Below are 57,671 nucleotides of genomic sequence, written 5' to 3' on the forward strand. Positions count from 1 at the left end.
GCCACAACCAAGCGCTCATCGCGCTCGCACGGCGACGCTGTGACGTCCTGTTCGCCATGCTGCGCGACGGCACCATTTACCAACCCAAGTCAGCCCCTACCGCTTGACGAAACACATAGGGGCACCCCCCTATATGGAAAGGCAATTTGAGATATAGTCCCCCCCGCTATATGAAGGGACTACCATGAGCCACACCATCAAGGACAAGCAGAAGCTGCTGAACCGGGTCCGCCGCATCAAGGGACAGGTCGAAGCGATCGAACGCGCGCTGGAGGACGAGCGCGGTTGCAACGAAATCCTCCGCCTCATCACGAGCGGCCGCGGCGCGATGAACGGCCTGCTCGCGGTCGTGCTCGAGGATCACATCCGCAGCCATCTGGTTGACGCCGAGGGGCACGACGACGAAGGCAGCGCGACCGAGCAACTGATCGAAGTCGTACACAGCTACTTCAAGTAAACGGAGGCGGAATGAGCAATTTCAGCGATGACGCCTTCGGCGCAGGGCACGACCACATTTTTCTCGGCGCGGCGCACGAGCAGAACGAACGCAGGACCTGGACGGTCATCGCGCTGTGCGCGGCGATGATGGTGGCCGAGATCGTCGGCGGGTCGCTTTTTGGCTCGCTGGCGCTGATCGCGGACGGCCTGCACATGTCGACGCACGCGGGCGCGATGCTGATCGCCGCGTTCGCCTATACCTATGCGCGCAAGCACGCGAACGATCCGCGCTTCGTGTTCGGCACGGGCAAGCTCGGCGACCTCGCGGGTTTCACGAGCGCGATCGTGCTCGCGATGATCGCGCTGCTGATCGGGTACGAAGCGGTCGCGCGTCTGCTCGCCCCGGTCCCGATCCATTTCGGCGAGGCGATTCCGATCGCGGTAGCCGGCTTGCTCGTCAACATCGCGAGCGTCTGGCTGCTGAGCGGCGATCATCATGGCCATAGCCACGGTCATGGCCACGGTCATCACCACGGGCACGACCGTGGCGATCACGACGATCACGACCACGAAGAGGAAGCGCACCGGATCTTCGACCAGCAGGGCGCATTCGTCGTGTCGGTGTTCGAGGCGGGCGTCCCGCCGGTTTTCCGCGTCGCGCCTGCGACGCACGAGACGACGCTCGTCGATGCGGGCGCCGTGTCGGTGACGACGATCCGCCCGGACGGCACGCGTCAGGTGTTCGCGATGCAAAGCCGCGATGGGTATCTGGAGTCGACCGAAGCCATTCCCGAACCGCATGAATTCAAGGCGATCGTGCGCTTGAACGGCCGCGAACACGAACTGGCGTTCGAGGAACACGATCATGGCGCGTCCGCGGCGGCGGCGCGCGATCACAACATCCGCTCCGCCTACATCCACGTGATCGCCGATGCCGCGGTTTCCGTGCTGACGATCGTCGGGCTGCTGCTCGCGCGTGCGTTCGGCTGGGTGTGGATGGATCCGCTGGCCGGCATCATCGGCGCGCTGGTGATCGCGAACTGGTCGTACGGCCTGATGCGCGACACGGGCGGCATCCTGCTCGACATGAGTTCGGATCGCCGTCTGGCGGACAAGGTGCGCGGCGCGATCGAAGGCGCCGGCGACCGCGTCGGCGACCTGCATGTGTGGCGGCTCGGGCCGGGGCACATGAGCGCGGTGGTGTCGGTGACGACGACGGATCCGGATCGTGATGCGCGCTTCTATCACGGCGTGCTGCAGCGATTCAGGGACCTGTCGCACGTCACCGTCGAAGTCGTTCCGGCGACGCGAGGACGATAAGCATGGCGGTCAAGTCCCCTTGTGTGGACGTATGTTCGTTCGACGGCCGCACCGGCTATTGCGTGGCATGCCTGCGAACGCGCGATGAAGCGCGCGGCTGGAAGAAGATGACGGATCACCGGCGTCATCAAATCGTGAACGACCGCGCGCGGCGGCATGCGAAACTGACGCGGGAAACGACCGACTGATCACGACACCATGAGCGCTCCGTCACCGACTGCCCGCAGACCTGCGATTCCACGGACCGTGTGGGCCCTGGGCCTCGTGAGCCTCTTCATGGACCTGTCGTCCGAGCTGATCCATGCGTTGTTGCCGATCTACCTGGTGTCGACGATGGGCATGAGCGTCGCCGCGCTCGGCGTCCTCGAAGGGGCGGCCGAAGCGACGGCGATGATCGTCAAGGTGTTCTCCGGTGCGATCAGCGACTGGCTCGGGCGCCGCAAGGGGCTGCTGCTGGTCGGTTACGGGCTCGCGGCGCTGACCAAGCCGTTGTTTCCGCTGGCGTCCACGCCGGCCGTCGTCGTGGCGGCCCGTCTGCTCGACCGCGTCGGCAAGGGGATTCGCGGCGCGGCGCGCGACGCGCTGGTGGCCGACATCGCGCCGCCCGAAATCCGCGGCGCGTGTTTTGGCTTGCGTCAGTCGATGGATACCGTGGGCGCGATTTTCGGGCCGATGCTCGCGATCGTGCTGATGCTGTGGTTCGGCGACCGCATCCGGACCGTGCTGTGGTTTGCCGTGGTGCCGGCCTTCGTCGCGATCGCATTGATCGTCTTCGGCGTGCGGGAGCCCGAGCAGTCGAAACCGGACCGGCGCTTTCGCTCGCCGCTGCGCTGGAACGCCCTGCGCGAGTTTCCACGCAGCTACTGGTTCGTCGTCGCGGCCGGCGCGACGTTTACGCTCGCGCGCTTCAGCGAGGCGTTCCTGGTGCTGCGTGCGCAGCAGACGGGGCTCGACGCGGCGTGGATTCCGGCCGTGATGGTGGCGATGAGCGTGACCTATTCGCTGTCGGCCTGGCCGGCCGGCATCGTGTCGGACCGGCTCGATCGCCGCGTGCTGCTTGCGGCCGGCATGGTGTTGCTGATCGTGGCCGACCTGCTGCTCGGCATCGGCACGTCGACGCTCTCGATGTTCGCCGGCGTGGCCGTGTGGGGGCTGCACATGGGCTTCACGCAGGGCATCCTCGCCGCGATGGTGTCGGAAACCTCGCCGGCCACGCTGCGCGGCACCGCGTTCGGCGTATTCAACCTGGTGAGCGGCATCTGCATGCTGCTCGCGAGCAGCATCGCCGGCGCGCTGTGGACGCATTTCGGCGCGTCGACCACGTTTCTCGCGGGCGCGGCGCTGGTCGTCGTGCCGCTGTGCCTGTGCCGGTTCATGCCGCGACCCGGCGCCTCGCACGCGTGACGCGGCGCCGGCCGGGTCTGCCGACGTTCGGCGCAAGGCCGAGCTGACGGCCGGGCACGACGATGCCCGAAGAACGCACCCGCCTTGGCGGTCCGCCCGTCTCCGGCGCCGGCCGACGAAGGCCCACCTCGCCTCCTTTCCCGCGCCGTGCATCGCCCGCTGCTTTCAGATTTGAAAGATTGTCCGGCGTTTGCGATAGAATGCCCCCCCTGTTCGCCGTGGCCATGCCCACGGACGGGCACCGGCACTCGAAGCGGCGCGCCGTGCGCGCGGACCACCACTCTCATTTCGATGCCGGCGATCTCCCTGCCGTTGGAAACACAAGTTCTGTAATTTGGATTGCTAATGAAGAAGAAGCACAACATCACCAAGTACATCGTCATCGCGATGGTGCTTGGCATTGCCGTGGGCTACGCCTGTCATAGCGCGTTTCCCGACCCGAAAATGGCCAAGGAAGTCGCCGGCTACGTGTCGCTGCTGTCCGACGTGTTCCTGCGGCTGATCAAGATGATCATCGCGCCGCTGGTGTTCGCGACGCTGACGGTCGGCATCGCGCAGATGGGCGACAGCGGCTCGGTCGGCCGCGTGGGCGTGAAGGCGTTCGGCTGGTTCATCATCGCGTCGTTCACGTCGCTGCTGCTCGGCCTCGTGACCGCGACGATCCTGAAGCCGGGCAGCCACTTGAGCCTGCCGTTGCCCGCCGCCGACGCGGCGCTGAACCTGAAGACGGGCGCATTCACGCTGAAGGACTTCATCGTCCATCTGGTGCCGAAATCGATCGCCGAGGCGATGGCGAACAACGAGATCCTGCAGATTGTCGTCTTCTCGATCTTCTTCGGCACCGCGCTGTCCGCGCTCGGCGACGCCGGCAAGCGCCTGACCGGCGTGATCGACGATCTCGCGCAGGTCATGCTGAAGGTGACGGGCGCGGTGATGTGGTTCGCGCCGGTCGCCGTGTTTGCCGCGCTGGCGTCGACAATCACGACGGAAGGGCTCGGCATCCTGCTCACGTTCGCGAAGTTCATGGCGAGCTTCTACCTGGCGCTCGCGCTGCTGTGGGGCGTGCTGACGCTCGCCGGCGTGGCGTTCCTCGGCAAGCGCGCGTTCACGCTGATCCGCCTGATTCGCGAGCCGTTCCTGCTGTCGTTCGCGACGGCGAGTTCCGAAGCCGCGTATCCGAAGCTGCTCGACGCGCTCGACCGGTTCGGCGTGAATCGCAAGATTTCGAGCTTCGTGCTGCCGATCGGATACTCGTTCAACCTCGACGGCTCGATGATGTACTGCACGTTCGCGGTGCTGTTCATCTCGCAGGTGTACGGGATCGACCTGCCGCTCGCCACGCAGATCACGATGCTGCTGATGTTGATGGTGACGTCGAAGGGGATGGCGGGCGTGCCGCGCGCGTCGCTCGTCGTGATCGCGGCGACGCTCAACCAGTTCCATCTGCCGGAAGCCGGGCTGCTGCTGATCATGGGCGTCGACATGTTCCTCGACATGGGCCGCTCGGCCACCAACGCCGTCGGCAATTCGATCGCGGCGGCGGTGGTCGCGAAGTGGGAGGGCCAGCTCGGCGAATCGCGCGACGACGCGGATTCGGACGGCGGCGGCGAGATCAAGCAGGTGAAGGTTCGGGAGACGGCGTAGTCCGCGTGATTTCCCTGCTGTAAATGAAATGCGCCGGCCCGGATTCCACATGGATTCGGGCCGGCGCGATAACCGCCAGCGGTCATTCCTTTACCCGTCTTTACCCGCATCCGGCGATTTTCCCGATTCGCCGAAAAACCTTCCGCCATTTCCGATTCGCCGCATTCAACACCGCGGCGATATTCCCGCCATCGAAAGATGCACAGCCCCGATAGCACGCGCGAACGCGCAAGTGATCGTTCACTCTCACGCAGTCGCGCGCCCCGCCTGCGCGAGCAGCCCGCAATTTTTTTCGATTTATATAACGCTATTCTCGGCGTTGCCGATTATCGAATGCACGCGCGATGTAATACCGACTGCACCGGGTGATTTAGCGGAAGTATTTACGCATTGCCGATTTTAAAACCATCCGGCTGCCCCTCATGTGAATGACTCCACCATTCAGGAGAGCATCAGCCATGGTTGCCAGAAAACCGATTCAGGCCGTGCTGCTCGCGGCCGCGATCGCCGCGATCGCGCCGGCCGGAAACGCGGCGAATACCACCGACTGGATCGCGAATACCTATGGCACGCTCGCCGCGCACGTCGGCAACGTCGCACGCGCGATGTGGGTCGCGCCCGAAGGCGTGATCTACACGGCGTCGATGTGGGACGAGGACGAGGGCGGCGTCGCGATCTACCAGAACGGCAAGAGCGCCGGCTCGATCGGCTCGCACTCGGAATTCCAGGGCAGTGCGATCACGGGCAATGCGACGTCGCTGTTCGTCGCGCTGCAGCCCGGCAACGGATACGGCAGCGGCGCGGTCGGGCGCTACAACCGCGCCACACGGTTCCGCGACAAGCTGATTCAGGTCACCGCGGCGACCAACCAGCCGCGTATCGACGTCGTCACCGGGCTCGCCACGGCCGGCTCGCTGCTCTATGCGAGCGATTTCTACGGCAATCGCGTGCGCGTATTCACGACCGACGGCGTGTGGCAGCGCGACATCGGCGTGTCGGCACCCGGCGCGCTCGCGGTCGACGGTGCGGGGAATATCTGGGTCGCGCAGAAGAACGCGGGTTCGATCGTCGAATTCAGTCCGGCCGGCGCGCCGCTGAACACGATCCGGCTGGCCGCCGGGTCGCAGCCGTCGGCGCTCTATTTCGATGCGGCGGCGGGGCAACTGATGGTCGGCGACGAAGGCCCCAACATGAACATCAAGCGCTATGCCGTCTCGGGCCGGCCCGCGCTGGCCGGCACTTTCGGCGTGCCCGGCGGCTATCTCGACACGACGACGGGCATCAAGGGCCAGGTCGGCGCGAAGCGCTTCACCCGCATCGCCGGCATCGGCAAGGACACGGCCGGCAACCTCTACGTGCTCAACAACCCGTGGGGCGGCAGCTGGGACCTCGGACGCAACGGCGCGACCGACATTCACGCGTACAGCAGCGCCGGCAGCCTGCGGTGGACGCTGCAGTCGCTCAACTTCGAAGGCATCGCCGCACCGGATCCGGTCACCGACGGCGCGCTGTTCTACAGCGGCACCCACGTCTACGGCGGCACCGCGGGCGGCACCTTCGTCGCGAACACCGTCGATCCGTTCGCGTATCCGTCGGACCCGCGCATCAACATGAGCGACACGCAGCGCGACGAGCACTTCGGGCTGCTGACGTCGGTCGGCGCGAACCGGATACTCGTCGCGGCGGGGCAGAATCCGCCGGTTTACTACTTCTTCCACTTCAACGCGGCCAATGGCTACGTCGCGATTCCCGACGGGGCGATCCCCGGGCCCGCGTTCAACACGACCCGGCGCGTGTCGGCCGGTTTCAGCCTCGACAGCAAGGGCGGCGTCTGGGCCGGCCTCGACAAGACCGGCGCCATTTATCACTATCCGCTTACCGGTTTCGATGCGAGCGGTAAGCCTTCGTGGGGGCCGGGCGTGCCGACGCCGGTGCCGGCCAGCATCCAGCCGCTGACGCGCATCCTCTATCTCGCCGACAGCGACACGATGGTGCTCGCGCAGGGTGTGGTCGGCAGTACCGACTGGACGTCGATCGGCACGCGCATCGAGGTGTATCACGGCTGGAGCGCGGGCAACACGACGAAGCCGAATCCGGTGATCACGCTGCCGCACAGCGGCGCGAAGTCGATCGACGCGGCCGGCAACCACCTGTTCGTCGGCTACTGGTTCAGCAGCAGCGGGCCGCTGTGGCCGAACATCGACGCGTTCAACCTCGACACCGGCAAGCTCGACACGACGCTCGTCAACGCGAGCCCCGCGACCGTGGATACCAGCAGCGCGATCGATGCCATGTACAGCGTGCGCGCGTATCGCCGCTCGAACGGCGAATACGTGGTGACGAAGAACAACGTGAAGGGAAACAGCATCACCGTCTATCGGTGGACGCCGTGACGGCAACGCATCGAATGTGACGATGACACCGCGATGGCTGTCATCGAAACGCCTTCGCTGTAACCATGTGTAATAAGCCGGCCCGCAACGGAGCCGGTCATGCGCTTGACATTGGGCGGCGATGTAATGCCGGCACGTCGGCGATCGCCGACGCAACGCACTCGATCGATTGGCACAGGCCCTCGCCACCGCGCGGCACGGGCAGACGAGGCCAGGATCATGCCGGACACGTCAGACGGTAATCGCCCCCACAGGTATAGAGGATTCCTATGAGAAATAGCCAGGTCAAGCGCGCGCTCCGACTCGGAGCCGTCATGTCGGCCGTGCTGCTTGCGTCGCACGCGCACTCGGAAGGTTTCAACGCCGCCGACGCCACCCGCGTGCCGAGCGGTCAGTTCGTCACGCCGCTCGCCGTGCGCGGCGCGATCCAGCAATTCCTGAATCCGGGGTTGCCGGCCTATCCGCATTTCGTCGCGGGGGAAGCCGTGCGCTCGCAATTGAGCCCGGACGGCAAGACGCTGGCGATCATCACCGCCGGCCAGAACTCGCTGTACAAACCGGACGGTTCGGTCGACACCGCGGCCTCGACGCAATTCATCTTCCTGTACGACGTCGCCGGCGCGAACAAGACGCGCCCGGTGCTCAGGCAGGTGCTTCAGCAGACCAATGCGTTCGTCGGCCTGGCGTTTTCGCATGACGGCAGCAAGCTCTATGCGACCGGCGGCAGCGACGATGCGGTCTACGTCTATGCGCAGCAGGGCGGCGCGTGGGCGCTGTCGACGACGATCGCGCTCGGCCACGCGGGCAAGGGCGTCGGCATCCGCGTGCAGCCGAACGCGGCCGGGCTCGCGTTGTCGGCCGACAGCAAGACGCTCGTCGTCGCGAACAACTACAACGATTCGATCAGCGTGATCGATACCGCGACCAACAACGTGCGTTACGAGCACGACCTGCGTCCGTTCTTCTCCGGCAACGAAGGTCGCAGCGGCGACGCCGGCGGCACGTTCCCGTTCGCGGTCGTGATGAAGGGCAACGGCATCGCGTACGTATCGTCGGATCGCGATCGCGAGATCGTCGCGATCGACGTGTCGTCGCCGTCTCGCGGCCGGCTGGTCAAGCGCATCAAGCTGGACGGCAACGCGCTCGGCATGACGCTCGACGCGTCGCAATCGCGGCTGTTCGTCGCGCAGGACAATGCCGACCAGGTCGCGGTGATTGACACGAACGCCAACGCGATCGTGACCCGGATCGACGCGCGCGCGCCGGCGGGCGTGCTCGCGCATGGCCAGGCGCATACGGGCGCGGCGACGTATGCGGTCACGCTGTCGCGCGATGGCCGCACGCTTTATGCGACCAACGCCGGCGCGAACGAAATCGCCGTCATCCCGCTCGTCGGCGAGCGCGCGTATCGTGTCACCGGCCTGATTCCGACCGCGTTCGAGCCGCACGACGTGACGTTCAGCGCCGACGGCACGTGGATGTACGTGGTGAACGGCAAGAGCACGACCGGCCCGAACCCCGGCCACCTGTTCGGCGCGACCCCCGCGGAGACCGCCGCGTCGCGCGCATCGAACGAATACCAGTTCCAGCTCGAGCGCGCGTCGCTCGTGAGCGCGCCGGTGCCGGCCGCCAACGAGCTGCCGACGCTGACGCAGCAGGCCGCGCGCAACAACTTCTATCGCCCGGAAGACAACGACAGGGATAACGAAGTGATGGGCTTCCTGCGCCGTCACATCAAGCACGTGATCTACGTCGTCAAGGAAAACCGCACGTTCGACCAGGTGCTCGGCGACATCGGCAACGGCGCCAACGGCGATCCGAAGCTGGCTCAGTTCGGCCGCAACATCACGCCGAACTTCCATCGTCTGGCGAGCCAGTTCGTGACGCTCGACAACTTCATGAACCCGGGCGACGGCAGCATGGACGGCTGGTCGTGGGCGCTGCAGGGGCGCGTCACCAACACGGAGACGATCACCCAGCAGATCAACTACGCGGCGGTCAATCGCGGCCTGTCGTACGAGAGCGAGGGCACGAACCGCAACGTGCCGGTCAATTGGGAGTCGGTGCAGCAACGCGACGCGGCGGCCGGGCCGGCCGGCACCACGAACTACAGCAACGCGGCCGCCAGCCTGCCGGGCGGCGCGGCGAACCTGCTGCCCGGGACCGGCAACCATGCGTCGTCCGATGCGCCGTTCGGCCGCCAGCGCGGCTACATCTTCGACGCGGTGCTCGCCGGCGGCGGCACCGTCCGCAACTACGGCTTCCTCGTGAACAACATCGGCAGCATCGGCACGGCGGCGAATCCGATCGTCGATCCGCGCGCGGCCGGCGTCGTTCAGGTCGCCGCGCTCGACCCGCGGCTGGCGTCGATGACCGACGTGTACTTCCGCGGTTTCGACCAGACGTATCCGGACCAATGGCGCCTCAACGAGTGGAAGCGCGAGTTCGACCAGTACGTCGCGAGCGGCAACCTGCCGACGCTGTCGCTGGTGCGCCTGTCGCACGATCACATGGGGGCGTTCGGCACGGCGTTCGCCGGCGTGAATACGCCGGAGACGCAGCAGGCGGACAACGATCTGGCGGTTGGCCGGCTGGTCGAGGCCGTCGCGAAGAGTCCGTATGCGAACGACACGCTGATCGTCGTGACCGAGGACGACGTGCAGGACGGCCCCGACCACGTGGATTCGCATCGCGGGCCCGCGTACATCGTCGGGCCGTACGTGAAGCAGGGTGCGGTGATCCGGACGCGCTACAGCCAGGTCAATGCGCTGCGCACCATCGAGGACGTGCTCGGCACGCAGCACATGAACCTGAACACCGCCTACCAGCGGCCGATGACCGACGTGTTCGACGTGCACGGCCCCGCGTCGTGGACTTACACGGCCGTCGCGTCGACGGCGCTGAAGGGCACCGGGTTGCGGCTGGCCGAAGGAGCGGGCGAGAACTTGCTGCAATACGCGGCGGGGCCGGACGTCACGCCGAAGCATGACGCGGCGTACTGGGCGAAGGTCACGGCGAAGTTCGACTTCGACGATGCCGACGAGGTGCCGGCGGATCAGTTCAACCGCGTGCTGTGGAAAGGGATGATGGGCGCGCAGCCGTATCCGAAGCTCAGGGGCGTGACGCAGAAGGTGGCGAGCCGCGACGACGACTGATCGTTCTGCTGCCCGGTGTGGAAGCGGGCTCTCCCGTCAGGAGGGCCCGTTTTTTTACCACATCAAAAGAAAAGCCGGATCGATACTTTTTGCTCAGGATCCGTCGTGCGATGCACAAAATGTGTCGGTCGATGGCGGTGCGGGCCGCAGGTGCGCGGCGCGAGGCGGCCGCATGCACAATGCGCAGGCACGCTGCGTGCGCAACATGCGGTGAAGGATTTCGCCGTCGACTGTCGGCCGGTTGCGTAGCCGCCGATGCCCGGTTGGCATTCATCGCCGGCGTTTGTAAAGAAGCCACGGCAGCGCGATCGAACGACGTGTGCCCGTTCAGCCGGCACGCGCCATCACACTCAAATGTGGCCCAGCAGCACCAGTATCACGACGATGACGACGATCAGCCCGAGGGAGCTCGATGGCCAGTAACCCCAGCTTCGACTGTGCGGCCATGCAGGAAATGCTCCGATCAACAGCAGAATCAGAACGATGATAAGGATTGTACCGAGCATCGCACCCCTCCTGAACTTGTTCGACATAACGGTGCCTGCGGGCGCAATTCCCGTGCCGCCAGGCACGGCCGTCGGCGCGAGCCGGTGACAGCGCACCGTTTGAATACCGTGAATTCATTCGATGAATACCGTCCGATTCAGAAAATAAATTTCAAAAATGCGAACCCGGTCGCTATGCTGATCCATCGGTTTCCCCCTCAGGCGGGCATGCAATGGCTGAACTTTTTCTGGTGCGGCACGGGCAGGCGTCGTTCGGCACGGACGATTACGACCGGCTGTCCGCGGCCGGCGACCAGCAGGGCGTCTGGCTTGGCGAGTATTTCGCGCGGCAGGGCCTGACGTTCGACCGCGTGATCTGCGGCACGATGAACCGGCATGCGCAGACGGTCGATGCGATCCTGCGCGGGATGGGCCGCGAAGGCGCGCAGGTCGAGCGCCATCCCGGCCTGAACGAATACGATTTCCACGGGCTGTTCTCGGCAGCGGCGAACGACTATCCGGAGATCGCGCGGCTCGCGGCCGGCTCGATGAAGGAATACTTTCGCGCGCTGCGGCAGGTGTTGCACCTGTGGGCCGACGACAAGCTCGGCGACACCGCGCCCGAAACCTGGGCGCATTTCCAGCAACGCGTCGCCGACGCCCGCGCCGCGATCCGCCAGGGCGGCAGCCAGCGCGTGCTCGCGGTGAGTTCCGGCGGCCCGATCGCGGTGACCGTGCAGCAGGTGCTCGCCGCACCGGCGTCGAGCGCGATCGCGCTGAACCTGCAGATCCGAAACAGCAGTCTTTCGCAGTTTTTCTTCAACACCGAGGCGTTCCACCTGGCGTCGTTCAACGGCATTCCGCATCTAGAGGATCCCGAACGACATGCGTGGCGCACCTACGGCTGACCCCACGAACGATCGCGACGATGACGAACCCTTCCCAGCCCCTCGACGTAGCTCGCCTCACGCGCTATCTGGAAGCGCACGTGCCGGGTTTCGAAGGCCCGCTCGACATGGAGAAGTTTGCCGGTGGCCAGTCGAACCCGACCTTCCTGCTGCACGCGAAGAGCGGCCGCTACGTGCTGCGCCGCCAGCCGCCCGGCGAGTTGCTGAAATCCGCGCATGCGGTCGATCGCGAATTCCGCGTGCTGAGCGCGCTGTCGGGCACCGCGGTGCCGGTCGCGCACCCGTATCACCTCTGCGAAGACCGCGACGTGATCGGCAGCCTGTTCTACGTGATGAGCTTCGAGGACGGCCGGATCTTCTGGGATCCGGCGCTGCCGGAGTTGCCGAAGGCCGATCGCGCGACCTGCTACGACGCGCTGCTGCGCACGATGGCCGCGCTGCACGACGTGGACGTCGACGCGGTGGGCCTCGCCGACTACGGCCGTCCCGGCAACTACTTCGAGCGCCAGATCGGCGTGTGGACGAAGCAGTATCGCGCGGCGGAAACGGAACGCCTCGACGCGATGGAGACGCTGATCGACTGGTTGCCGAAAGCCTGCCCCGAGGACACCGGCCGACCTGCGCTGGTGCACGGCGATTTCCGCATCGACAACCTGATGTTCGCGCGTGACGACTATCGCGTGCAGGCCGTGCTCGACTGGGAACTGTCGACGCTCGGCAACCCGCTCGCCGATCTCGCGTATTTCTGCATGTGCCTTCGGCTGCCGTCGGGCGGCCAGGTGCGCGGGCTCGCGGGCCAGGATCGTGCCGAACTCGGCATTCCCGACGAAGCGGCGATCGTCGCGCGCTACTGCGAACTGCGCGGGATCGCGCCGATCCGCGACTGGCATTTCTATCTCGCGTTCAGTTTCTTCCGGCTCGCGGCGATCGCGCAGGGCGTGAAGGCGCGCGCGTTGCAGGGCAATGCATCGAGCGAGCAGGCGCTGCGCGTGGGCGCGATGGCCGGCCGGCTGGCCGAAATGGCGGTCGACGTGATCGGCGCGCATCGCTGACATCGCGGACATCGCTGGCATCGTCGCGCGGCGGCACGAAAAACATCAATGGAGGAGCATAGCAACATGGCAACGAATCTGTTCGACCTGACGGGCAAGATCGCGCTGGTGACGGGCGCGAGCCGCGGCATCGGCGAGGAAATCGCGAAGCTGCTCGCGGCGCAGGGCGCGCACGTGATCGTGTCGAGCCGCAAGCTCGACGACTGCCAGGCGGTCGCGGACGCGATCGTCGCGGCGGGCGGTCGCGCGGAAGCGCTGGCGTGCCACGTCGGGCGGCTGGAGGACATCGCCGCAACCTTCGAGACGATCCGCGGCAAGCACGGCCGGCTCGACATCCTCGTGAACAACGCGGCCGCGAATCCGTATTTCGGGCACATCCTCGATACCGATCTCGCCGCGTATGACAAGACCGTCGACGTGAACATCCGCGGCTACTTCTTCATGTCGGTCGAGGCCGGCAAGATGATGAAGGCGCAAGGCGGCGGCGCGATCGTCAACACCGCGTCGGTGAACGCGCTGCAGCCGGGCGACCGTCAGGGCATCTACTCGATCACGAAGGCCGCGGTCGTCAACATGACGAAGGCGTTCGCGAAGGAATGCGGGCCGTTCGGCATCCGCGTGAACGCGCTGCTGCCGGGCCTCACGAAGACGAAGTTCGCGGGCGCGCTGTTCGCCGACAAGGACATCTACGAAACCTGGATGGCGAAGATTCCGCTGCGCCGTCACGCGGAGCCGCGCGAGATGGCCGGCACGGTGCTGTATCTCGTGTCGGACGCGGCGAGCTACACGAACGGCGAGTGCATTGTCGTCGACGGCGGCCTGACGATCTGAGCGCGCGATGAAACTCGACAGCTACGCCGGGCAGGCCGTGATGATCACCGGCGCCGCGAGCGGCTTCGGCGCGCTGCTCGCGAGCGAGCTGGCCGCGATGGGCGCGCGGCTCGCGCTCGGCGATCTGAACGAGGCCGCGCTCGAACGCGTGGCCGCGCCGCTGCGCGCGGCCGGCGCCGACGTGTTCGCGCAGCGCTGCGACGTGCGCATCGAAGCGGAGGTCGCGGCGTTGGTGCAGGCGGCGGTCGGGCGCTTCGGGCGGCTCGACGTCGGCATCAACAACGCGGGCATCGCCCCGCCGCTGAAGGCGCTGATCGAGACCGAGGAAGCCGATCTCGACCTGAGCTTCGCGGTGAACGCGAAGGGCGTGTTCTTCGGAATGAAGCACCAGATTCGCCAGATGCTCGCGCAGCGCGAAGGCGTGATCCTGAACGTCGCGTCGATGGCCGGGCTCGGCGGCGCGCCGAAACTGGCCGCGTACGCGGCGTCGAAGCACGCCGTAGTCGGGCTCACGAAGACGGCCGCGCTCGAATATGCGCGGCACGGCATTCGCGTGAACGCGGTGTGCCCGTTCTACAGCACGACGCCGATGGTCACCGACAGCGACATCGGCGATCGCCAGGATTTTCTCGCGCAGGGCTCGCCGATGAAACGGCTCGGCCGCCCCGAGGAAATCGTCGCGACGATGCTCACGCTGTGCGCGAAGGAAAACACCTATCTGACCGGGCAGGCCGTCGCCGTCGACGGCGGTGTGTCGGCCTTCTGAACCGAACGAACGGAACACGAAAATCTCGAGGAGTCGATCATGGACTTTGGCTACACCCCGAAAGTGGAAGAATTGCGCGAGCGCGTGCGTGCGTTCATGGACGCGCACATTGTGCCGCGCATCCGCCAGTGGAACGAGGAGGTGCATGCGGGGCAGTATCCCGTGTCGTTCATGGAGGAGTTGAAGGAGCGCGCGAAGGCCGAAGGGCTGTGGAATCTGTTCCTGCCGCACCTGAAGGACGACGAGCCGGGCACCGGGCTGACGAATCTCGAATACGCGCCGCTCGCCGAGATCATGGGGCGCGTGGGCTGGGCGTCGGAGGTGTTCAACTGCAACGCGCCGGACACCGGCAACATGGAACTGCTGCACATGTTCGCGACGCCCGAGCAGCGCGAACAGTGGCTGCTGCCGCTCTTGCGCGGCGAGATCCGTTCGGCGTTCGCGATGACGGAGCCCGACGTTGCGTCGTCGGATGCGACCAACATCACGACGCGCATCGAGCGCGTCGGCGACGAATACGTGATCAACGGCCGCAAGTGGTTCATCACGAACGCCGCGCATCCGAATTGCAGGATCTTCATCGTGATGGGCAAGACCGATCCCGACGCGGAATCGCACCGGCAACAGAGCATGATCCTCGTGCCGCGCGACACGCCGGGCGTGACGGTCGTGCGCAACATCACGGTGGTCAATCATTACGCACCGGAAGGGCACTGCGAGATCACGTTCGACAACGTGTGCGTGCCGGCGCGCAACCTGCTCGGCGAGGAAGGCAACGGCTTCGCGCTCGCACAGGCGCGCCTCGGGCCGGGCCGGATTCACCACTGCATGCGTTCGATCGGCGCGGCCGAACTCGCGCTGGAACTGATGATCGACCGCGCGCAGTCGCGCGAGGCGTTCGGCAAGCCGCTGAACCGGCACGGCACGATCGGCGAATGGATCGCGCGCTCGCGCATCGAGATCGACCAGGCGCGCCTGCTGGTGCTGAAAGCCGCATGGATGATCGACAAGGTCGGCGCGAAGGCGGCGCGCAAGGAAATCTCGATGATCAAGGCGCTCGTGCCGACCGTGTACACGGACGTGTGCGACCGCGCGATGCAGGTGTTCGGCGCGATGGGCCTGAGCCCCGACACGCCGCTGGCCGACCTGTGGACCTGGGGCCGCGCGCTGCGCTTCGCGGACGGCCCGGACGAGGTGCATCTGCAGGCGATCGCGCGCATGGAGATCAAGGACGCCGTGCGCGGTTCGACCGAGCCGTACCTGACGCGGCCGCCGCGCGGTTGAGCCGCGCGCCGCGTGGGGAGGCGACGCGGCGGAGCGGGAGACGCACGCCGTATTAAGATGCCGGCAAGGAGATCCGGCGATGCGCCTTTCGAAGATTGATCTGAACCTGTTCGTCGTATTCGAGGCGATTTACAACAAGCGCAACCTGACGCGCGCGGCCGAGGTGCTGAACCTCACGCAGCCGGCCGTCAGCAACGCGCTGGCGCGGCTGCGCAAGACGCTGAACGACCCGCTGTTCGTCAGCACGCCGGCCGGGATGATGCCGACGCCGATGGCCGAGAACATCGTCGGCCGCGTGCGCGAGGCGCTGCAACTGCTCGATTCGAGCGCGCACGAAGGCGACGTGTTCGATCCCGCTTCGTCGGAGCGCGTGTTCCGGCTCAGCATGAGCGACCTGACCGAGGCGCTGCTGCTGCCCGCGCTCGGTGAACTGCTGCAGACACATGCGCCCGGCATGCACGTGCGCAGCTACACGATGGACCGCCGCGAAGTGGCGACCGCGCTCGCGAACGGCTCCGTCGACATCGCGATCGACGCGCCGCTGATCGGCGATCCGCACCTGCACCAGGCGCTGCTCGTGCGCGACCGCTACGCGTGCATGATCCGCGACGATCACCCGTTCAAGGGCGACACGCTGACCATGGACGACTACCTGTCGATGGGGCACATCCACGTGTCGAGCCGCCGCAAGGGCAGCGGGCACGTCGATGCGGAGCTGACGCGCCTCGGGCTGCGCCGCAACATCCAGATGCGCGTGCAGCACTACATGGTCGCGCCGCTGATCGCGATGCGCGGCGATCTCGCGCTGACGGCGCCGCTCAGGCTGCTTCAGCGTTACCCGGCGCGGATTCTCGAACTGCCGTTCGAGATGCCGGGGCTCGAATACTTCTGCTACTGGCATCGCAGCGCCGATCAGGATCAGGGCAGCCAGTGGCTGCGTGAGCAGTTGATGATGCTGATGGGCGGGATGGGCGAGCCGCAGTGAAGGGCGCGGCGTTCGCCCGCGCGTGCCGGCTCAATACGAATCGTCGTCGAAGCGCGACGATGCGGGCCGGCGCTTCATGTCCTTCACCCAGGCCCTGACCTGATCGGGATCCTCGAATTCGCGCAGCGCGACGGTCAGGTCCTGATTGCTGCGCTGCATGCCGGCGATGTCGCGCGCGAGCATGCGCAGGACCGTATCGGGCGCGACCTTGGTGGACGACGCGATGCCGTAGCTCCGCCGAAAATCATTCTCGACGTGCTGGATCTCCTGATCGAGTTCGCGCAGTTGTTCCTCGAGGATGCCGTTGTAGCGCGTGAGCCGCGCTTCGCTGAGGCCGTCGATCGCGCGCCGATCGATCTGTTCGATTTCCAGCTGCAGTTCCAGCAGTTGCAGCAGGTTGCCCTTCTCGTAAGCGCGGTTGACTCGCTGCATCAGCGCGGTCTTGCGTTGCTGTTCTTGCGGATCGGTTTCGCGATCGGGGTGCAGCGCGCTCGCGAGCTTGCGATAGATCTCGCGGATCGATTTTCTCGATTCGGCCTGCTCGGCCTCGATCCTGGCCTGCGCGGCCGACTGCTTCGGCGATTTCTTGCGTTTTGCGCGCTGGGCCTCGCGGGCCGCGTGAGCGGCCATGTCGCGCTCGAACTGTGCGTCGAGTTCGGCCTGCATCCGTTCGGCGAGTTCGTCGGGCGACAGTGAGTCGAGATCCTCGGCCGGTTGCGACTGAGATTGCGGGTGGGGCTCCCGTTCCGTTTCCGTCGGTTCGGGCTCGGCCGCCGCGTTGCCGACGCGCGCCGATTCGGCGTGCCGGTTGAAAATGACCTTCAACGCAGCGTCGTCGCTGACGTTCAGCAGGTCGCGCGCCATGTCGGCGATCAGGTCGGACAGCATGCGCTGCTCGGCCTTGCTCAAGCCTTTTCGCAGGAACGTGTCGTCGAGCAGATGAATCAGCCGGATCCGCAGCGCCGTCGCTTCCTGTTCGAGCGGCAACAGGCCGTCGACGAACTTCTTCTGGAACGCCGGCATCACGGCTTCCCACGCGCAGAGCCGCTCGCGCCGCTTTTCGATGTGCTTGACGAGCGTATTGAAGGTTTGCTGGGCTTTCGACAGGCTGGCGGTCTCGTGACCGGGCGCGATGGCGACCGCGGCACCGCGACGTGCGGTCATGATGAATCTCCTCCGGCCGCGGCAAAAGGGGGCGCGGCAGGCCGGTATTTTAGCCGGCATCTCCGTGGCCGGCGGCGAGACGGACGGCTCGGGAAACCGTGCACGCCGCGCGGCAAGCTCAGAACAACTGCCCCTGCCCCGAGATCACGCGTTCGAAATCGTCGCGCAGGAACGGCAGGATCGCATCGGCGACCGGCTGCAACTGACGGCTCACGTAGAACGCGTAGTCGATCGGCGAGCGCATCGTTTCGAGCGGCTCCGGGCCGGCCGTCGTCATCACGTAGCTGATCCAGCCGCCGCGCTGGTATTGCAGCGGCCGGCCGCGCGCCTGGTTGAATTCGTCGGCGATCCGCGCGGCGCGCACGTGCGGCGGCACGTTGCGCTGATATTCGCTCAACGGCCGGCGTACGCGCTTGCGGTAGATGAGTTGCGCGTCGTATTCGCCGGCCAGCGTGCGGCGCACGTAGTCGCGAATGAAATCCTGGTACGGCTCGCGCTTGAATACGCGCCGGTAGAGTTCGCGCTGGAATGCCTGCGCGAGCGGCGTCCAGTCGGTGCGCACCGTTTCGAGCCCCTTGAACACGAGGTCCTCGCCGCCATTCGCCGCGAGCGCGAGGCCCGCGTAGCGCTTCTTGCTGCCTTCCTCCGCGCCGCGCACGGTCGGCATCAGGAAGCGCCGGTAATGCCGTTCGTACTGCAATTCGAGTGCGCTTTCCAGCCCGAAGCGATCGCGCAGGTGCGCCTGCCACCAGCGGTTCACGTGGTCGACGAGCGCGCGGCCCTTGGCGGCGGCCGCGTCGTCGTCGTGCTCGCGCCCGAGCCAGACGAAGGTCGAATCGGTATCGCCGTAGATGACTTCGTAGCCCTGCGCCTCGATCAGCTCGCGCGTGCGATGCATGATCTCGTGGCCGCGCATCGTGATCGACGACGCGAGGCGCGGATCGAAGAACCGGCAGCCGGTCGAACCGAGCACGCCGTAGAACGAATTCATGATGATCTTCAGCGCCTGCGACAGCGGTGCGTTGCGCTGGCGTTTCGCTTCGTCGCGGCCTTCCGACACGCGCCGCACGATGTCGGGCAGGCAATGCGCGGTGCGCGAGAAGCGCGCGCCGAGAAAGCCCGGCACCGACGTGTCGTCGCCCGGATGCGCGAGCCCCTCGATCAACCCGACCGGGTCGATCAGGAACGTGCGGATGATCGACGGATAAAGGCTCTTGTAATCGAATACGAGCACCGAGTCGTACAGCCCGGGCCGAGAATCCATCACGAAGCCGCCGGGGCTGTTCTGGCCCGTCACGTCGCCGAGGTTCGGCGCGACGTAGCCGAGCCGATGCATGCGCGGCAGGTACAGGTGCGTGAACGCGGCGACCGAGCCGCCGGTGCGATCGGCCGCGAGGCCCGTGACGGTCGCACGTTCGAGTGCGAAGGACAGCAGGTCGGCCTTGTCGAAGATGCGCGTCACGAGTTCGCAGTCCTTCAGGTTGTAGCGCGCGAGCGCGGGCTTGTCGTGATCGAAGCGGCGCTGGATCTCGTCCATCCGCTGATACGGATTGTCGATCGACTTGCCTTCGCCGAGCAGCGACTGCGACACGTATTCGAGGCTGAACGACGGGAACGTCCACGTCGCCGATTTCAGCATGTCGATGCCGTCGAGGATCAGGCGGCCGGCCGCGCCCGCGAAGAAATGGTCGGGCTGCTGGCCGTGCGCGCGCCACTCGAGCACGCTGCCGCCGCGGCCGAGCTTCAGCGGCACGCCGTATTGCTCCGAGTGCGCGTGCAGGATGCGCAGGTCGAACTGCACGAGGTTCCAGCCGATCACCGCATCGGGATCGTGTTCATCGAACCAGTCGTTGAGGCGTGTGAGGATCTCGGCCCGGCTGTCGCAGTAGTCGAGGCGGAAGTCGATGGCCGGCGCGTCGCCGTTCGGCGGGCCGAGCATGTAGACCTGTCGCTGTCCGCAGCCTTCGAGCGCGATCGAATACAACTCGCCGTGGATGCTCGTCTCGATGTCGAGCGACACGCAGCGCAGTGCCGGCCGATAGTCGGTCGCGGGTTTCAGTTCGGCGTCGGTCAGCGTGCCGTCGCGGCCGGCCGTGCCGCGAAACAGCACGGGCGCCGTGATGAAGCGCTCCATCGCGTAGCGGTCGGGCGGCTGCACGTCGGCTTCGTAGACGTCGACGCCGGCCGCGGCGAGGCGTTTCTGGAGTCCGGACAGGTGACGGTAGCGGCGGCAGTAGAGGCCGGCCACCGCGCGCTGGCGGAAGTCGCGCAGCGCGAGCGGGCGCAGTTCGGCATCGCGTTCGCCGGCGAGCGTGCGTTCGGCGAGCGCCTGCTGCTCGGCCGGCACGAACGCGACGGCTTCCTGCGGGCGCAGCCGCACGCGGCGCGGACCGTGTTCGGTTGCCAGCCAGAACTCGATCTCGATGCCGGATGCGGTGTCCCGCCAGTGGCGGGTGAGGATGAAACCCTGCTCGAACGCCGTCAAAACGCTTGCTCGTCGTGGATGCCCAGGCGGCGGATTTTAGCGCCTCTCGCGCGGTTCCCGCCGAAGGGCGCGTCGATGGCATCAGGTGGCAGGAAGCCGCCGCGCGATCCGCCACGCAGCGCATCGACCGCGTGCAGGCACCGGCGTCGCGTGCAGACCGGACGACGCGAGTGCGTCACGTATTCGTCTGCCGAGCGTTCCGCGCCACTGCGGTATTCAAGCCGGCATCGGCGCGAAATTCCGCTTCAGGTGTTCCGCTCGCCGTGGCCGCTGATACAGATAACCCTGCGCGTACTGAATCCCGACCGCATGCAGCGCGCGATGCTGCTCTTCCGTCTCCACGCCCTCGGCAATGATCTTAAGGCCGTAGTGGTGGGCGACCGCCGCGATTCCTTCGATCAGTTTCGCGTTGCCCGTCGTGAGCTGCGAGATGAACTGTCGATCGATCTTCACGTAGTCGAACGGAAAGCGCGACAGCATGTCGAGGTTGCTGTGATGCGTGCCGAAGTCGTCGATCGCGAACTTCGCGCCTTTCGCGCGCAGCGTGGCGAACATCTCGGTGGTGCGCGGATTCTTCTCGAGCAGGATGCGCTCGGTCACTTCGAGCACCAGCGTGCAACCCGGTGGAAGCCGGCCGATCGTGTCTTCGACGACGGACACGAAGCGGGCGCGTTCGAGATCCTTCGGCGCGACGTTGATCGCGATGCGCAGCGGCATCGATGGCGCGAGTGCGGTCAGTTCCGATACGGCCGTCCGAAGCACGAACTCGGTCACCTTCGGCAGGACCGCACTCGACTCGACCTGCGGCACGAACACGGCCGGACTGATGGCCCCCCATTTCGGATGGTGCCAGCGCAGCAGCGCCTCGACGCCGACGGTCCGGCGCGTTTCGACGTCGACGATCGGCTGGTAGACGACATGAAATTCGTTGCGCTTCAGCGCATTGCGAACGGCCTTCAGCAACAGCCGGCGCGGCGCTATTGCGAGCAGGTACGCGGCCGCGACGAGGCCGTTGACCAGCAGCGCGATCGTCAGGCAGATGAGTCGGTAGCGCCGCTGCACCTGCGAAACGTAGGGTTCCGCCGAGGTGACCGAGACCGTGAACGGCCACGCGTTCGACGCGATTTTGCTGCCTGTGGCCGGCGCCGCGCTGAATGACGGCACGAACGCACCATGCTGATCGATGCTGCCCGCGCCCTCGATCGACAGCGTGGCCGTTTCCGCCCCGAAGCGGGTCCCGTGCGCGAGCATGTCCGCCACATAGTCGCCCTCGACCACATAAAGGACGCCGGAGTCGGGCGCGGTCGCACGAAACGCCGCCAGCACCGGAACGTGCTGCTGAAACGGCGTTTGCCGGAGCAGCGTGATGGCCGTCATCCCCGGCGCTGGCGCGCGAATATACGCGTCGAGCGGGACGTCGATCTCTCCCAGCGCAGACGAGCATGTGACACGACCGCCATTCGCCAGCGCGACGGCCCGAAGATAGCGCAGGTGAGTGCCCACTTCGGCGAGCGTCCTGAAGATCGTCGTGCAGGGCCGCCCGACCAGCGCGTTCAACTCATTCGGGTGCCGCGAGCGAATCCCGTCGAGGATGCGGTCGACCGATATCACGATGTCGTTCGCGACGTCGCGTTCGTGCCGTGCAATCGAGTCGCGCGCCAGGCGCCCTGCAACGACGAGCGCCAGCATGAACACGAGAATGCAGGCGATCAGGGCGCCGGGGAAGACGACATGCGGCCACGCGCCGCTGCGCTGGAACGCGGGCTTCGGGCGCGGTGCGAGCGCGGAGGGTCCTCGGGTCGTACTTGTTGTTGTGCGCATGTGAATGCAGGTCGAACCGGTCGATGACTTGGCGCGAGGCATTCGCCGTGCCTGGCCGGGGCACCGCGGCTCGCGCCCATATCGGGACGCAAATCGATTCTACGCTCGCGAAACGCACGAAGCGACAGCGCGGCGGGCACAGGATTCGAGGCGCTTTCTCGTAACATACATCGACAACGCATGTATAACGGTATCGCACGCCCAAAAAAAACCCGGCCGCATCGGTATGCAGCCGGGACAGAAGTCACCGTCTCTTGGCACGAGGATGGTGCGCGGCAAGTATAAGGCGTGTCCCACCTTATTACGAAATATTGCTATCCAAAATGTAGATAACTATCGAGATTGATGCTTGGTGAGAAATATTTGCGCCGCGCGTCATTTCCGGCGGCCGTGCTTCAGAAGTCGTTGCGCATCTTGTGGAGCAGGTCGCGGGGCGATTGATGCGTGTCCACGGCGGTGAGGACGTCGGTCAGGAACCACGGCAGGTTCAGCTGCGTATCGGAATCGCCGACACAGATGCGGATCGGCGGCGCTTTTGATGCCGCGCGGGAGCCGGGCGCGGTGCCGGCGGACGTCGAGGACGGCACGCAGTTTCTCGCTTGCTGCGCAACCGGCGCGGCGGCATTGTCCGCCGCGGTGCCGGCGACCGCCGGCAAGCCGACGGCGGCAAGCAGGATCAGGATGGCGAAGGGAGCGGCGCGTTTCATGTGATTCTCCGGCGATGCACGTTCGACACCGCCGGCGGGCCCAAGTTCGGCAAGCCGCCGAGGCCCCGCAGGCGCGACGACATCGGCATGTCCGACGCGGTCGAACGCGCTGCGTGAGCGGTCTCGCGCACCGGATCGATCGTTCAAACGTCAAGAATCGTTTGGATCACCCGTCAGACGCTTGCGATGCCGAATGCGCTCATTTATCGTGCCGCCACGACGGCGCCGATACCGGGCGTCGAGCCAGTTCGCAAGGAGCATTCGTCATTACCGCATTCAATCGTCGCACGCAAATTCGTGCTTTTCTCGTCGCCTCGGTCGCGTATCTCAACCTGTCGCAGTCCGCGTCGGCGGCCTATACGGAATCGTGGATGAGCGACCACGACGTCAAGGAATACGCACATCAGATCAAGCATTCGCCCGCGGCGGCGAGCGGCGTGACGGCCGTGAAGCCGGGGCGGCAAACCGGTTCTTCGCGGTCGAATGCGCCGGCCGCAGTGCACGCCGACGCGAAACCCGTATCGAAGGCGCACGCAGCGCCCGCGAAGACCCGCAAGGTCGAGCATGCGGTCGGCATCGATCCGAAGGCGCCCGTCGTCGCGAAGCCGAAGGCCGTGCGGACGGCGCACAAAAGCGCGGCCGTCCAGCATTGACGCCGCGATAACCGACGCATTCGACCTTCACGGAGAATTTCATGTCGCTGATGGACCGCCTGCTGTCACGCGGCGTGCAGAACGGTACGTCGAGAAGGCGCGTGATCGTGCGTGTCTGGCTCGACGAGCACGGGCGTGTCCGCGATCTCAAGGTCAGGCGCAGTTGCGGCGACGCCGCGCTCGACGAGAAGGCGCTTCACGCGATTGCGGTAATGCGCTTCCCCGGCGGTCACCTCGGCTCGGGCGGGAAATCGGCGAAGCGCTGGCACGATCTCGATTACCCGGTGGACTGACGACGCGTCACGGATAGCCTTAGCAGCACTTCAATTTCCTGCAATCGTAGACGTGGCTTCCCGCGGCAATTGTCGCGCCGTCGCACGTCGTCTGGAAATCCGCCTCGCGCGCGTTGTGCAGCATCTTCACGATGAACCGCGAGCCGTTCTGATGCGCGTATGCAGGTGCTCAGGTCAGTGCAGGCCTGCCGATGCGATCGAGCGCATCGTGTCGGTGATGCGCACGCAACGCGACAGACCGAACGTCTCGGCTTCGCGGCGTTCCGGTTCGCTGCTCGCGACGGCCACCGCGCGCTCGGGCGGCACGCCCAGCGCCTGAAGCGCGACGTCGAACGGATGCTGATTTGCTGCGGAGTCCTTCTGATTTGCGTCGGTCACGACGACCGAGAAGCGGTCGAGGTTCGCGCGGCCGAACTGGCCTTCGAACATGTCGCTGAGCCGGGCGGCAGGCAGCGTCGTGACGAGACCGAGTCGATATCCTTGCTCCGACGCGCTGTCGAGCCACTGGATGATCGCATCGCGCTGGTTGCGCGATTCGTGCGAATCCGGTGTCGCTTCGATCTGCGCGAATGCGGCGTCGAGACGGGTGACGATGGCTTCGATGACCACGGTGATTCCTTTCCTGAGACGTGACGATCCGTTCGCGGACGGGAATGCCGCACACCTTAGCGTCGATCCGGAATATGCGACCAATTAATATTTATATCCGACTCATACGATTCGACTAATGAATGGGGCGGTGAGCCAACGCTGGCGCGGGATGCATGTGAGGCCGTGTTTTCCGGATGATCTGCATCGTATCGACGCGCTTCGATCTGATGCACCAAAGGCGCGCACGAATTGAATGCACCCGATGTGTGCAGATGAAAAAACGGCGTATCGGGCGAGATGCGCCCGAGACGCCGTCTTGCGATGCCGCGTGGCGGTCGGCGATCAGTGCAGCTTGATCGACGGCTGGTTGCGGCTTTGCAGCCAGTGGCTCAGCGATTGGAACAGTGCGCGCTTCAGTCCGTACACGCTGAACAGATGCTTGCGGTACAGGAACTTGTACAGCCCGATCGCGGCGAGCCCGTCGACGATCAGCGAGCGCGAACGCACGCCGAGGTCGGCCTGATACACGGCGCCGGCTTGGCCGAGCGACACGACGGTGCCCGCATCGCGGAACGTGAAGCCCGACACCGGCTTGCCGGCGAGGCGCCGCGCGAGCGCATCGCCGAGATACACGGCCTGCTGGTGCGCGACCTGCGCGCGCGGCGGCAGGAAACCGCTCGCATCGGCCGACGGGCATGCAGCGCAGTCGCCGAATGCATACACGTGCGGATCGTCGGGCGTCTGCAGCGTGTCAGTCACGATCACCTGGTTCGACCGGTTGAGCGCGATGTCGCCCAGTTCCCGCAGGATCGCGGGGCCCGCGACGCCGGCCGCCCAGATCGTGATGTCGCTCGCAAGCCGCTCGCCGGTCGCGGTCATGACCGCGTCCGCGCCCACTTCCGCGACGCGTGTATCCGTCAGCACGTCGACGTTCAGCGTGCGCAATTGCGTATGCATCCTGGCCGACAGCCTTGCGTCGAGCGCCGGCAGGATGCGCGGGCCGCCTTCGATCAGCCGGATGTGCACGTCTCGCGCGGACACCAGCGCCTTGAAGCGATACGTCGTCAGCTGCTGGATCGCATGGCGCAGCGCCGCGGCCAGTTCGACACCCGTCGCGCCCGCGCCGATCACGTTGATGCAGATCGGTGCCGCGCGGTGCGCCGGCTGCTGCTCGGCCAGGTGGTTCGCCTTCGTGCAGGCGGCCAGGAACTTGCGGCGGAAATCCTCGGCCTGGTCGAGATTTTCGAGCGGTAGCGCGTGCCGCGCGGCGCCCGGCACGTTGAAGAAGTTCGTCACGCTGCCGACGGCCAGCACCAGATCGTCGTAGCCGAGCTCGCGTTGCGGCAGGATCTCCGTGCCGTCCGCGTCCTGCACCGGCGCGATCGTCGCCGTGCGTGCCGCGCGGTCGACCTGCTGCAGCGCGCCCTGCACGAAGCGGAAGCCGTGGCGCTTCGCCTGCGCCGCGTATTCGATCGTGTGCGAGGCCGGATCGCGATGGCCGGATGCGGCTTCGTGCAGCAGCGGCTTCCAGAAGTGCGTCGGGTAGCGGTCGACGAGCACGACGTCGGCTTGCCCGCGGCGGCCGACCGTGTCGCCGAGGCGCGTGGCGAGCTGCAGGCCGCCGGCGCCGCCGCCGACGATCACGATGCGCGGCACGCGCGGTGCGCGATCCGTTGCAAGGGTAGGCGTGATGTGGTCCATGTTGTGGCTCCCGCTGATGACGATTCGGATGACATTGCTCAAGAACCGACGATATAGTTTTGAACCTACGCGAACAATTTAATGTTTATAAGCGACTCATATGTATTCACTTATAGGAAAGACCGCAACGTTCCGGCAGCTGAAGGCGCTGGACATGATCGCGCGGCTCGGCAGCGTGTCGCGCGCGGCCGAGGAGCTGAACCTGACGCAGCCGGCCGTGTCGCTGCAGGTTCGGCTGCTCGAGGAGGCGGTGGGCGCCGCGTTGCTGCAGCGGGTGGGGCGCGGCGTGCAGCTGACCGCCGCTGGTGAGATCGTGGCGCGCTATGCGCGCGAGATCCTGCATCTATGGAGCGAGGCCGGCGACGAAGTGGCCGCGCTGACGGGCGACCTCGGCGGCACGCTGCGGATCGGCGCGATCACGACGGCCGAATACCTGATCCCGCCGCTGCTGGTGAAATTCACCGCGACGCGACCGCACGTGAAGACCTATTTCAAGGTCGGCAATCGCGACGACATCATTCGCATGCTCGCGACGCATGAAATCGATCTCGCGGTGATGGGCAGCGCACCGAAGGAACTGCGCACGCACGCGGTCGAGTTCGCGAAGCATCCGATGGTGTTCGTCGCGGCGCCAGGCCATCCGCTGATGCAGCGCAAGCGCGTCGCGCTGAAGGATCTCGAATCCGCGCACCTGCTCGTGCGCGAACGCGGCGCGGGCACGCGCTCGACCGTCGAGAGCCTGTTCAAGACGGCCGGCTACCGTTTCCATGTGGGCTCCGAACTGTCGAGCAACGAGGCGATCAAGCAGATGGCCGAAGCGGGGCTCGGCGTCGCGTTCCTGTCGTTGCACGCGTGTGCACTCGAGTTGCGCACGGGGCTGCTCGGGCAACTGCCGTTTCCGGGCAACCCGATCGAGCGCGAATGGTATGTGGTGACGCTCGCCGACCGGCGGATCTCGCAGGTGACGGGGCTGTTTCGCGACTTCCTGATCAAGCAGGGCGCGCCGGTGATCGACGGCGCGACGGTCGCGCCGCACGAACGGCGGCGCAAGTAGGCGCACGCCGGGACGCGGGCGGCGTGTGCGAGCCGTGTGTGCCGTCGGTCAAACGATCCCGAAGTCGTCGTTGCAGTCGGGAATCGACGCGAGCAGCCGTTCGAGGCGGTACCAGCCGAGCATGCGCAGGCATCGCGCGGCGAAGGCGATCCGGTCGTTGCGGGGAGCGGGGCCGTCAGGACGGCGGGCTGTCCGGGATGGCGAAGAGGGAATGAACGCCGCGCGCAGTGGGCAGGAATGGGGCATGACGGTCTCCGTAGGTGTCGGATGAAGCCCATCGTAAGCGCCGCGGCGCCCGTCGGCGCGCACGCAAGGATGCGGCGGAGCAGGAACGGATGATCTTTTTCTGCTCGTTGCGGGAATGGCGGCCCGCGCCCGGCAAACGGCCGGAAAAAGCGTCACAATGCGCGTTCGACCCACGATCTGGTGGAGAAGAACCATGAGCGATCCGATTCTCGCCGCGCCGACCGACAACGGCGTGCCGGTCAGCCTGCGCGCCAGCCGCGGGCTCGGCTGGCGCGGCTTCGGCGCGTCGCTGCTGGAGATTCGCGCGGGTACGTACCGGATTCCGGCGGCCGATCATCACCGCATCGGCGTGCATATCGGCTCGCCCGTGCGCGCGGATTGCGTGTGCGACGGCCAGCGCGTGTCGCGCATCCAGGCGCACGGCGACATCGACGTGATTCCCGCCGGCCTGCCGGGCCAATGGACGGACAGCGCCGACTGCCGGATCCTGCACGTCATGCTCAGCGACACGTTCGTGCGGCGCACGTTCGAGCAACTCGAGCTGAAGCCGTCGCAGGCGCAGATCCGCCGGCGGCTGCAGGTGCGCGATCCGCGCCTGCAACACATCGCATGGGCGATGGCCGCCGAACTCGAGGCGGAAGACGCGTCCGACCCGCTCTATGCGGAGAGCCTGTGCACGGCGCTCGTCGCGCGACTGGTCGATGGCCAGCCCGTGTTCCGCGAGCGCCGGCGGACGCTCGCGCCGAAGGCGGCGGCGCGCGTGATCGACTATGTCGAGGCCAACCTCGAACGCCGCATGACGCTCGCCGAGCTTGCGGCGCTCGTGTCGATCAGCGTGCCGCATTTCAAGGTGCTGTTTCGCGAGACGCTCGGGATGCCGGTGCATCAGTACGTGGTGCGGCGCCGGGTCGAGCGTGCGAAGGCGTTGCTGCTCGAAGGCCGGCTCAGCATCAGCCAGATCGCGCTCGAAGCCGGGTTTGCACATCAGAGCCATATGGCGAACTGGATGAATCGCGTGCTGGGCGCGACGCCGACGGAGGTCGCGCGGTCCGGCGCGCGGGGCGGGCTCCGGCTGGCTTATGACGGCGAGGACGATGCGTCGGCGTCGGATCGATAGCCGCTGACGAACCGGTGGGCCGTGCGATCCGAGCGCGGCCCCGCATCCGGTCATCCTTTCCTGTTCACATCATCCGCACCTGCGCGCCTTCCCGTTCGCGCACGCCGACAATCACTGCACCTTCATCCTCCAGGAGCGGATCGTGTTCGTGATTTTCGGAGCATCAGGCAACGTCGGCTCGTCGACCGTGACGACCCTGCGCCACGCAGGCCATCCCGTGCGCGCGGTGCTGCGCGACGCCCGCCATCGCGAACGTTTCGCGCAACTCGGCTGCGAAGTGGCGATCGCCGACCTGACGGATGCAGGTGCGATCGCCACGGCGATCGACGGCGCGCAAGCCGTGCAGATGCTGTGTCCGGTGCCCGTCGCCGACGGCGATCCGGCGGCGACGATGGCGCGCACGCTCGACGTCGTGACCGGCGCACTCGCCGCGAATCCGCCGCCGGCACTGCTTGCGCTGTCGGACTATGGCGCGGAACTTGACGGCAACACGGGCATCACGCGGTTGTTTCATCTGCTGGAAGAGAAGTTGAAGACGGTCCAGACCCGGCTGACGCTGTTGCGCTCGGCCGAGCATCTCCAGAACTGGGTGCGCATCTTGCCGGTTGGCACCGGCGTGCTGCCGAGTTTTCACCATCCAATCGACAAGGTGTTTCCGACGGTGTGGGCGCCCGACGTGGGCGTCGCGGCGGCGCGGCTGCTGCTCGATGTCGCGGAAACCGGCAACGGGCCGCGCATCGTCAGCATCGAAGGCCCGCGGCGCGTGAGCGTGCGGGACATCGCGGAGACGCTCGGCGCGGCCGCGGACCGCGAGATCGTCGCGCGCGAACTGCCGCGCGACGCATGGACCGCGACGCTGCTGCGCGCGGGCCTTAGTGAGCGACATGCGCAGCTGATCGTCGATCTGTACGACGTGCACAACGCGGGGCAGATTGACGTCGAGGCCGGCGTGTCGGAGCGGGTGTATGGCACGACGACACCGGAGGAGGCGCTCGCTGCGCTGGTGCGCGTGCACGCAGCGCAGGCGTGACGCAGGTGGCCGGCACCTCCTACGCTATTCCAAGCTATCCATCTGGTCCCATTGTGCAAGAAGATCACCCGGAATCGCGTTGACCACCTCGACGTAGCGTTTGCCAACGAATTGCTCGGCCCGCTTCAGCAATACCGGGATCGGGCTGCTTGGTTCGTTCGTTTCGAACCACTGGCGCGCCGTATTGATCAGAATCAGCGCCTCATGGCGGGTCATCGGTTCGGTGCAGGGAGCAGAATGCGGTGCGTTTGCGCCCGAGTACAATTCGCTATCCGGAGAAATTGACGTGAATTCTCCGTCGGGCTGAACACCGTCTCGATTCTGGCCATCAATGTCATCGACGAAAACATGTGCGACGTCCGAAGTTGCCTCGACGTGCGTGCCCGCGACATTCAACAGTTGAAGCAATCGAATCAATGGCGAAAGGTCGGGCAGATACGTGTCGAGATGAGTCGCTCCCCAGATGTTGATCGCGGCAAGATTCGAGATCGTTTCATCGAACGCGTTCATCATTTCTGGCTGTTGCGCCCGCAGATCCCGCAACTGCTGGATGACTGAATCCGGTGCGAGCGCATCCGCCGAACGCGGATGGGCGAAAGCGCGTTCGACATCCCGCATCTGCAGGCGCGTGGCGGTCGATTTCATCAGCACGATCTCCCGGACGTCGGCAAGCAGTCCGTCGGGATCCGTCATCGTCTGCAGGGCATTCATTCGCATTTCCAGCGCGGCGCCGCGATCGTCATCCGTGCTTGCCTGGGGGTGAACGCTGTCGGGAAATGCCTGCAGCCATGCAGCGAGCAGCCCCGTTCCTTCCGCCAATCCCGACGGACCGCCGAGGCGCGTGCGACAACGGGCGTAGAGCACCGCGACACGTATATCCTTCGTGCGCAGCATCAGCCGGCGGCAGTTGCGCTCGAGTTCGCTCCAGTTGAGCGGTTCAGGTGATCCGACAAACGCGCCGTACTGCACGTCCGACCTGGATGCCGCGTCAGCAAAAAGGACCACGAAATCGTGGTCATACTCGAGATCCGAGCCGCACGGCGCGTCGTCGCTTACCGGCAACAGCCAGTCGAAGTGCGTGGCGTCGATCGCGGAGGGGCGGCTCGGCTTCGCAGGGGTGGGCGATTGCTTCTTGCTCATGGTCGGTCGGTTCCAGGGCTTGTCGGGCGGCGATCGAAATGACGTGCGTAACGTTCGGGTTCGAACCGCATGCCGGTAATGGGTTTGCGCTGGTCCGGGCGGCCGAGCCATCCGGACCAGCCCATGCGTTGTTGGCCGCCCATCACCGCCGGCGGCGCACTCTCCGGCTTGATACGCAACTCGAGTTCCCATTCCAGTTCGTAGCCGACGAACGCCCGTACCCATTCGACGAGCTGTGGCAGATCCTCGCCTTGAGGCGTGAAGCGCAGATAGGCGTTCAGATCGAGCGGGCCGATGATGATTCGAAAGCGATGCTGACGGTCTGGCGCGACACGTCCGAGCATGGCGCCTTGTCCCATCGTCGCGGCAGCACCCGGGCGGCCCATTCGGCCGCAGTCGGCCGGGTCGATTTCGATCCAGTGGAACACGTTCTCTTCAAGCGCGACCGGCACGCCGAAGTAGTGTTCGAGCGTCGCGCGCAGGCCGTCCGGATTGCGCGATTCCCGTACGAGATGCGCCGCGGCGGCGAGGCGCGCGTGCGAGGGCAACGGGCGCCTGGAAATCTCGCCGATGTCCAGTCCCGCGAGGCTCGCGATGTAGAACGAAAATCGCTCGTTTTGTGTTCGATCGAGTCCGGCGGCTGATTGAGCCGACGCCCACGCGCGATAGAACAGCGTGAAGTAGCGATGATGGAAGATGTCGAAAAAATCGACGGTCGTCGTGTCGCGCCGGCTCTCTTGGCGATCCTTCGCGATTTCGGTGAAGTGGATCGGGAGCGGACCATGGGGACCGAGCATCCCGAGACTGAAAAGTCGCACCTTCAACCGCCCCGCGGATTGTTCCGCGCTTGCGACTTCTCGCGGGGCAAAGGCGAGGCTCGGCTGCTGGCCAAGCCGTAATGGTTCCGAGCCTGGCCGGCGTGCCGTGCCGATCGGATCGATGGCGGGGTTCGCGCCGATGCGGCGCAAGAGCGACAGAAACCCGAACCGCCAGGGCTCGGCCTGCAAGCGTTCGAGCTGCTCAGGCGACAGCATGCTGTCGCGAAGCTGCGCGGGCAGCGTGGCGCGCTTCATCACAGCACTCCGCGTGTGCCCGTGCGCACCGGCCAGCGTGCGATGCGACCTCGTTGCATCGAATGCAGTTCGGTTTGCGTGAAGCTGTTGATCGATACGTGCCGCGCGAGCCAATGTTCGAGGACCACACCGAACAGGTAAGGGCTCACGCCCGAGAAGTCCGTCTCGTCGACGGTCAGTGTGCACTCGATACCGCGCCCGAATGTCATCGGACCGATTCCCGGCAGCTTGCGGGTCACGGGGCGCGTCCTCACCCCGACGAGGCTTTCGACTTGCCGGCCTTGTCCGGAATCGCCGTCCGCGACGTACAGGCGCAGCAGGTCGCGCAGCCCTTGCCCCCCTTCACGGTGATCGAAATCGTCGAGCGGCAGGTAGTTGAAATTGAGCTGGCGGATCAGGCGCCATGCCATTTCCCGCTCCGCGTGGGGCGGCAGCGGAGGGCTGGGCGCGCGGATGAGGCCAATGCTCGCGACCGGCGCGGATTCGGCCGTGTCCAGGTCGTCGATGCCGTTGCGTGGCACGAGCGTAGCCAGATCGCGATTTGTCAGCAGTGCATCGACCGACAGGTAGCGGATGTTTTCGTTATAGGGGGCCTCGTTTTGATCGACGAGGGAGAGAAACACTTCCGTGCCGATGTAAGGCGTGCGTGTACCGTAACGACGAGCCGAATCGGACACGAGGCGTCGCTCGCGCCGCGCGGAGAAGTAGCGACCGTGATTGCCTTCGTCGTTGTTCAGTGTTTGGTAGAGCGGGCGGAAAGTGAGTTCGGCGGACGTCGAAGCCACGCGGCCGTACACGGCCTCCACCGAAAACACCTCGTAGTCGAGCGGTGCGAGCCGTGCCGGCACCAGGTGAAACTCGGTTTCTCGCGGCGTAATCTCGATCCGGTCGGTATGCTTGCTGAACAAGTTGATGACGGGTGTGCAGAACAGCGCGAAGCGTGAAGCGTCCACGAGGTTTGCCAGTTGAGCCGGCGAGCGGTCGAGCAACACGACGATCTCGACTTCGCGGCCGTGCACCGCCGAAAAGCCTTCGGCGAGCCCGTTCAGCGCAAAGAACCAGAATCGGGCCGGGCACGCGAAATACTCGTGCAACAGGTTATGCCCATGGAACTTCGTCCAGGTGAGCGGCAGCAGGTTCTGGTCGGTGCGCAGCCCTTCATGCTCGACTGCGTTACGTGTCACCGCTGCGAGCGGACGCCCCGGGATGCCGAACTCGCCGGGCGCGCCGATCACGGACGCGACGGCACCGGTATGCAGCAGTTCGAACAGGTGGGATGCAACCTGCTCGTCACCGGCAAGGTAGACGGGAAGTCGATCAAGCCCCTTCAGGTCGGAAATTCGCACGTCACCGGTCGTCGCCAGGCGTAGCCGCAATGCGCCGCGCACCTGCGTATCGGGCGGCACGTAGCGCTCGAGGCCGGCGATGTCTGGCGGAACACCCGTCAAGCGGGCCTCGGTGATCGTCAGCGGCCAGAGCGTCACGTCCTGCCCGCTCGTGAATCGGCACGCCGTTCTTTCGCCATCGGGAACGCGGGCCGTAAAGGCGGTGCCGCGCGCGATCCGATATCCGTTGGCAAGGCTACCTTCCGTGCCCCCGGGATGCAGGCGTGCAACGGCAATCGACGGCGTGGGCGCGACGTAATTCGGGTAAACGACTTCAAGCAACCGTTCGGTGAAGCGCGGGAATTCCGCATCGAGCTTGAGCTGCATGCGAGCGGCCATGAAGCTGAACGACTCGATCAGGCGCTCGACGTAGGGATCCGCCACTTCACCCGCCTGCATGCCGAGACGGCGGGCGATCTTCGGATGTGCATGCGCGAATTCGGTCGCGAGTTCGCGCATGTAGATGAGTTCCTGGTTGTAGTAGTCGAGCAGTCGCGGGTCCATCGGAACGGTCTCGTTGTCGTTGTGGCGTGGGGTGCTTAACCCGTGCGCATGCCGGTAATGCGAATCTCGCTGGTCTCGAGATCCAGCGAACTCTGCACCATGAATTCGAGTGGGTACGGATCCATGTGGATCAGCCCTCGAACCTCGAACGCGAGGACGTTGTGATGCTCGCCGGCGTCGCCGCTGCCGGTGCGGGGAGATACCACAAGGGAATCCGGAATCAGCCGCGGTTCGAAATCGGTGATGGCCCGCCGGATCGTCTGCTCGACGTCGTTCCAATGACGTGACGCGATGAAGGCGCCCGCAAGGGGCGGCACGCCGAAGTTCAAGGTCGACGCAGCGACGTGCGGATGACGGCCCCGATCGATCTGATCCTCGATGCTCGTTGTGTTCAGCAGGTACGCGAGATCGCGCTGAACGATGTCGCGCATCTGTTTACGGGTGACCGTGTATTCCTCCGGCGCTTCGGTGCTTCGGTGCGGTGCATCGTCACGCAGGCGGTCGAGCAAGGTCGGCATCAAATGCGCATTGGCGCGCCGAGGCGTGCGGACGGCGAGCGAGTCGGTGGCCCGAGGCGCTTTCCTGTTCTCACTCATTGATCGGCTCTCCGACCGTGGCGCTGCTTCCGATACCTGTGCCGAACTCCGCGGTTGCCAGTTCGAACAGTCCGAAGTCACCTCGATCCGTTGACCAGGTCTTTTGGCCAAGCGCCGTGACACCGGTTCGGCCGTGCTCTCGCCAAGTCGTTTCGCGTCCGATGCGAACGGCGTCGCTGCCGATCTCAGAACCGTGATATCGAGCCGGCATGAAGCCGTGAGCGATGGCGCCATCGCCAAGCGTGAACGTACACGGCGCCCAAACCAGATCGACGACCTTCGTCGGCGGCGACACATGCCACGACGCCAGATCGGCGAACGGAATCCAGCGATAGTGCCCGGCCACGATGATTTCGCACACGGGGCCGAAACGGGAATCGCTATCGACGATCCAGGCTACCGAGCCCTGCGGGATGCGCGCAGCGACGGTCGGAGCGGCATCGAAGGCCGCTTCGCGCGCGTCGTCGGCTGCGGCGATCCGTCCCAAGGCGGCCAGGTGCAGTGCGTTCAACAATCCGTCGATCCACGCCGGCTGCTCGAATACGAAGCCTGGCTGCGTGAGCCCCTCGATCACCTGCTTGCGCCGGCATTCGGCACGGATCAGGTCGCGATAGACCTGCGCGGTTGCAGTGTGTATCGGTTCGAGCATGGCCCATGTCTGCAACTGCTGGATTGCCCGGGGCCATTCACCCATGACGCACAACAACTGAAACAGTGCCCACCGATGAGACGCGATGGTCGGCTGCGCGCGCAGGCGCGCCGACACTTGTTCGATCTGCTCGCTGAGTGGGATCTTGTCCAGACGAGCGAGTGAGGGCGGGCAGGAAGCGGTAAGCCGGGTCAATCTTCATCCTTGCGCAAGGGCGCGGACAGCGGGCTGTCCATAGTCAACACGTGGTGTTCGCGCCGTGTGAGCGCGGGGGGATGCTGCACGGCCTCCGCTCGAAAATCGGAAGGCGCAAACAGATGCAGGATCTCGGGAACGGGTTCGTCTTCTGGCAAGGAGGCGCTGTGCTCATCCAGTCGCTCGAATACGTCCTCGAGCGTGCGATCGCCAAGCAACATCGCTTCGATCGAATCATGATCACGACGAGGGTCCGGACAGCCCTGCGAATCGGGCGCGGACGTGCGCGTGATCGGCTCCGCCTCTCCTGCAGTTGACGCCCATTCCACGGTAACCGACGCGTGGGGATCGGCCAGCGCGCGCCAATACTGCGCGTGCAACGTATCGATCAGCACGTCGGTGCTGTCGGGCGCGCCAATGGAAGTGTGAGACGAAGGATCCGAACGTCGTGCGCCGCGCTCCAGGCCGCCGATCCCGAGCTGGCCGAGCAGGTCGTCGGCATACGGTGACGGGAGCGAATCGTCTGCTGGCACGGTTGGGGCAGCAGCAACAGTGTGGCCGGGTCGCGCATGACTGTTGCCACGCGGCAGCCCGGTGTGCGAGACATCCGATTGGCGACGCCACGGCAGACGAAAGGAACGCATCCGGAAGTCCAATGACGAGAAGTCCGCAATTTAACCACGAGTTTCGGCCGGTTGTTTATTGAGATAAAAATATGCGTGATGACGGGCTTTGTGCGAATGTTTTTTGAGATGAAATTTGAAATGTAAAACAAAGTCACAAAATGAATTTAATGCCTTTGCAATCAAAAAATTATCGATTTATTGATAAGTGTTAATTCGCGAGAAAAATGAATTTATCTCAAAATAACAAGGACTTGTGCGCGTGTGTTTGGGGGTGATCGGTTGGGTCTGAAGTCGAGCGTCGCACTGAGGTTGTGTGTGGGACGATGGAGATTTGCAAAAAGTGAATTTGGGGATGTTATTGGGAAGTATTGCTGATTTGTCGCATTGACGGAAGTTGCAATTCGTGCCGATAATGCGCCTTCTATTTGATTGGCAGATTGAATTGAATAGAGAGGGGGCGTGTCAGTGTTTCCGGAGGTCGTCCGGAAGATAGTCTGTATAGCAGTCCTGAGAGACGCTGCATGGTGCTTGGAACCATTGCGGCCAACAACAAAGATCATCATGACCATTTCTCGCCAAGCGCTATTCGGTAAGCTCGGGGTCCAGCTTTACCGGGGTATCGAGTCAGCGACGAATTTCTGCAAGTTGCGCGGAAATCCGTTCGTCGAACTCGCTCACTGGCTGCATCAGTTGTTGCAACAACCGGACGGCGATCTTCAACGGATCGTGCGTCACGCGGCGATCGATCGCGATGGGCTCGAGCGCGATCTCGCTCGGGCACTGGCCGCCTTGCCGGCCGGCGCGAGCTCGATCAACGACTTTTCGTGGCATATCGAATCGGCGATCGAGCGTGCCTGGGTGCTCGCGACGCTCGAATACGGCGATCGCCGCGTGCGCGGCGCGTGGCTGATCGCGGCACTCGTGTCCACACCCGAACTGCGACGCGTCATGCTCGAGATCTCTCCGGCGTTCGGCAAAATCCCGGTCGGTGATGTCGACGACGTTCTGCCAGCCTGGATAGCCGGCTCGCCGGAAGCGGACGACGGCCCGTATGACCATAGCGAATATCTGCCTGCCACGCCGGGTGAAGCGTCCGGTGCGATGCCGGCCACGCCGAAGGGCGGCACACTCGATCAGTACTGCGCGGATCTGACGGCGCGTGCGCGTGCCGGCGAGATCGACCCGGTCATCGGGCGTGAACTCGAGATTCGCACGATGATCGACGTGTTGCTGCGCCGTAGACAAAACAATCCGTTGGTGACCGGTGAAGCCGGAGTCGGCAAGACGGCCGTGGTGGAGGGTCTCGCGCGTGCGATCGCGTCGGGCAACGTGCCGCCGAAGCTTGCGGATGTGCGTCTGCTGAGCCTTGATGTCGGCGCGTTGCTGGCGGGCGCCAGCATGAAGGGGGAATTCGAGGCGCGACTGAAGGCGTTACTCGAAGCGGCCGTGAAGTCGCCGGTGCCGGTCATCCTGTTCATCGACGAAATCCACACGCTGATCGGCGCGGGCGGCCAGGCCGGCACGGGCGACGCCGCCAACCTCCTGAAGCCGGCGCTGGCGCGCGGCACGCTGCGCACGATTGGCGCGACGACCTGGGCCGAGTACAAGCGGCATATCGAGAAAGATCCCGCATTGACGCGACGCTTTCAGGTGCTCCAGGTCGCGGAGCCGTCCGAGGCCGCTGCCGTCGACATGGTGCGGGGGCTCGTGCAAACGTTTTCGGCGCATCACGGCGTAGTGGTGCGTGACGAGGCGATTCGCGGTGCAGTGACGTTGTCTCACCGTTACATCCCGTCGCGCCAGTTGCCCGACAAGGCGATCAGCTTGCTCGACACCGCGTGCGCACGCGTGGCGCTGTCTCAGCATGCCACGCCGCGAGAGCTCGACGATGTACGTCAACGGCTTGCTGCCGTCCGTACGGAAGAGGCGCTACTCGCGCAGGAAGCTCGTATCGGGCTGGGCGTAGGCAAGGCGTTGGAAAGCGTGCGCGAACGCATCGCCGCGCTCGCAGCGGACGAGGCTGCGGTCGAGGTCCGCTGGCGTGAACAGACGGCGGCCGCGCAGGCGTTGCTTGCCGCACGTGAAACCGTGCGTGGCGATATGGCGCACGAGCCGGTATCGGGCGATCAGCTCCGCGAACTCGAACAGGCGTTGCTGACGCTGCAGGGCGATGCGCCGCTCGTGTTTCCGGAGGTCGATGCGGCAATCGTCGCGGAGATTGTTTCCGACTGGACGGGTATCCCTGCCGGCCGCATGGTCACGGACGAACTCGACGCAGTGCGTCGGTTGTCGGAAACGCTGGAGGCGCGCGTGGTCGGTCAGACCGACGCGCTGCGCCTGATCGGCGAACGCGTGCAGACCGCACGAGCCGGCCTGACCGATCCGAAAAAGCCGCTGGGCGTGTTCCTGCTCGCAGGCCCGTCGGGCGTCGGCAAGACTGAAACCGCGCTGGCGCTGGCCGAGGCCCTGTACGGTGGCGAGCAAAACCTGATCACGGTCAACATGAGCGAGTATCAGGAAGCGCACACCGTTTCGGGGCTAAAGGGGGCGCCGCCGGGCTACGTCGGATATGGTGAGGGTGGCGTGCTGACCGAAGCAGTGCGCCGCCGTCCGTATTCGGTCGTCCTGCTCGACGAGGTCGAAAAGGCCCATGGCGACGTGCACGAAATGTTCTTCCAGGTGTTCGACAAGGGCTACATGGAAGACGGCGACGGCCGTCATATCGATTTCCGCAACACGACGATCCTGCTGACGAGCAATGTCGGCGCAGACCTGAGCGCGAGCCTGTGTGCCGATCCCGCGCTCGCACCGGACCAGGACGGCTTGCGGGAGGCGCTTGCCCCCGAGTTGCTGAAAGCCTTCCCGGCGGCCTTCGTCGGCCGTGTGACGGTGGTGCCATACCGGCCGTTGGCCGACGACGCGCTCGCTCGCATCGTGCGCTTGCACCTAGGGCGCGTCGTGAAACGGATGTCCGACGCTCACGACATCGCGCTCACGTTCGACGATGCGGTGGTCGGCTACATCGTCGGTCGCTGTCTCGTTCAGGAAACCGGTGCACGCGTCCTTATCGGTTTCGTCGAACAACACATCCTGCCGCGCCTGTCGGCGCTCTGGCTCGATGCCTTCGCGTCGAAAGGTGAGCTCGCGCGCATTGCGGTCGGTGTTGCCGACCCGGCCGCCGACCCCGCGCAGGCGCTGACCTTCGATGCAACGCCTTCTCGCTTGGACGAGCCGCTTGGCTAAGCGCTGTCCATTTCCCACTGTTCAGGAGAACCTGTCCATGTCCGCTTCCAGCAGTTCGCAGAAATTCATTGCGCGCAATCGTGCGCCGCGCGTGCAGATCGAGTACGACGTCGAGGTTTACGGCTCGGAGAAGAAGGTCGAGCTGCCTTTCGTCATGGGTGTGCTGGCCGACTTGTCGGGCAAGCATCCGGTCGAGCCGCTTCCGGCGGTGTCCGACCGGCGATTCCTCGAAATCGACATCGACAACTTCGATGAGCGGATGAAGGCCATTCGGCCGCGCGTCGCGTTTGCCGTGCCGAATACGCTCACGGGCGAAGGCCAGATGATGGTCGACATGACCTTCGAGAGCATGGAGGACTTTTCCCCGGCCGCCATCGCACGCAAGGTCGAACCGCTCCGCCAGTTGCTGGAGGCTCGCACGCAATTGGCGAACCTGCAAACCTACATGGACGGCAAGTCGGGTGCCGAAGCGCTCGTGACACAGCTGCTGCAGGATCCGGCGCTCCTGAAATCGCTGGCTGCTGCGCCGAAGCCCGAGCATCACGAAGCGGGTGCCGTCGACCAGAACGAAGCCAATTGACCGACGAACCGATCGAGGATGACCACCATGGCGAAGCAACACGCACAGGCCGCGCAAACGCAGACGGCCACTCAATCCGACTTCACGCAATTACTGGAAAAGGAATTCCGTCCGAAGACCGACCAGGCGCGTGAGGCGGTTGAATCCGCAGTCCAGACACTCGCCGAGCAGGCGCTTGCGCAGACCGCGACCATCAGCGACGACGCCTACAAGAGCATCGCGGCGATCATTGCGCAAATCGACCACAAGCTTTCCGAACAGATCAACCTGATCCTGCACCACGACGATTACCAGGCGCTGGAATCGGCTTGGCGCGGCTTGAACCACCTCGTGTCGAATACGGAAACCGACGAGCATCTCAAGATTCGCGTCCTGGACGTCTCGAAGACCGAGCTGCACCGAACGATGCGTCGGTACAAGGGATTGGCGTGGGATCAAAGCCCGCTCTTCAAGCAGATCTATGAACAGGAATACGGCCAGCTCGGCGGCGAGCCGTACGGCTGCATCGTCGCCGACTACTATTTCGACCATACGCCGCCCGACGTCGATCTGCTCGGATCGATCGCAAAGGTCGCCGCAGCATCTCACACGCCGTTCATCACGGGGGCCGGCCCGTCGGTGCTCCAGATGGAGTCGTGGCAGGAGCTGGCGAACCCGCGCGATCTGACGAAGATTTTCACGCAGAACCTCGAATATGCGGCGTGGAATTCGCTGCGCAATACCGAAGACGCTCGTTATGTCGGGCTGACGATGCCGCGCTTCCTCGCACGGCTGCCGTATGGCGCCAAGACCAATCCGGTCGACGAATTCGATTTCGAAGAAGACACCAACGGCTCGGATCACAGCCGCTACGGCTGGGCGAACGCCGCATACGCAATGGGCGTCAACATCAACCGTTCGTTCAAGCAGTATGGCTGGTGCTCGCTGATTCGCGGCGTCGAGTCGGGCGGTACGGTTGAGAGCCTGCCGTGTCATACGTTCCCGACCGACGACGGCGGCGTCGACATGAAATGTCCAACCGAAATCGCGATCTCGGATCGGCGCGAGGCCGAACTGTCCAAGAACGGTTTCATTCCGCTCGTGCATCGCAAGAACACCGATCACGCGACCTTCATCGGCGCGCAGTCGTTGCAGAAGCCGGCCGAGTATCACGATCCGGACGCGACCGCCAACGCGAACCTGTCGGCCCGCCTGCCGTATCTGTTTGCCTGCTCGCGCTTCGCGCACTACCTGAAGTGCATCGTGCGCGACAAGATCGGCGCGTTCAAGGAGCGCGAGGACATGCAGCGCTGGCTGAACGAATGGGTCATGCACTATGTCGACGCGGATCCCGCCAACTCGTCGCAGGACACCAAGGCGCGCCGGCCGCTCGCCGCGGCGGAAGTCCTCGTCGAAGACGTCGAGGGCAACCCGGGCTATTACCAGGCGAAATTCTTCCTGCGTCCGCACTTTCAGCTTGAAGGGCTGACGGTCTCGCTGCGGCTCGTGACGAAGCTTCCGTCGATCAAGGAAGCGGCGTAAGCGGAAGCTAACCCATCCCATCGGGCCGGGCATTCAAGCGTTTCATTTTGTGGTGAACGGCCTTTTTCTACTCATGTAAGTAAAGGAGTGCTACGTATGGCGCAGGACATTTTTCTGAAGATCGACGGTATCAACGGTGAATCGCTCGACGACAAGCACAAGGACGAGATCGAAGTCCTGAACTGGGATTGGGAAATCACTCAGGAATCGACGATGCATGCCGGAAGCGGTGGCGGCGCGGGCAAGGCGACGGTCAAGGATCTGACGTTCGAACACAACATCGATCGCGCGAGCCCGAACCTGATGAAGTACGCGCTGACCGGCAAGCATATCGATCAGGCGACGCTCGTGATGCGCAAGGCCGGTGGCAACCCGCTCGAGTACCTGAAGATCACGATGAGCGACGTGATCGTCACGCGCGTGAAGCCGTCCGGCAGCAAAAGCGACGCAGAGAAGAGTCGTGAGACGGTCGCGTTGTCGTTCGCGAAAGTGAAGCAGGAATATGTCGTGCAGAACGCGCAAGGCGGCAGCGGCGGCGCGGTGACGGCCGGCTTCGACATCAAGGGCAACAAGGAAGCGTAAGTCGGCGAGGTGTTGCGTGTGCGCAATGGTGTCTCGGCGTGCGCGCAGCGCCTTTTTGCTGCATTCAAGGTGAAATCTGCATGCGTTCGATCCTGACTGCCGCCGCGCTTGCCGGCGTCGTGATTCTTGCGGCCTGTGCGAGCGGCGAACCGAAGCCCAAGGTGCCGGTTCGGTTTGACCTGACGGTCAACGCGCGACCGGACGTCAACCCTGACGATCGCGGTCGGGCCGCGCCGATCGTCGTTCGCATCTATGAACTGAAGAACGACATCGCGTTCGGCACAGCCGACTTTTTCACGCTACAGACGCAGGAAAAGACGGTATTGGGCGATGACGTCGTGAAGCGTGACGAACTGCAGCTGCGTCCGGGCGAGCACAAGAAGATCGTGCGGTATTCCGGTGCGGATACGACGGCCATCGGCGTGATCGCGGCTTATCGGGATCTTCCCAACTCGGTTTGGCGAGTCGTTTACACGATACCGACTGGTCCCGACAAGGCGTGGTATCGCTTTTTCACACCAAAACTGAAGTTGGACATTGCTCTCGACGCCAAGGCAGTCAGCGTGCGGGAGACGGGGAAGAAATAAAAGCATGAGCAATCTCAATTTGAAATCGGAACTGACAGTCACCGACATCATCGGACACGCTGTTATCTGGATCCTTCTTTCGATTGTCACGTTCGGTCTCGCGTTGTTCGTCTATCCGTACTACCTGTACCGATTCGTGATCAGTCGAACGGTCGCCGTCAATTCAGACGGCAAGGTAGTGGGAAGGCTCGAGTGCACGATGGATCTGGCGACGATGATCGGAAAGATCGTGATCTGGACGCTGATCTCGATCGTCACGCTGGGCATCGGTTACTTCGTCTTTTTATACAAGATCCTCGCGCACTGCATGAACCACACGCGAATGGTCAGCAACTGATCGATCTCATGGCGCGTATTTGAGTGGATGGCATAAAAATGCAGGCGCTTCGCACCGCCAGGTCCGAGTTGGACCTGGCGGCCAGACATGATGGGTATGGCCCATCTTTCGCACGGACAATCGGAAAACACGTATGAGTTGGTATGCCAAGGTTGCCTGGCAGGAGGGGCTGTTTTTCCGTCCACAACTGTTCCAGCAACAGGATCGCTATTTCGAGAAATACGCGCATATGCGTGCGACCCCGTTGTCGCCGTTCTTTTTCGGCTTCGCGAGCTATGCGCTCGACCTGGAGTCGCTGGCGCTCGGGAAGGTGATCGTCAAAACGGCCGCCGGCGTGTTCGCCGACGGCACGCCGTTCGATGCGCCGGGCAATACACCTCCGCCGCCTCCGTTGACGATTCGGCCCGAACACCTCGATCAGGTGATCTATCTCGCGGTGCCGGTCCGGCTGCCGAACTGTGAAGAAACGACGTTCGAGAACAGCGCGGATTCCCTGGCGCGCTACCTGGTGTTCGATACGGAATTGCGCGACACGAATTCGATCGGTCTTGCCCCCGAGGCCGTGCAACTGTCGAATCTGCGCCTGCGCCTGATGCCGGAAAAGGAACTGGGCGATGCATGGATCGGCCTCGCACTCACGCGTGTCAAGACGATCCGCGCGGACGGCAGTATCGAGCTCGACGACACGCTTGTACCGCCTGTATCCGGTTATGGCGCGAGCGACCTCCTCGCAAGCTGGGTGACGAAAATCCACGATCTCGCGCATCTGCGTGCGAATGCGCTTGCTGAACGGCTCGCCGGCACGGACGAGACGACAGCGAGCGCGGCGACGGTTACGGATTACCTGCTGCTGCAGATCCTGAACCGCTACGAGCCGTTGCTGCAGCACTTGCTGCGGGTGCCGGCCGTATCGCCGGCCGATGTTTATGCGCTGCTGATCAGCATGGCGGGCGAACTGTCGACGCATCTGCGCACGGATACGCGGCGGCCGCTCGACACACATCCGCCTTATCAGCACACGACGCCGCATCTGTGTCTGAAGCCGGTTGTCGACGATACGCACCGGCTGCTGAACGCCGTGCTGGTGCGCAGCGCGCAGAGCATTGCATTCGAAGATCGCGGGCACGGGATGCGCAACGCGGTGGTCGATCCGGTCGATATGCAGGGCTTTACCGCGTTGGTGCTCGCCGTTCACGCGGCGATGCCGCCTGACGTGCTGAAGCAGCAATTCCTGGCGCAGGCGAAGGCCGGGCCGTCGGAAAGGTTGCCGAGCCTTGTCCGCAGTCACTTGCCGGGTATCGGTCTGCAGGCGCTGCCGGTGCCCCCGCGGCAGATCCCGTTCAACGCGGGCTACATCTATTACGAGTTGACGCAAGGCGGGCCGCTTTGGGAGGAAGTCGTGCGTCACGGCGGTATCGCGTTGCACGTGGCGGGTGAGTTCCCGTCGTTGAGATTGGAGTTGTGGGGCGTGCGCGCATAAGCGTGACGGATTCGAAGCGGCTGGATTGCCATCGAGAGTCGATGGCTCGATCGATTCAATGGAGATGTCGGGATGGCTTTGTTTGACTCACCACGGACGCTGTCGGTTTGCGGCGCGGCCATGCCGATGTACGGTGATCGTCCGATCCTCACGCCGGTGAAGCTTACCGGCGGCGAAGCCGTTGGCGAATTGTTCGAGTACACACTCGAGCTGAAAACCCCCGACGAACTCGGCTTCTCGCAAAGCATTGCCGCGAATATCGATCTCGACAAGCTGATCGGCACCGAGCTGACCGTCTCGATTCAGCTCGAAGGCGTGGGGCATTTCATTCGTGGCCTCGCCGGCAACGCTGGAATGGCGAACATCGGCGCAGGCACGCGCGAGATCACCGGAATCGTCTCCCGCGCATCCATCCTGCGAGAAGACGGTCGATCGATCGTGTACGCGGTCACGCTTCGACCGTGGCTCTGGCTGGCGACGAAGAACTGCGACTGCCGAATCTTCCAGGACATGTCCGTGATCGAGATCACCGACGCGGTGCTCTCGACGTACCTGTTTCCGGTCGATAAGCGGCTGACGCCGCCGCGTCCGAACAACGTTTGGCCCAAGCGGGACATCCAGCGCCAGCACCACGAAAGCGACTGGACGTTCCTGCAGCGGTTGTGGGAGGAGTGGGGCATCTTCTACTTCTTCGAGCATGCCGACGGCAAGCATCGTTTGGTCTTGTGCGATGCGATCGCCGCGCTCAAGCCGCACGGCGAAGCCTACGCGACGATCCGCTATGAAGCCCCCAACAGCCGGCGTGTCGACGAGGAGCATATTCACGCGTTGTCGATCTCGAATGCGTTGACGACCGGCGCGGTCACGAGTGTCGATTACGACTACACGCGACCGCGCGCCGATCTGACGGTTGGGCGAGAAGATCCGCGCGATACGGGGCTCGCTCATCAGGAGCATTACACGTGGGCCGACTATGCGCAGCCGCAGGCGGGTATGGGAGGTTTGTCGGGCGCGTCCAATGAGCCGCGAACGGAAGCGGAATACCTGACGCTCGTGCAGATGCAGGCGTATCGCTGCCAGGGGCTCAGGGCTTCCGGGCAGGGCAATCTGCGCGGACTGGTCGTCGGCCAGACTTTTGTGCTGACGCACTATCCGCAGAACGCAGCCAACCGGGAGTATGCGGTCATCGGCTGCAAGCTGACGATCGAAGAGGTTGGCGAGGCATCGGGTTCCGGTCAGCGTTACCACTGCGAAGCAGACTTCGTGCTGCAGCCGACCCATGAGCCATTCCGGTTGCCGCGCACGATCGCGAAGCCGCGCATTACCGGCGTCGAATATGCCGTTGTGACATGTCCGGAGAACCAGGAAATCTGGACGGACGCGTACGGTCGAGTGAAGTTGCAATTCCTGTGGGATCGGCTCGGCGACAACGATGAACGTTCAAGCTGCTGGGTGCGCGTTGCCGGTGCATGGCATGGCGATCAGTTCGGCGGCATCTTCCTGCCGCGCCGCGGCCATGAGGTAGAGGTTGCATTCGCGAATGGTGATCCTGACTTGCCGATCATCGTCGGTAGTGCTGTGAATGCGTTCAACATGCCGCCGTTTGCTTTACCGGAGAACCAGACGCTTGCCGGTTTTCGTAGCAAGGAGATCGGTGCTCGGCGGGCGAATACGCTGGCTTTCGACGATACGAACGGAAGAATTCAGGCGCACCTGTCGAGTGACGAAGGCACGTCGCAGTTGAATTTGGGGTACATCACGCGTATTGCGGGGAATGCGGGGCGGCAAGAGGAACGCGGTCGCGGCTTTGAGCTCGCGACCGGTTTGTGGGGGGTGGTCCGTTCGGCGTTGGGAATGTTGGTCACCACCGAGGCGCGGTCGGATGCGGAGGGCCATGTCAAAGGGATGGGCGAAACCGTCCAGCGGCTTGTAGAAGCGCGTGACACGCACGAACGACTCGCACAACTGGCTCAGCAGAACCACGCGCAGGAGGTGAATAGTGATCAGAGTGAGGTCACAACCGCGTTGAATGCACAGAATGATGCAATCCGGGGCGGAGCAAAATCGAGCAGTGACCCGTTTCCAGAGTTTGCTGAGCCACACCTTACGCTTGCCAGTCCAGCTGGTATTCAAGCTACAACAGCGGGTAGCACGCATATCGCAAGCGGCGAGCATCTCGCGTTGACGACGGGTGAGCATCTCGGCATTGCCACCGGACGCTCACTGTTTGCAACCATCAAGGAAAAATTGCGGATTTTCGTCTACGACGCCGGAATCAAGCTGATTGCCGGCGCAGGTTCAATTGACATTGAATCGCTCAAGGACACCATTAACCTGATGGCAAAAATCCGGATCAGGCAGACCGCGACCAAGATCGAAATCTGGGCTGAAGAGGAACTATCGCTGCGCGGCGGGAAGAGTTTCATCACGCTCAATAACTCGGGCATTACCAACGGCACGCCCGGGCAGTGGCAATCCTACGCGGCAATTCACGAGATGCCGGGGCCGAGAAGCGCGTCTGAGGGTATACCGGCCGCTGAACTCAAGGTTTGCGAAATGAGTATGGTCAAGGCGGCAGTCAAGCACGCGGCAATCGTGCCGCTCTCCTGAGGGACACATGCAAAGCCGCACACTTAACGATGCGATGTCGGCCAGCACTCACCTGCTGGCCGATCGCCTCCTCGTCCGGGACTGGAGGGGTGATTTGCCTTGGCACGACATCGTGCCCGACTGGCTTGAAAATGAACGCCATTTGCTCCCGGTAGTGCTCCGTCTCGATCAACTTGACGATAGTCAGCGTGAAGAGATTACGCAGTCTCTGGCGGTCGCCCCCCCTGAGATTGCGTCAGCTATGTTGATTTGCAGCGATTTGAGCGCCGAGGCGCAAGCACGTCAGTTGGCAGGGAAAGTCACTGTGACGCTCGATGATGATTCGCATGTTCTGCTGCGCTTTGCAGACCCCGCCGTATTTCTCCATCTGTTGTGGGTATTGCCGCTTCCGCATCTTGCCGCTCTCTGTGACGGTATAAGCCGCTGGTGGGTGCCTTTCCACGGCCTGTGGCATGAGCTCGAGTTCACTAGCCGACCGGAGGTCGAATGGAGCAAGCTCGACGAGGCTCAGTCGATTGCGTTGACCAACGTCGGACTGGTCAACGGCACACTCGCGACAATGCCCGAGGTCACTGAGATGAAGCAGCTGTGGCGCTTTAGTCAGGAGATCAATCAATGGTTATGTACCGCGCAGAGTGAGTTTGGCCTTATGGGCGCATCGGATTGCATGGCCTTTGCGCGACACGGCTGCCTCCTCGGTCGGAGCTTCACCAGCCATCCGAAATTGGCGCCGCACCTTCGAGTTGCTGCGGCGACACCGGGAGCCTATGCCCAGGCGACTGAGTTGTTTCCGGAAAATGAGTGGAGCAATGTAATTGCAGACATTGAACGGATTGATCGAGAACGGGAGGTATCGTGACCAACGCAAGTTCTTCTTTAACTGCACTGGCCAGGGCGAAGGCGGCTGCGCTCGACGATTGCGAGTTTTGTGAGAAAAAGGGGTTAGCGATCCTCCCGGTTCGAGCGGCAATCATGCACCCGGATTCAGGTGGACCAATGCTGCCGGCCGATCTGCTACCTGCTGACGGCGATGGGGGGAAGAAGATTCCACTGACAGGGGCAGCCGCCTATACGGGTCGGACATTACGCAACGGTTTTCTGTACGTGTACGACGAACGAGGAATGTGGGAGAAGTACTGGATCACGCCGCTCGGATATCTGATGAAGGTTCCGGTTGGTGTGCCATTGAACGGTGCTTACGTGGAGGGCCGAGAACCATGTAATAAGACGGGGCACCGTGAAATTGCAGCGTGCATTACCGTAAAAGAACCAAAAAGCGCTGGAAGGATATGGGTCGGCTATTCCGTTGCCGAATGGACGCCACGGGTGCTTCAACTCAATCAGGACGAGGCGTATCGAAGCCGCCATATGCGCGTATTCGATGTGAAGAAGTGGATGGAAAGTCGCAAGGCGCCGAACGCGCGAAGTTTGGATAACGTGGCGTCGATCGTGGCGGAGTATTCGACGAAGTCAAAGGTTGAAACCTTCGCGTTTTCGCCTTATGGGTTCAACTCGCGGGCATCGACAACAGATGGGCTGTTACACGCCGCCACGTCATTGGGGCCGAAACCCGGGGCCGTGCTGATTATCGACGATCCCGCCGGGATCGCGGCGGAAATCGGCGCCAGAGCCATCGAGCTTCACGGCGGATTCATGGCCGTTGCCGATCGTTCCCGAAAATTGAGCGTCTCCACCGCAATTCTGAGTCTCCAGGCTGCTGTCACTGATCGTGCGGAAATGGATGAGATCGCCGCAGGTGACGAACTGGAGCAAGACGGGCATTACGTACCGGATGGGGTCGGGCGCATGATCTACGTGGCAAATCCCCCGAAGCTTCCCGATGCCACACCGGCGGACTTGAGTCGTGTTTCGTCGAAATCGTGGAAGAAGTATGAGGTCGATTACGACGAACCCGCTCGAGCGCAGTGGCAAAACGAATTCAACCAGGAATATGGCCGGTTCAGCGAACGGACATTGCATCCGTTGGCGGTGTCTCACGTTCAGTGGATGACAAGTAGCCAGATGCGGAACCATCTGGATTGCACACACGATAGCGCTTCCGCGGAAGTCGGGCTCGTCTATGCTCGCGTTCTCACCGCATGTATCCAGGGCACGGAACAATTCAAGCCTTGCGCGCGGTTATACGAGCGCTGGTTGAACGGCGTGATCTCCGATGACAAGAATCTGGTGCTTCGCGGCGTTGTCCTGAATCTTGAGAGCAACAAGAAAATATTTTCGGAAAGCCTCAAGCCAGATGTCATGTGGAAAACAGTCGGCTGGGACAGTCTGATACTGGCGTTCAACAACTCCATTGACGGCGTAGCCGAGCATGCCCCCGAAGTGATAGGGAAGTTACTGGCATCGCTTGGCGGGTCGATCACCCAGGCATTGCAAAGCGCAGTTGATGGGCCGGTCCGACATGCCCTCGTCGCGTGCGGTGTTGTCAGCGGCCGGCCGGTTGTGCCCGTCGAGTTGACCGGCTCGTATAAGGCATATCGAGCGTCGCTTATTCGCCAACTCCTGAAATCTTCCGGTATCAAGAAGCCCAGCGAAAACGCCATCCAGCGAGAAGTGTCGCTCGCATTGCGTCGCCTTCAGATTCGAGGAGAGCCGATGAGCACGGTTGTCAGGTCGAAATTTCTTGTGATGATCGATGAAGAGGCGATCAAAGGCATGCCGAAAGGGCTGAGCAAGAGTGAGCAGGCCAAATGGCTTGCGAATTCGCTTCATTCCGCAGAGGAGATCGAACGGTTGAATCTGTCCGCATGGCGGGAGCGGATCAATGTGCCGCAAAGGGTGGCAACGGCAGGCAAGGCAATACCGTTTATCGGCAACATGCTGGCGGGGCTTTTCCAGTGGGCTGCCTATCAGAAGGTATCGATAGATCTGGCCGGTTCGATGAAGGGCGACAAGCTAGAGAGTCAGTTCAGATTAGGTAGTGCTGTGATCGCGTTGGGCTCCACCGTCGCGGACACCATAGCCAGAGCTGCTGGCAATTTGGTCGAGACGACTTTGTTGAAGGGGAGGGCGGCGGTGTTGGGGATGGCTGGAAAGATATTTAGACTCATATCAAAGGCACTTGGAATTTTCGCCGCCGGAATTAACGCATTTTGGGATGGAAAAAATGCCGTTGAAGCTATTCAACAAAGAAACTATTTATTAGGTTTGGCGTTGAGTGTGTCCGCTGTCTCGGGCCTTGTTGCGGCATTCCTGTTGGCTGCTGAATCTGTAATTGGGGTAATTGTCGCAACCTTGGTTTTCATTGGTGCTGGCGGGATCTCCACATTTTTGCAGGATGACAAGATCGATAAATGGCTAAAACGTTGCTATTGGGGCGCGTTGGATAGGAAGGATCGCTATAAAAATTTGGAGGAGGAACTAAACGAACTGAAGATGGCAACCGGAGCTTGATATGGACTATACGGGACTCTATGCAAAGAAATACAGCATAAATCGAAAGTTGACCAATGAGGAGAGATCGAATCAATTTCATCAGAAGAAGCGACTCGATATTTCGCCGTTCTATAACATTTCAGTTGTCGAAATGAACTCGACGTATCTGGAGTGCGTTGATCGTTGGTTTATATATCGGGGAACGATGGCGGCGTTTTGCTTGATTGGCATGGTAATCCCGGTTTTCGCTTTTTTTATCCCTCTGTTCTCTAGGGTTGGTCTGGAATTTATTTCGCTATCTATTTTTCTTGGGGTGTGGATTCCATACTGGATATTTATGGCGTGGATGTTGTCAAGGGAGACGTTTTCTTGGACATACTTTCCATTGAGATTTAATTATAAAAAAGGAATGGTGTATGTGTTCAGGCGAAATGGAACTGTATTGAAGGAAAAGTGGGGTGATATATTTTTCACCCTCGGGCGTTGTGAACGTATGGTGGGCCGACAAAACTGGGATATCCGTGGTCATGTGCTTGACAAGGACGGAGAAACCGTCCTGGAAACATTTGCTTTACCTGGCGACACGGTGCTCGTGGAGCAGTTGGAGCATTGTTGGGAGTTCATTCGCCGATATATGGAGGAGGGACCTGCGTCAGTCTATCGCGACGTTTACTGGTGCCACGATATTGCCGAGCGACGGGAGAAATACACGGCCGGCCTCAGATACATGTTCTTTTCGTTGAATGGTCAGCCGATCGGCCAAATATTGCTTTCGCCAGTCTTTTTCGTGGCATCGCTGGGTCGATGGTTTGCCATGCGCACGAGCAAGATTCCGAAGTGGCCGGCAGAAATCGAAGCTGAATGCGCCGTAGATGCATTCGATCCGTACCTGCGTGATGCATCGCGCAATCCCGAGAAAGTTCCAATGGAGCCGATGTGATCGGTGTAAAGAAAAATCTTTGCCAAGAGCAAATTGAATGGCGTCGTGACTTGAGAATCGAAGGCGGGAGTTGATGCGGATTATACGGGGCTTCTTGCAAAGAAATATCGTGTTAATAGAAAGTTGACGGCCGAAGAAATATCAAACCAACTTTTTCAGAAGGCGCGACTTGATATTTTGCCATTCTATAATATTTCCTTGATAAAAATGAATTCAACGTATTTGGAGTGCGTTGATCGATGGTTTATTCATCGGGGGGCGATAACATCCGTCTGTCTGGCATTCTTATTTTTTACTGTGATTTTGGTGCTCGGCCCATTGTATATGTTCTCTCCGGCACATTTTGTGCCAACCGAAGCTGATGTTGGCTTTGTGTTGTTCGCTATTCCGTTCATGGTTCCGTTGTGGCTGCTTTTATCTTGGGGGCTGTTTAAGGAGTCGTTTTGTCTTACGCATTTTCCGATTAGATTTAATTGTAGAAATGGAATGGTTTATATATTCAAGTCAAACGGCTTGATTGTAAGGGCGAAATGGGATGATATATTTTTCACCCTCGGGCGTTGCGAACGTATGGTGGGCCGACAAAACTGGGATATTCGTGGTCATGTGCTAGACAAGGACGGAGAAACCGTCCTGGAAACATTTGCTTTACCTGGCGACACGGTGCTCGTGGAGCAGTTGAAGCATTGTTGGGAGTTCATTCGTCGATACATGGAAGAGGGGCCCGCATCAGTCTATCGCGACGTTTACTGGTGCCACGATATTGCCGAGCGACGGGAGAAATACACGACCGGCCTCAGATACATGTTCTTTTCGTTGAATGGTCAGCCGATCGGCCAAATATTGCTTTCGCCAGTCTTTTTCGTGGCATCGCTGGGTCGATGGTTTGCCATGCGCACGAGCAAGATTCCGAAGTGGCCGGCAGAAATCGAAGCTGAATGCGCCGTAGATGCATTCGATCCGTACCTGCGTGATGCATCGCGCAATCCCGAGAAAATTCCAATGGAGCCGATGTGATCGGTGTAAGGAAAAATCTTTGCCAAGAGCAAATGGAATGGCGTCGTGACTTGAGAATCGAAGGCGGGAGTTGATGTGGATTATACGGGGCTTCTTGCAAAAAAATATCGCGTCAATCGAAAGTTGACTGATGAAGAGCGATCAAATCGGTTGGTTAAAAATAAAAGGTATAAAGCAGAGTCATTTTACAACATTTCCGTAATAAAGGAAAATTCTACATATCTCGAATGTGTGGATCGATGGTTTATTTACCGTGGGTCGATGGCTGCAGTCTGTTTAATTGGTTTGACGGTGCCGGTATATTCATTTTTTATTCCACTTATTATGGCGGTTGGATTTGATCGCATTGCTCTCTGTATTTTTTTTGGGATTTCGATTCCGTACTGGATATTGATGGGGTGGTTGCTGTCAAAAGAGGCGTTTTCGTGGACGCATTTTCCGATCAGATTTAATTGCAAAAATAGGATGGTGTATGTATTTCGGAGAAATGGGGCGGTCTTGATTGCGAAATGGGATGATATATTTTTCACCCTCGGGCGTTGCGAACGTATGGTGGGCCGACAAAACTGGGATATTCGTGGTCATGTGCTAGACAAGGACGGAGAAACCGTCCTGGAAACATTTGCTTTGCCTGGCGACACGGTGCTCGTGGAGCAGTTGAAGCATTGTTGGGAGTTCATTCGTCGATACATGGAAGAGGGACCCGCATCAGTCTATCGAGACGTTTACTGGTGCCACGATATTGCCGAGCGACGGGAGAAATACACGGCCGGCCTCAGATACATGTTCTTTTCGTTGAATGGTCAGCCGATCGGCCAAATATTGCTTTCGCCAGTCTTTTTCGTGGCATCGCTGGGTCGATGGTTTGCCATGCGCACGAGCAAGATTCCGAAGTGGCCGGCAGAAATCGAGGCTGAATGCGCCGTAGATGCATTCGATCCGTACCTGCGTGATGCATCGCGCAATCCCGAGAAAATTCCGATGGAGCCGATGTGACAGTTCAAGCTCTTCTCGATACCGAGCCTTGCGCTTCGATATACGGTTCATCAAGGATCATCTAATGTCTCTTCCCATCGCAGTATTAGGAGACGGCACCGATCATGGTGGCCGGATCATTACTGGCTCTGCCACTCACAGTATCGGCGGCAAGCCGGTCGCACGGCTTCACGATCTAGTTGATTGCCCTCAACGCTATCCGGATGGTCGACCACATGGCGTGAACCGGATTGTTCAAGCTCATCCGACACTGACGATCGGCGGGAGCCGTGTGGCCTTGCACGGACATCGCACGGAGTGCGGATGTGCTCTCGTCAGCAATACGGTTGCGAGGGTTGGGTGATGGATCGTGCGAAATTCCTGGGTGGCCAAAGGCACGATGCACAGACCGCCGTCGATACACCGACGTTTGCCGATACCGTCGATCCGGATCGGAACAGGACCACATTTGTAATTCCGCCGGGCGAAGCGGAGATGCAAAGGCTGAACGCGGTCAAAGTCGCGAAAAATCCGTTGCTTGAAGCCGCGCGTTCGTTGTTGAGGGCGCAAGCAGATATGCCGGACGCACTGGGCGACTCTGCGGGGGAATTGCTGCGTCGGATGCTCGAGCATGAGATGCGTGTCTTTCAAAAACTATGTGAGCAGGCCAATATCCGCCGCGACCATATGATCGGTGCGCGATACTGCTTGTGTACGGCGCTGGATGAAGCAGCGATGCGGACCGAATGGGGCCGTGACCGCACGTCGGGATTTGAATGGGAGAGCCACAGTCTCGCGACCACTTTCCACGAAGACCGTGACGGTGGTGACAAAGTCTATCTCCTGATTGCTCGCCTGCTGGAGGACCCTCATGAGCACCGTGACCTGCTCGAGGTCATCTACCGCATTCTCAGTCTCGGTTTCGAGGGCCGTTATCGGGAGGGTACCGATAACAAACGCAAGCACGACGCGATCCGCCAACGCCTCTACAACGTCATCACGTCGCAACGCGAACCCGTGCCGATGGCGTTATCGCCCCACTGGCAATCGACAGCAAAAGGCAAGCGCCTGTCGTTCCACGATTTCCCGGTGTGGATCACAGTAACCGTCGCGTCCGTGATCCTGCTCGGCCTGTTCGGCTGGTTCAAGTACGAGCTGATGAACCGTGCCGCCGGCGTTCAAAAGCAGATTGCCGCGATAGCCGCGATGACACCGCCACCCGCGCCCCCGCAATTGCATCTCAAGCAGTTGCTCAAGGATGAAATCGCCGCCGGCACCGTCAGCGTCGATGAAGCTGCCCACCGCAGCGCCGTGACATTCCGCGGCGATGCGATGTTCCAGCCCGGCGCCGCGTCGGTCCAGGCATCGATGAATCCGTTGATTTCAAAGATCGCCGGCGAGATATCCAAGGTACCAGGCAAGGTCGCCGTGCTGGGTTATACGGATAGCGTACCGATTCGCAGCCGCCATTTCGCGTCGAATCAGGCGCTGTCTGAAGAGCGGGCCATTCAGGTCATGCAGATGCTGCAAGCCGCGGGCGTGCCGGCGAATCGTCTCGAAGCCGCTGGCAAGGGCGATGCCGACCCCGTCGGTGACAACCGCACCGCACAGGGGCGCGCGCAAAACCGTCGCGTCGAGATCATCGTCGCGCGATAAGCCAGATCCGTTTCCGGAATAACACATGAAGAAGTTCCAGTTCCTGTCGTTTCTGGCCTCGCGCCAGTTTCTCGCGTTCCTCGCACTGATTGTCGTCGCACTGGTGATCTGGTTCGTCGGACCGTTCTTTGCGTTCGGCGGACTGAAGCCGCTCGCCGGGGTCGGCACGCGTGTGCTGTTGATCGCATTGCTGCTCGCCGGGGTGCTGCTCTGGCTCGTGGGCCAGTCGACGACGATCGTGTTCGTCGCCCTGCTTTGCTTGTTGATCTGGTATGCAGGCCCGCTGCTCTCGTTTGGTCATGCCGCTCCGTTCGAGCCGGCGTCGACCCGACTCATCGCAATCGCGGTGGTGGTGGGCGTTCTCGCCATCTTCGGGATGTATCGCGTCTGGCAGAAGATGCGTGCCGACGATGCGTTCCTGAAGAAAATGTTGCGCATCGGCGACAAGAAGGACGAGTCGCCTGCCGCATCGCGGCTTCGGAAAGTCGAACCGATCGTGACCAGCGCGCTCGCACGCCTCAAATCGATGCGCACGGGTGCGCGCGGTCTTGGTCGGCTGTTCCAGGGCAAGCGCTATTTGTACGAGTTGCCCTGGTACATCACGCTCGGCTCACGAGGATCGGGCAAGACCAGCGTGCTGATGAACGGCGGACTGGCGTTTCCCGTTGCCGAGCAGATGCAGCGTGCCGCGGGGAAACCTGTCGACGCCACCGCCTCGGTGGACTGGTGGTTGACCAATGATGCGGTACTCATCGACACGACGGGCTATTACACACGTCATGGCACCTCGCCGAGCGCGGACGTCGATGAACCGAAGCCGGCGGCCGATACCGTCGACGCGAATGCGAACGACTCAACGCCGGACGAGCAGCGCGCCGAAGACGATGCGAAACAAGATGCGCCGTCGCAATCGAAGGCGGCCACGGCATCGAAATCGGGTGTTGATTCCACGCCAGGCCTTTCGGGCTCGCGCCATGGTCATCAGGAGATCGATCGCGCGGAATGGCTCGGCTTTCTCGGCATGCTGCGCCGGAATCGGCCGCGCGCGCCGATCAATGGCGCGTTGCTGACGATCGATCTTGCGACGCTGGCCGACGCCGACGAGCAGGCACGGATCGCGGAGGCCGCCGCATTGCGTGCGCGGTTGGCCGAGCTGAGGCAGGAGCTCGGCATCCGCTTCCCCGTTTACGTGATGGTCACGAAGATGGACGGTCTGACGGGCTTTACCGAGTATTTCGGTGCGCTCACGTCGGAAGGGCGAGCACAGACATGGGGTTTCACACTTCCGTACGGCAAGGAAACAGTTGCGAAGGAAGGGTTGCGGGCGCGGTGCCACCAGGAGCTCACCGAACTGTCCGAACGATTGAGCGGCTCGATCGATACGCACCTGCAGGATGAATACGACTTGCCGAAGCGGCGAAGGCTAGCAGCCCTCCCGGAGGAATTTTCCGCGCTGCTCGGACCGCTGACGGACTTGATCGACCAGGTCTTTCTCGATTCGCGCTACGACGATACCCAACTCCATGCGACGTTGCGCGGCGTGTATTTCACAAGTGCGCGGCAACGGGGCGGCGAAGTCGTTGCGGAGCACCGTACGCTCGTTCAACGCCTGCTGTCGGCTCAGGACCACACCGTCGTTTCACAGCAGCGTGCCGAGGGCAACCAGAGCTTCTTTCTGCACGATCTCCTGACGCGTGTCGTGTTCCCGGAAGCACATCTCGTCAGCCCCAACCTTCGCTGGGAATTCCGCTACCGGCTGTTGCGCTTGACCGGGCACACGTTGACCCTGCTGTTGTTCGTCTGGTTGGCGATTGGCTTGCGTGTGAGCTTCGGCCACAACAGCGACTATCTCGACGCGATGGGGCGCAAGGCGCAGGCGTTGACAGCTCGCGTGACGCAACTCTACAAGACGCCGAAACCCGAATCGGTGCCGGACACACTGACCGAAGCGCGCTATCTGCCGACTTTTCCTAATCTGGACCTTTCCGATCCCGGCAGCGAGTGGCGCTATGGGCTGTACGTGCCGCCGAGCATCGCGACGGAGAGCGGTCGCACATACGATGCCCTCGAGGACAATCTGTTGTTGCCGCAAATCGTGCGTCGGATGGAGGACGTGATGTCCGGCGCGATCGCCGCAAACGATTCGAAGGTCGCTTACGATGCGCTGCGCGTCTACCTGATGCTCTACGACGCAGCGAAGTTCAATGCCGATGACGTCAAGACGTGGGTACTCGACGACTGGGCAAAACATGACAGTGCAGCGATCTTCGGCGGCCGTGCGTCGATGATCGACCATGTCCAGCAGCTCTTTTCCGGTGATCGTGTGGTGAAGTCTCCGCTCATTCGCAATGACGCACTGATCCAGCGTGCCAGGGCGTTTCTCGACGGCAGCAACGCGACCGGTCGTCTGTACGAACGCGCGAAGGTGGCGATGCAGAAGGAGGCGCCGGACGAGTTCACGCTGCTGCGCGCGGTGGGCCCGCAGGCCGGCACGGTGTTTACGCGAGCGAGCGACGCGCCGTTGTCGCGCGGCGTGTCAGGGCTCTTCACGTTCGACGGTTACCGGAATCTGTTCGACAAGCGGCTGCCTGAGTTCGTGCAGATTGCTCGCGATGACGACGCGTGGGTAATGGGGCGCTCGTACCTGGCGGGCGTGTCGGATTCGGCTCAAAAAAAAACGGCTGAAATCGTGAGCAATTCGACGGGGACGGACGACGCGCTGACGGACGCGGTCCGCCGCGAATATCTGACGGAGTACGCGCGGCAATGGGATGCGTTTCTCAACGACATCCGGACGGTCAGCGGTACGAGCCTCGCGTTCAATCTTCAGGTGCTGCGCCGCTTCGCGGCTCCCGACTCGCCACTCGTGCGGCTGGCCCGTGCGGCGGTGCATGAAACAACGCTGACGGCGCCGGTGAGCGGATCGGGCGGTACGTTTCTGCAGAAAGCAGCCGACCAGATCAGCCAGAAGGCCGACAAGGCGCTCGGCATTCGCGCGTCGGAACGCGTCGAGCGCGACCTCGTCGACGTCCATTTCGCCGCGCTGCGCGAAGTC

General features: G+C 62.9%; 48 protein-coding genes (1 of these 48 running past the window's edge). 34 read left to right on the forward strand and 14 right to left on the reverse strand.

Annotated features, from left to right (window positions below; all coding sequences use genetic code 11):
- The first annotated feature begins 184 nt into the window (after positions 1-184).
- From HWX25_RS19115 to HWX25_RS19145, 7 genes are all read left to right on the forward strand, one after another.
- A complete protein-coding gene (locus tag HWX25_RS19115; protein ID WP_059447469.1) occupies positions 185-457 on the forward strand; it encodes a metal/formaldehyde-sensitive transcriptional repressor in 273 nt (90 codons plus the stop codon).
- A gap of 11 nt (positions 458-468) precedes the next feature.
- Positions 469-1,758, forward strand: a complete 1,290-nt coding sequence (gene dmeF / locus HWX25_RS19120) for a CDF family Co(II)/Ni(II) efflux transporter DmeF (RefSeq protein ID WP_175909720.1) — start codon at positions 469-471, stop codon at positions 1,756-1,758.
- Between the two features lie 2 nt (positions 1,759-1,760).
- A complete protein-coding gene (locus HWX25_RS19125; protein ID WP_059508013.1) occupies positions 1,761-1,946 on the forward strand; it encodes a DUF1289 domain-containing protein in 186 nt (61 codons plus the stop codon).
- Positions 1,947-1,956: 10 nt separating this feature from the next.
- Entirely contained in the window at positions 1,957-3,162 is a 1,206-nt protein-coding gene (locus tag HWX25_RS19130) for an MFS transporter (RefSeq protein WP_175909722.1), read from the forward strand.
- A 345-nt stretch (positions 3,163-3,507) separates the two neighbouring features.
- Positions 3,508-4,806 carry a dicarboxylate/amino acid:cation symporter gene (locus HWX25_RS19135; RefSeq protein ID WP_059533601.1) on the forward strand — a complete coding sequence of 433 codons (1,299 nt, stop codon included), beginning with the start codon at positions 3,508-3,510 and terminating at the stop codon, positions 4,804-4,806.
- Between the two features lie 458 nt (positions 4,807-5,264).
- Positions 5,265-7,199, forward strand: a complete 1,935-nt coding sequence (locus HWX25_RS19140) for an SMP-30/gluconolaconase/LRE-like region family protein (RefSeq protein ID WP_175909724.1) — start codon at positions 5,265-5,267, stop codon at positions 7,197-7,199.
- A gap of 314 nt (positions 7,200-7,513) precedes the next feature.
- Positions 7,514-10,354, forward strand: coding sequence for a beta-propeller fold lactonase family protein (locus tag HWX25_RS19145; protein ID WP_244135266.1), 2,841 nt, complete (start codon positions 7,514-7,516; stop codon positions 10,352-10,354).
- A 350-nt stretch (positions 10,355-10,704) separates the two neighbouring features.
- On the opposite strand, the gene HWX25_RS19150 is transcribed toward HWX25_RS19145, so the two are convergent.
- Complete coding sequence (locus HWX25_RS19150) at positions 10,705-10,860, reverse strand: DUF3309 family protein (protein WP_082721856.1); 156 nt, start codon at positions 10,858-10,860, stop codon at positions 10,705-10,707.
- Between the two features lie 212 nt (positions 10,861-11,072).
- Here HWX25_RS19150 and HWX25_RS19155 point away from each other — a divergent pair, with 212 nt between their 5' ends.
- The 6 genes from HWX25_RS19155 to HWX25_RS19180 all read left to right on the forward strand — a co-directional run bounded on the left by HWX25_RS19155 (position 11,073) and on the right by HWX25_RS19180 (position 16,665).
- The gene (locus HWX25_RS19155) at positions 11,073-11,747 is read left to right on the forward strand and encodes a histidine phosphatase family protein (RefSeq protein ID WP_175909728.1); all 675 of its coding nucleotides are present in this window, start codon (positions 11,073-11,075) and stop codon (positions 11,745-11,747) included.
- Positions 11,748-11,767: 20 nt separating this feature from the next.
- Positions 11,768-12,799 carry a phosphotransferase gene (locus tag HWX25_RS19160; protein ID WP_175909730.1) on the forward strand — a complete coding sequence of 344 codons (1,032 nt, stop codon included), beginning with the start codon at positions 11,768-11,770 and terminating at the stop codon, positions 12,797-12,799.
- A 66-nt stretch (positions 12,800-12,865) separates the two neighbouring features.
- Positions 12,866-13,630, forward strand: coding sequence for an SDR family oxidoreductase (locus HWX25_RS19165; protein ID WP_175909732.1), 765 nt, complete (start codon positions 12,866-12,868; stop codon positions 13,628-13,630).
- A 7-nt stretch (positions 13,631-13,637) separates the two neighbouring features.
- A complete protein-coding gene (locus HWX25_RS19170; protein WP_175909734.1) occupies positions 13,638-14,396 on the forward strand; it encodes a glucose 1-dehydrogenase in 759 nt (252 codons plus the stop codon).
- A 39-nt stretch (positions 14,397-14,435) separates the two neighbouring features.
- On the forward strand, positions 14,436-15,680 hold the full coding sequence (locus HWX25_RS19175; RefSeq protein WP_175909736.1) for an acyl-CoA dehydrogenase family protein: 1,245 nt from the start codon (positions 14,436-14,438) through the stop codon (positions 15,678-15,680).
- Between the two features lie 79 nt (positions 15,681-15,759).
- The gene (locus tag HWX25_RS19180; protein WP_059818341.1) at positions 15,760-16,665 is read left to right on the forward strand and encodes a LysR family transcriptional regulator; all 906 of its coding nucleotides are present in this window, start codon (positions 15,760-15,762) and stop codon (positions 16,663-16,665) included.
- A 30-nt stretch (positions 16,666-16,695) separates the two neighbouring features.
- Here HWX25_RS19180 and HWX25_RS19185 read toward each other — a convergent pair whose 3' ends face one another.
- From HWX25_RS19185 to HWX25_RS19200, 4 genes are all read right to left on the reverse strand, one after another.
- Positions 16,696-17,829 carry a J domain-containing protein gene (locus HWX25_RS19185; protein ID WP_175909737.1) on the reverse strand — a complete coding sequence of 378 codons (1,134 nt, stop codon included), beginning with the start codon at positions 17,827-17,829 and terminating at the stop codon, positions 16,696-16,698.
- Positions 17,830-17,947: 118 nt separating this feature from the next.
- Positions 17,948-20,314, reverse strand: a complete 2,367-nt coding sequence (locus tag HWX25_RS19190) for a DNA polymerase II (RefSeq protein WP_175909738.1) — start codon at positions 20,312-20,314, stop codon at positions 17,948-17,950.
- Positions 20,315-20,530: 216 nt separating this feature from the next.
- Positions 20,531-22,177: an EAL domain-containing protein gene (locus tag HWX25_RS19195; protein ID WP_175909739.1), complete on the reverse strand. Its 1,647-nt coding sequence runs from the start codon at positions 22,175-22,177 to the stop codon at positions 20,531-20,533.
- A 353-nt stretch (positions 22,178-22,530) separates the two neighbouring features.
- Positions 22,531-22,842, reverse strand: coding sequence for a hypothetical protein (locus HWX25_RS19200; protein WP_059818345.1), 312 nt, complete (start codon positions 22,840-22,842; stop codon positions 22,531-22,533).
- 371 nt (positions 22,843-23,213) lie between these two features.
- Between HWX25_RS19200 and HWX25_RS19205 the strand changes: the two genes are divergently transcribed.
- Together HWX25_RS19205 and HWX25_RS19210 are read left to right on the forward strand one after the other, a co-directional pair.
- Positions 23,214-23,495: a transcriptional regulator gene (locus HWX25_RS19205; RefSeq protein WP_175909740.1), complete on the forward strand. Its 282-nt coding sequence runs from the start codon at positions 23,214-23,216 to the stop codon at positions 23,493-23,495.
- A gap of 41 nt (positions 23,496-23,536) precedes the next feature.
- Positions 23,537-23,788: an energy transducer TonB gene (locus tag HWX25_RS19210; protein ID WP_059447486.1), complete on the forward strand. Its 252-nt coding sequence runs from the start codon at positions 23,537-23,539 to the stop codon at positions 23,786-23,788.
- Between the two features lie 174 nt (positions 23,789-23,962).
- Here the strand turns inward: HWX25_RS19210 and HWX25_RS19215 are convergent, their stop codons facing one another.
- Together HWX25_RS19215 and HWX25_RS19220 are read right to left on the reverse strand one after the other, a co-directional pair.
- Positions 23,963-24,397 (reverse strand): phosphatase, encoded by a 435-nt coding sequence (locus HWX25_RS19215; RefSeq protein ID WP_175909741.1) that lies wholly within the window; start codon positions 24,395-24,397, stop codon positions 23,963-23,965.
- 324 nt (positions 24,398-24,721) lie between these two features.
- Positions 24,722-26,080 (reverse strand): NAD(P)/FAD-dependent oxidoreductase, encoded by a 1,359-nt coding sequence (locus HWX25_RS19220; RefSeq protein ID WP_175909742.1) that lies wholly within the window; start codon positions 26,078-26,080, stop codon positions 24,722-24,724.
- A 100-nt stretch (positions 26,081-26,180) separates the two neighbouring features.
- Between HWX25_RS19220 and HWX25_RS19225 the strand changes: the two genes are divergently transcribed.
- The gene (locus HWX25_RS19225; protein WP_059533632.1) at positions 26,181-27,134 is read left to right on the forward strand and encodes a LysR family transcriptional regulator; all 954 of its coding nucleotides are present in this window, start codon (positions 26,181-26,183) and stop codon (positions 27,132-27,134) included.
- Between the two features lie 48 nt (positions 27,135-27,182).
- Here the strand turns inward: HWX25_RS19225 and HWX25_RS19230 are convergent, their stop codons facing one another.
- Positions 27,183-27,380, reverse strand: coding sequence for a hypothetical protein (locus HWX25_RS19230; RefSeq protein ID WP_175909743.1), 198 nt, complete (start codon positions 27,378-27,380; stop codon positions 27,183-27,185).
- Positions 27,381-27,573: 193 nt separating this feature from the next.
- On the opposite strand from HWX25_RS19230, the gene HWX25_RS19235 reads away from it, so the two are divergent.
- Both HWX25_RS19235 and HWX25_RS19240 read left to right on the forward strand, forming a co-directional pair.
- Complete coding sequence (locus HWX25_RS19235) at positions 27,574-28,497, forward strand: AraC family transcriptional regulator (protein ID WP_175909744.1); 924 nt, start codon at positions 27,574-27,576, stop codon at positions 28,495-28,497.
- A gap of 142 nt (positions 28,498-28,639) precedes the next feature.
- Complete coding sequence (locus tag HWX25_RS19240) at positions 28,640-29,527, forward strand: NAD(P)H-binding protein (protein WP_175909745.1); 888 nt, start codon at positions 28,640-28,642, stop codon at positions 29,525-29,527.
- A gap of 24 nt (positions 29,528-29,551) precedes the next feature.
- Here the strand turns inward: HWX25_RS19240 and HWX25_RS19245 are convergent, their stop codons facing one another.
- The 6 genes from HWX25_RS19245 to HWX25_RS19270 are packed head-to-tail and all read right to left on the reverse strand — an operon-like array spanning position 29,552 to position 35,713.
- Positions 29,552-30,667 carry a type VI secretion system ImpA family N-terminal domain-containing protein gene (locus tag HWX25_RS19245; protein ID WP_175909747.1) on the reverse strand — a complete coding sequence of 372 codons (1,116 nt, stop codon included), beginning with the start codon at positions 30,665-30,667 and terminating at the stop codon, positions 29,552-29,554.
- Positions 30,664-31,740 (reverse strand): type VI secretion system baseplate subunit TssG, encoded by a 1,077-nt coding sequence (gene tssG / locus HWX25_RS19250; protein WP_175909749.1) that lies wholly within the window; start codon positions 31,738-31,740, stop codon positions 30,664-30,666. Before tssG ends, HWX25_RS19245 begins: the two co-directional genes overlap by 4 nt.
- Positions 31,740-33,629, reverse strand: coding sequence for a type VI secretion system baseplate subunit TssF (gene tssF / locus HWX25_RS19255; protein WP_175909911.1), 1,890 nt, complete (start codon positions 33,627-33,629; stop codon positions 31,740-31,742). Before tssF ends, tssG begins: the two co-directional genes overlap by 1 nt.
- Before the next feature lie 35 nt (positions 33,630-33,664).
- Positions 33,665-34,225, reverse strand: a complete 561-nt coding sequence (tssE, locus tag HWX25_RS19260) for a type VI secretion system baseplate subunit TssE (RefSeq protein WP_175909751.1) — start codon at positions 34,223-34,225, stop codon at positions 33,665-33,667.
- Positions 34,218-35,069: a type VI secretion system accessory protein TagJ gene (locus HWX25_RS19265; RefSeq protein WP_175909753.1), complete on the reverse strand. Its 852-nt coding sequence runs from the start codon at positions 35,067-35,069 to the stop codon at positions 34,218-34,220. Before HWX25_RS19265 ends, tssE begins: the two co-directional genes overlap by 8 nt.
- Positions 35,066-35,713: a TagK domain-containing protein gene (locus tag HWX25_RS19270; RefSeq protein ID WP_175909755.1), complete on the reverse strand. Its 648-nt coding sequence runs from the start codon at positions 35,711-35,713 to the stop codon at positions 35,066-35,068. Before HWX25_RS19270 ends, HWX25_RS19265 begins: the two co-directional genes overlap by 4 nt.
- A 543-nt stretch (positions 35,714-36,256) precedes the next feature.
- Between HWX25_RS19270 and tssH the strand changes: the two genes are divergently transcribed.
- The 16 genes from tssH to tssM all read left to right on the forward strand — a co-directional run.
- Positions 36,257-38,938 (forward strand): type VI secretion system ATPase TssH, encoded by a 2,682-nt coding sequence (gene tssH, locus HWX25_RS19275; RefSeq protein ID WP_175909912.1) that lies wholly within the window; start codon positions 36,257-36,259, stop codon positions 38,936-38,938.
- 37 nt (positions 38,939-38,975) lie between these two features.
- Positions 38,976-39,518 (forward strand): type VI secretion system contractile sheath small subunit, encoded by a 543-nt coding sequence (gene tssB, locus HWX25_RS19280; protein WP_059447500.1) that lies wholly within the window; start codon positions 38,976-38,978, stop codon positions 39,516-39,518.
- Positions 39,519-39,545: 27 nt separating this feature from the next.
- Positions 39,546-41,039, forward strand: coding sequence for a type VI secretion system contractile sheath large subunit (gene tssC / locus HWX25_RS19285; RefSeq protein ID WP_175909757.1), 1,494 nt, complete (start codon positions 39,546-39,548; stop codon positions 41,037-41,039).
- A gap of 96 nt (positions 41,040-41,135) precedes the next feature.
- Positions 41,136-41,621, forward strand: coding sequence for a type VI secretion system tube protein Hcp (locus HWX25_RS19290; protein WP_059447502.1), 486 nt, complete (start codon positions 41,136-41,138; stop codon positions 41,619-41,621).
- Positions 41,622-41,701: 80 nt separating this feature from the next.
- A complete protein-coding gene (tssJ, locus tag HWX25_RS19295; protein ID WP_175909761.1) occupies positions 41,702-42,208 on the forward strand; it encodes a type VI secretion system lipoprotein TssJ in 507 nt (168 codons plus the stop codon).
- Between the two features lie 4 nt (positions 42,209-42,212).
- Positions 42,213-42,545 carry a DUF6693 family protein gene (locus HWX25_RS19300; protein ID WP_059692579.1) on the forward strand — a complete coding sequence of 111 codons (333 nt, stop codon included), beginning with the start codon at positions 42,213-42,215 and terminating at the stop codon, positions 42,543-42,545.
- Between the two features lie 133 nt (positions 42,546-42,678).
- A complete protein-coding gene (gene tssK / locus HWX25_RS19305; protein WP_175909763.1) occupies positions 42,679-44,025 on the forward strand; it encodes a type VI secretion system baseplate subunit TssK in 1,347 nt (448 codons plus the stop codon).
- A 72-nt stretch (positions 44,026-44,097) separates the two neighbouring features.
- Positions 44,098-46,635, forward strand: coding sequence for a type VI secretion system Vgr family protein (tssI, locus tag HWX25_RS19310; protein WP_175909765.1), 2,538 nt, complete (start codon positions 44,098-44,100; stop codon positions 46,633-46,635).
- A 7-nt stretch (positions 46,636-46,642) separates the two neighbouring features.
- Positions 46,643-47,494: a DUF4123 domain-containing protein gene (locus tag HWX25_RS19315; protein WP_175909768.1), complete on the forward strand. Its 852-nt coding sequence runs from the start codon at positions 46,643-46,645 to the stop codon at positions 47,492-47,494.
- The gene (locus HWX25_RS19320; RefSeq protein WP_175909770.1) at positions 47,491-50,046 is read left to right on the forward strand and encodes a T6SS effector BTH_I2691 family protein; all 2,556 of its coding nucleotides are present in this window, start codon (positions 47,491-47,493) and stop codon (positions 50,044-50,046) included. The genes HWX25_RS19315 and HWX25_RS19320 overlap by 4 nt, the downstream gene beginning before the upstream one ends.
- Position 50,047: 1 nt before the next feature.
- Positions 50,048-50,968: a DUF6708 domain-containing protein gene (locus HWX25_RS19325; protein ID WP_175909772.1), complete on the forward strand. Its 921-nt coding sequence runs from the start codon at positions 50,048-50,050 to the stop codon at positions 50,966-50,968.
- A gap of 123 nt (positions 50,969-51,091) precedes the next feature.
- Positions 51,092-51,985, forward strand: a complete 894-nt coding sequence (locus HWX25_RS33455) for a DUF6708 domain-containing protein (protein ID WP_244138781.1) — start codon at positions 51,092-51,094, stop codon at positions 51,983-51,985.
- Positions 51,986-52,060: 75 nt separating this feature from the next.
- Positions 52,061-52,981, forward strand: a complete 921-nt coding sequence (locus HWX25_RS19335; protein WP_175909774.1) for a DUF6708 domain-containing protein — start codon at positions 52,061-52,063, stop codon at positions 52,979-52,981.
- 64 nt (positions 52,982-53,045) lie between these two features.
- Positions 53,046-53,324 carry a PAAR domain-containing protein gene (locus HWX25_RS19340; protein ID WP_175909775.1) on the forward strand — a complete coding sequence of 93 codons (279 nt, stop codon included), beginning with the start codon at positions 53,046-53,048 and terminating at the stop codon, positions 53,322-53,324.
- Complete coding sequence (gene tssL / locus HWX25_RS19345; RefSeq protein WP_175909777.1) at positions 53,324-54,616, forward strand: type VI secretion system protein TssL, long form; 1,293 nt, start codon at positions 53,324-53,326, stop codon at positions 54,614-54,616. The genes HWX25_RS19340 and tssL overlap by 1 nt, the downstream gene beginning before the upstream one ends.
- 25 nt (positions 54,617-54,641) lie before the next feature.
- Positions 54,642-57,671 carry the 5' portion of a type VI secretion system membrane subunit TssM gene (gene tssM / locus HWX25_RS19350; protein ID WP_175909779.1) on the forward strand. Its footprint extends 1,062 nt past the window's final position, so 3,030 of the gene's 4,092 nt are visible here — the first part of the coding sequence; its start codon is at positions 54,642-54,644; its stop codon lies off the right edge, out of view.

Source organism: Burkholderia sp. BCC1640, assembly GCF_902833125.1.
GTDB classification, from domain to species: Bacteria; Pseudomonadota; Gammaproteobacteria; order Burkholderiales; family Burkholderiaceae; genus Burkholderia; species Burkholderia diffusa.

Coding starts and splice junctions, on each gene's coding strand:
- HWX25_RS19115 (WP_059447469.1), top strand. CDS start 185: ATGAGCCACACCATCAAGGACAAGCAGAAGCTGCTGAACCGGGTCCGC.
- dmeF (WP_175909720.1), top strand. CDS start 469: ATGAGCAATTTCAGCGATGACGCCTTCGGCGCAGGGCACGACCACATT.
- HWX25_RS19125 (WP_059508013.1), top strand. CDS start 1,761: ATGGCGGTCAAGTCCCCTTGTGTGGACGTATGTTCGTTCGACGGCCGC.
- HWX25_RS19130 (WP_175909722.1), top strand. CDS start 1,957: ATGAGCGCTCCGTCACCGACTGCCCGCAGACCTGCGATTCCACGGACC.
- HWX25_RS19135 (WP_059533601.1), top strand. CDS start 3,508: ATGAAGAAGAAGCACAACATCACCAAGTACATCGTCATCGCGATGGTG.
- HWX25_RS19140 (WP_175909724.1), top strand. CDS start 5,265: ATGGTTGCCAGAAAACCGATTCAGGCCGTGCTGCTCGCGGCCGCGATC.
- HWX25_RS19145 (WP_244135266.1), top strand. CDS start 7,514: ATGTCGGCCGTGCTGCTTGCGTCGCACGCGCACTCGGAAGGTTTCAAC.
- HWX25_RS19150 (WP_082721856.1), bottom strand. CDS start 10,860: ATGCTCGGTACAATCCTTATCATCGTTCTGATTCTGCTGTTGATCGGA.
- HWX25_RS19155 (WP_175909728.1), top strand. CDS start 11,073: ATGGCTGAACTTTTTCTGGTGCGGCACGGGCAGGCGTCGTTCGGCACG.
- HWX25_RS19160 (WP_175909730.1), top strand. CDS start 11,768: ATGACGAACCCTTCCCAGCCCCTCGACGTAGCTCGCCTCACGCGCTAT.
- HWX25_RS19165 (WP_175909732.1), top strand. CDS start 12,866: ATGGCAACGAATCTGTTCGACCTGACGGGCAAGATCGCGCTGGTGACG.
- HWX25_RS19170 (WP_175909734.1), top strand. CDS start 13,638: ATGAAACTCGACAGCTACGCCGGGCAGGCCGTGATGATCACCGGCGCC.
- HWX25_RS19175 (WP_175909736.1), top strand. CDS start 14,436: ATGGACTTTGGCTACACCCCGAAAGTGGAAGAATTGCGCGAGCGCGTG.
- HWX25_RS19180 (WP_059818341.1), top strand. CDS start 15,760: ATGCGCCTTTCGAAGATTGATCTGAACCTGTTCGTCGTATTCGAGGCG.
- HWX25_RS19185 (WP_175909737.1), bottom strand. CDS start 17,829: ATGACCGCACGTCGCGGTGCCGCGGTCGCCATCGCGCCCGGTCACGAG.
- HWX25_RS19195 (WP_175909739.1), bottom strand. CDS start 22,177: ATGCCTCGCGCCAAGTCATCGACCGGTTCGACCTGCATTCACATGCGC.
- HWX25_RS19200 (WP_059818345.1), bottom strand. CDS start 22,842: ATGAAACGCGCCGCTCCCTTCGCCATCCTGATCCTGCTTGCCGCCGTC.
- HWX25_RS19205 (WP_175909740.1), top strand. CDS start 23,214: ATGAGCGACCACGACGTCAAGGAATACGCACATCAGATCAAGCATTCG.
- HWX25_RS19210 (WP_059447486.1), top strand. CDS start 23,537: ATGTCGCTGATGGACCGCCTGCTGTCACGCGGCGTGCAGAACGGTACG.
- HWX25_RS19220 (WP_175909742.1), bottom strand. CDS start 26,080: ATGGACCACATCACGCCTACCCTTGCAACGGATCGCGCACCGCGCGTG.
- HWX25_RS19225 (WP_059533632.1), top strand. CDS start 26,181: ATGTATTCACTTATAGGAAAGACCGCAACGTTCCGGCAGCTGAAGGCG.
- HWX25_RS19230 (WP_175909743.1), bottom strand. CDS start 27,380: ATGCCCCATTCCTGCCCACTGCGCGCGGCGTTCATTCCCTCTTCGCCA.
- HWX25_RS19235 (WP_175909744.1), top strand. CDS start 27,574: ATGAGCGATCCGATTCTCGCCGCGCCGACCGACAACGGCGTGCCGGTC.
- HWX25_RS19245 (WP_175909747.1), bottom strand. CDS start 30,667: ATGAGCAAGAAGCAATCGCCCACCCCTGCGAAGCCGAGCCGCCCCTCC.
- tssG (WP_175909749.1), bottom strand. CDS start 31,740: ATGAAGCGCGCCACGCTGCCCGCGCAGCTTCGCGACAGCATGCTGTCG.
- tssF (WP_175909911.1), bottom strand. CDS start 33,629: ATGGACCCGCGACTGCTCGACTACTACAACCAGGAACTCATCTACATG.
- tssE (WP_175909751.1), bottom strand. CDS start 34,225: ATGAGTGAGAACAGGAAAGCGCCTCGGGCCACCGACTCGCTCGCCGTC.
- HWX25_RS19270 (WP_175909755.1), bottom strand. CDS start 35,713: ATGCGTTCCTTTCGTCTGCCGTGGCGTCGCCAATCGGATGTCTCGCAC.
- tssH (WP_175909912.1), top strand. CDS start 36,257: ATGACCATTTCTCGCCAAGCGCTATTCGGTAAGCTCGGGGTCCAGCTT.
- tssB (WP_059447500.1), top strand. CDS start 38,976: ATGTCCGCTTCCAGCAGTTCGCAGAAATTCATTGCGCGCAATCGTGCG.
- tssC (WP_175909757.1), top strand. CDS start 39,546: ATGGCGAAGCAACACGCACAGGCCGCGCAAACGCAGACGGCCACTCAA.
- HWX25_RS19290 (WP_059447502.1), top strand. CDS start 41,136: ATGGCGCAGGACATTTTTCTGAAGATCGACGGTATCAACGGTGAATCG.
- tssJ (WP_175909761.1), top strand. CDS start 41,702: ATGCGTTCGATCCTGACTGCCGCCGCGCTTGCCGGCGTCGTGATTCTT.
- HWX25_RS19300 (WP_059692579.1), top strand. CDS start 42,213: ATGAGCAATCTCAATTTGAAATCGGAACTGACAGTCACCGACATCATC.
- tssK (WP_175909763.1), top strand. CDS start 42,679: ATGAGTTGGTATGCCAAGGTTGCCTGGCAGGAGGGGCTGTTTTTCCGT.
- tssI (WP_175909765.1), top strand. CDS start 44,098: ATGGCTTTGTTTGACTCACCACGGACGCTGTCGGTTTGCGGCGCGGCC.
- HWX25_RS19315 (WP_175909768.1), top strand. CDS start 46,643: ATGCAAAGCCGCACACTTAACGATGCGATGTCGGCCAGCACTCACCTG.
- HWX25_RS19325 (WP_175909772.1), top strand. CDS start 50,048: ATGGACTATACGGGACTCTATGCAAAGAAATACAGCATAAATCGAAAG.
- HWX25_RS19340 (WP_175909775.1), top strand. CDS start 53,046: ATGTCTCTTCCCATCGCAGTATTAGGAGACGGCACCGATCATGGTGGC.
- tssL (WP_175909777.1), top strand. CDS start 53,324: ATGGATCGTGCGAAATTCCTGGGTGGCCAAAGGCACGATGCACAGACC.